Consider the following 42,745-nt stretch of genomic DNA (forward strand, 5'->3'; position numbering starts at 1 on the left):
CAGGGATACTAAGGTTTAAAGATGAAAAAACAAGAAAGTTTTCCCTTGGAATGAAGCAGAGGCTTGGAATTGCAGGGGCGATTCTATCCAGACCTGAAATTGTTATTTTAGACGAGCCTTTAAATGGACTAGATGTTGAGGGAATGATTGATATGAGAAATCTTATAAAAAATCTTGCAAAAGAAGAGAAGACAACATTTTTTATATCAAGCCATCTTATTCATGATGTTGAGCTTACCTGTAGTAAGATAGGAGTTCTTTATAATGGAAGAATGCTTAATGTGGATACAACTAAAAACATATTAAATAATTATGCTTCACTGGAAAACTACTTTATAAGCGAGGTGGAACGAAATGGTAGAATTTAAGGCTGCTGTGATTAATGAAGTTGAAAAGTTATATAAAAAGAAGAAGATTTTAGTGGCAGCAATAATATCATTGATTTTCATTGTAATAGGACAACTTACTATTACTGGATTAAGAAGTGGCTTTGGATTAAGGGGAACCTCTAGCATGGAGTTTCCAATATTAGTACTATCCATGCTAGTGAATAGTATATTACCACTTTTTGCTACATTTATTACCATAGATAGTTTTTCGGGGGAATTTTCTCAAAACACTATGAAGATTGCAATTACAAGACCCATTACAAGATTGAAGTTTTTTACTGCTAAAATAGTAGCTATAATGTTTTTTATATTGATTAATCTTTTGTTTGTAATGATTTTTTCAACTATTGTAGGGGTTATTTTTAATGCAAACTCTTTTACTCTGCAAGGAATGATGAGAATAATTATATCCTATATAGTTACTATACTTCCTATGATGGTCTTAGTATTGCTAGTCACAGTGTTTACTAACATTCTAAGAAGTGGAATAGGTGTGTTTTTTTTATCAGTTCTTGTTTTTAGTGTGTTTAAAGTAATGGAGGTTATTTTTTCACAATACTCAGGGATACTTTTCACATCCATGTTTAGGTGGTATAATTTGTGGATAATGAGCAGTTTTCCATTCCTAAAGATTTTCCGTCAGCTTATGATGATGGGCAGTTATGGAATATTACTCTTTACACTAGGGTATTATTTATTTGATAAAAAAGATTTTTAAGGTGAAAAAATGGATATAAAAAAACGACTAATAATATCTAATACAATAACGGCTATAGTGCCACTTATCATTACCATTATATTCATGTTTAGTTTTTTATTTGTTTCTTCAAAGGTTTTTCACAAGGAGCCTGACTATGATGGTTTTAAAGATGGGATGATTGTAAGGACTGAGCTTGTAGATATTAGAAATGATATATTAAAACAAAATATTAAAGACATTGAAGACACTAAATTTCAAGATGATTTATCATATAAGCTTTCAGATTTAGATGGTAAATTCATAATTGTTAAAGGGCATAAGATTATAGCTAGCCCTAAGGATATTAACAAAATAGATATAGAAAAAACTATGGAAGTATTAAAGGGAAATATCCTAGAAAAAAGGATAGTAATTAATGGTATTTGTTATATGATTGAAGCTATAGACTTAAACTTAGAAGGAAACAGGACTGGAAATATAATATTGTTAGCTCCTATAGGAGAAGAAACAAATGTATTTAATAAACTTGTGGTTATCGCTATTGTGGTTTATATAATATCTTTTATAGTAACTAACATAATTATGTCCTACCTTTTTTCAGAGAGAATAATAAAACCTATTAAGTTTTTAAAAGAAGCTACAACTGAAATCAGTAATGGAAACTTAGATTGTGAGATTATTGAAGATGGTGACCAGGAGATAAGGGAATTGTGTCATGGCTTTGAGGTTATGAGAGTACAACTTAAAGATTCTATAGTTATGAAAACGAAGTATGATGATAATCGTAAAGTACTTGTATCTAGTATTTCCCATGACCTAAAGACACCAATAACATCAATAAAAGGTTATGTAGAGGGAATTTTAGATGGAGTGGCAAATACACCTGAGAAAAGAGAGAATTATTTAAAAACCATTTATTCAAAGGCTGAACATATTGACCATATGATTGATGACTTGCTTTTATACTCAAAGCTGGATTTAAAACAGCTTCCTTTTAACTTTGAAAAAATAGATATTGTTGAGTATTTAAGTTTTTGTATATGTGAAAGTGAATCCGAACTTATAAAGGATAACATAAAAATAAGTTTAAATAATGATTTAAAGACCTCTAAATATGTTATGATGGATAGAGAGAGAATGAGAAGAGTTATTTTAAATACTATAGAAAATTCACGTAAATATATGGATAAAAAGCAGGGGCAAATAAATTTAAATCTACGAGAAACAAGCTCAAGTATTATAATAGAAATAAGGGATAATGGTTCTGGAATTGATAATAATGATATAAATAAAATATTTCATAGATTTTATAGAGCGGATTCTGCAAGAAGTGAAGCAAAGGGTAGTGGGTTAGGACTTGCTATTGCAAAACAAATTGTTGAGGGGCATAAAGGCAGGATATGGGCAGTTAGCCACGGGAATGAAGGCACAAGTATTATGATATCTCTCGGAAAAATAATATGAAATAAGGGGCAAAAAGATTAATATTTGGAGGTTTTCAAGCATATGAAAAAAATATTAATAGTGGAAGATGACCTAAGTATTGCTGAACTTCAAAGAGATTACTTAGAGTTATCAGGTTTTGAAGTGAATATTTGTACGGATGGGGTAAGTGGTTTAAATGAAATAAAGGGAAATAAATATGATTTAATAATTCTTGATGTTATGCTTCCTAAGATTGATGGTTTTGATATATTAAGAATTATTAATGAACATAAGGATATACCAGTTTTAATGGTTTCCGCTAAAAAAGAAGAAATTGATAAAATAAAGGGGTTAAGTCTTGGAGCGGATGATTACATAACAAAACCTTTTAGTCCAGGTGAATTGGTTGCCAGAGTTAAATCTCATCTTCAAAATTATGAGAGAATGAGAAATAAATTTTGTAGTAAGTCAAATAATAATAGCATTGTTATAAGAGGGCTTGAAATACTTAAAGACTCAAGACAGGTATTTATAAATGGCAAAGAAGTTAATCTAACACAAAAAGAATTTGAGTTATTATTGCATATGGCTGAAAATCCTAATAGAGTATTTGGAAAGGACGAGCTCTTTGAAAGGATTTGGGGTCTTGATTCCCTTGGAGATAATGCTACAATTACAGTACATATTAGAAAAATACGAGAAAAGATCGAATCAAATCCATCAGAGCCACAGTATGTTGAAACGCTGTGGGGAGTTGGATATAGAGTTAGGGTATAAAACTAAGGTATAAAACTAGGGTATAGAGTTAATGGATAGAATACACAGCATCCGAATTAAGGTTTGGATGCTTTTTGTATGCTTAAATATTGGATTTATGATTAGAGTTGATCGATATTCACGATTAATTCATATTTACAGTATTGTGTAAAGGATGTATAATAATATTATAAATACCATTATTTTCCCAAGGTATTACAAAATAATAAAAGTAAGGGAAGGGGAGGTTTTATGTTTAAAAAGTTTAAATTTAAGAAGTGGACATCTTGGTTAATAACATTAGTTATGGTATTAAGCTTCGCTACTCCATTTAATGTATTAGCAGCAGGAAAAACTGTAGACATACAGATACTTGCAACAAGTGATACACATGGAAAGTTTTTACCATACGAGTATGCTACTAACTCAGAAAGTAAATCAGGTAGTATGGCACAAATTGCTACGGCAATTAAAGAATTAAAAAAGGAAAATCCTAATACAATATTGGTGGATGTTGGAGATACTATTCAAGATAACTCAGCTAGTTTATTTTTAAAAAATGAAATGCATCCAATGATTTTTGCTATGAATGAAATGGGATATGACACTTGGACTTTAGGAAATCATGAATTTAATTATGGTGTTCCTACACTAGACAAAGTTGCTTCTCAATTCAAGGGATCAGTACTTTGTGGAAACGTTTATAGACCAGATGGAAAGAGATTAGCAGAACCTTATAAGATCGTTGAAAAGTCAGGAATAAAAGTTGGCCTAATAGGAATGACTAGTCCTAATATAACAAGATGGGACTCAGAAAATTTAAAAGGCTATAAAGTTACAGATCCTATAGAGGAAGCTAAAAAAGTAATATCTGAAATCAAGAATAAAGTAGATGTAATGGTGGCAGTAGTTCATATGTCAGAGGGAGAAGAGTATGGAAATAAAGGCTCTTCAGCAGTTGAACTTGCAAATGCGTGTCCAGAACTTGCTGCTATAGTTGCTGCACATGAGCATAAAGCTGTTGAGGGAGTCTTATATAATAATGTTTTATTGGTTGAAAATAAAAATGCAGCTCAAAGCATAGCTAAGATAGATATAAAACTTACTGAGAAAAATGGAAAATATGTAGTGAATGATAAAGCTAAAGATGTTACATCTAAAATTATATGGATGGAGGATGCAAAAACTAAAGCTATAAATTATGAGTCAGATAAAGATTTAGAAAAAAAATTAAGCTCATATCATAAAGTTGCTTTAGATGATGCCAACCAAATAATAGGGGAACTTAAAGGCGGAGACTTAGTTAAAAAGGATGAAGTAAAAGGTATACCTACTTCACAAATAGAAGAAACTCCAATGATTAATCTAATAAACGAAGTGCAAATGCACTATACAAAAGCTGATGTTTCAGCTGCAGCAGCCTTTAGATCAGACGCTAATATGAAGCAAGGTAAAATTAAAAAAAGTGATGCTTCATTAATATATAAATATGACAATACATTATACTTATTGGAAGTAACAGGAAAACAATTAAAAGATTATATGGAATGGTCAGCAAGTTATTATAATACTTACAAACCAGGAGATTTAACTCTATCTTTTAATGAAGACATAAGAGGATATAATTATGATATGTTTTCTGGAGTTAAGTATGAAGTAGATGCTTCAAAAGAACCTGGTAATAGAATTGTTAACTTAAGAAAAATGGATGATTCAGCAATAAAAGATACAGATACTCTTAAGTTAGCAGTAAATAATTATAGAGCTAGCTCACATCTTCTAAATGCTAATGGTGGAATATTCAAGGATGGAAATATACCAAAAGTTATAGAAAAGGATGCAGTAGGAGCTACTCCAATAAGAGATTTAATAGGAAAATATATTGAAGAAGTAAAGCAGGGAGTAATAACTCCACAAATGAATAACAATTGGAAAGTTGTAGGGAATAATTGGGATTCTACAAAAAGAGAGGAAACTGTAAAATTAATAAATGAAGGTAAAATAAAGATTCCTCTATCTAAAGATGGAAGAACTCCAAATGTGGCAGCAATTACAGAAGCGGATTTAGAATATGCAAAAAATACTAAGACAGTAAATGTTATATCCTTTAATGACTATCATGGTATAGTAAATGAATCAGGAAAAGATATAGGAATAGCTAAATTTGCAGGAGCTATAAATAATTTTAAAAAGGAAAATAAAAATACCATAGTTGTATCAGGTGGAGATTTATATCAAGGTACAGCTCTTTCTAATTTAAATTATGGAGCTCCAATAAGTGAAATGCTAAAATCAATTGGATTAACTGCCTCGGCAGTAGGAAACCATGAGTTTGACTGGGGCATGGATAGAATAGGAAAATGGTCAAAAGAAGCAGGCTTTGATTTCTTAGCATCAAATATATATGATAAAAAAACAGGACAGCCAGTTAATTGGGCAAAACCATATAAAATAGTAGAAATGGATGGATTAAAGATAGGATTTGTTGGACTGGCAACTCCTGAAACAGCTTATAAAACTAAGCCAACTAATGTAGAAAATATTGAATTTAGAGATCCAATAGTAGCTACAAAAGAATGGAGCAAAAAATTAAGAAGTGGAGAGTTAAAAGAAGGTAAGGCTGACGTGGTTATAGCTTTAACCCATCTAGGTTCTTTCCAAGATAAAAAGACTGGGGAAATTACAGGGGAAGCAGCAGATCTTGCCAAGGCTAATGCTGGAGTAGATGCTATAATTTCTGCACACACACATATGCCTGTATCAGGAAAAGTTAATGGAATTCCTGTAGTTCAAGGATACAAAAATGGTAGAGCTTATGTAAAACTAGAAGTAGCATTTAACACTAAGACTAATAAGGCAAGTATAGAACCAACTTTCATTGATTTGGCAGAAATAGTTAAAACATTACCAGAGGATGAAGCAGGAAAAGCTATAGCTAAAAAATATGATGATGCTTCAAAATCTAAATTAGATGAAGTTGTAGGAACTACAGATAAGGATTTAACCCATGATAGATTTGGTGGTCCTACATTACTTGGAGAGTGGGTTTGTGATGTAATGGCTAAGACTGCTAAAGCTCAAATTGCAATTACAAATGGTGGAGGACTTAGATGCCCAATAGAAAAGGGTAATATTACTGTAGGAAAATTATATGAACTTATGCCTTTTGATAATACATTATTTACAATGGAATTAAAAGGATCAGATTTAAAAAGAGTTATAGAAAACGGTATAGATAATAAAACAGTAGGATGGGCGGCAATTTCAGGAGTAAAAGTTAAATACGACTTAAAACAACCTTTTGGAGATAGAATATATGAAATGACTTTAAAAGATGGTTCAAAGGTTGATATGAACAAATATTATACAGTTGTTACTAATGACTTTATGGCTGAAGGTGGAGACGACTATGATTTCAAAGGAGCTAAAAATTTAAAGGATACTAATTTACCAATAAGAGATGCTTTAATAAATGAACTAAGACAGGTTAAAAAGCTTTCAGTAGTTAAAGCTAACTACTTAACACCAGGGGTTAAGCCTGCAACTAAACCAGGAACTAAGCCAACTCAGCCTGAATTAAAACCATCAGATAAAAAGGTTATATATACAGTAAAATCAGGAGACTGCCTATCTTCAATAGGAGAAAAATATAACATTTCTTATAAGAAAATAGCAGCAGAAAACAATATTAAAAATATTGATTTGATATTCATAGGACAACAATTAGTAATACCAATTAACTAAAAATATTATTAAAATGCCAGCTATGGTTAAAACCATAGCTGGCATAATTTATTTTATCGAATTTACTACCTCATTAAACTTTTTATTTTATGTCAAAAATCTCTAGTGAAAAATGGTATGGTGATAAACTATTTTGAATAAAGTAAAATATTGACATTATACTTGTTTGGAATTAATATAAAAGTAACCAGTATTACATGTAACCAGTGTTACGATTATAGCTTAGTATAGGCAAGGAGGCAAATAATATGGAATGGAGAACTCTTATATATCAAATTCCTCGTGAACCACAAAAAAATAGAATGGCAGTATGGAGAAAACTAAAATCCATTGGTGCACTAAATGTACTTCAATCAATTTGGGTTTTACCTGAATCAGGGGAGGCTAAAATTGAGTTTAAAAAGCTTGAGGAACAAATACATTCTATTAATGGACGAGCAATAAACTGCATTACTAACATAGACAACCAGAGTAAAAATCAAAATATAATTAATGATTTTAATGGTGAAAGAGAAGCTGATTACAAAGAGCTTATAGGCAGGTGTAGAAATTTTATTGAGGAAATAAGGAGTGAGAGAGAGAAAGAAAACTATAACTATGCTGAAATTGAGGAAAACGAATATGAGTTAAATAAATTAAATAAATGGCTAAGAAAAATAGAAAAAAAGGATTATTTTAATTGTGAAATGAAAAAAGAAGTTTTAGAAATGTTAGAAACTTGTACTGAACTTTTTAATGAATTTAGTGATGAAATATTCGAAAAAAATGAAAAATAATCAAGAGGTGTATATATGGATAAAAAGCAAATAAGGACGAAATTTACTCCTCCCAAAAATTCTGATAAGTTGCTATCATACATTATAAAATACAATAAACAATTCATATTTACAGCAATTTCAGGAACACTCTATAATACAATTATTGTGCTAGGACCCATTTTCCAAGGGAAACTATTAGATTCAGCTATTTCATCTAGCGATGTTTGGGGAATTCTTAGAGCGGGCATTAAATTTATTTTAGTAACTTTAGCTTTTCAAGTTGCAAGATTTTTCAAAAGATATTACGTTAGGGATATGGCAAACCGCATCAGTGGGGATATGAGAATTGGTATTACAGAATCCTTGCTTAATAAAGATTTAAATACCCTTGAAAAGCAAAGGGTGGGAGATATGATGTCCACAACCATTGGTGATGTAGATATTGTAGTAGAAGCTGTAAGAAAAACCATCACTGAACTATGGGATACCTGGGTGCTTATGCTTGCTTACTTTGTAACTCTTATGATTTACGATGTTAAAATAACTTTAATAGCATCAATTCCTATTCCATTATCTATTTTTCTAGCAGAATTTATGAAAAACTTTGTTCAATCTAAGAATAAATTAGCAAGAAAGGCTAATTCTAAAACAACCTCTCAAATTAGAAAGATGATTGCAGAAACTAGTCTGTTAAGGCTTTATGGAAGAGAAGAGGCTGAATTAGAAAGATTAGAACAGAAGTTAAAGGATCAAAGTAATAAGGCTACTGCAGCATCAGTGTTAAAGAGTGGTTTAGGACCTATATATTCATCAATAGCTACTATTGGTATTATCTTAGTTGTAGCCTTAGGAAGCAATGAAGTTATAATGGGAAACTGGACAATTGGTACCTTCACTGCTTTTATCACTATGTTTACATCACTAGCAGCTAGAACTACTACAGCTGCCAAAGTGTTTAATATTCAACAAGGGGCTAAGGCTTCTTGGGAAAGAGTTAAGAATTTAATAGGTGACAACAATATTGAAGATAATTTTAAAAATGAAATATTAAATCCAAAGGAAATAAGTATAGAAAAACTTTCTTTTAAATATCCTACCTCAGACCAATATGCAATTGAGGATTTATCATTAAAGGTAGAAGAAGGAATGATCGTTGGAGTTACTGGTTCTGTTGGTTCTGGTAAAAGTGCCTTAGGATTAGCGTTAACAGGACTATATGATTACGAGGGAAGTATTAAGTTTGACGGCGTGGAATTACGAAATATTTCTCGTGAGGATAAGTGTTCTAGTATTAGCTATATGGGACATAATTCATTCCTTTTTTCTGAAAGTTTTAGAAATAACATTACCTGGGGAGTGGAAGAAGAGGACATATTAGAAAAGGTATTGGATATAGCTTCGTTAAAAGAAGATATCAAAAGACTTGATCATGGATTAGATACACAGGTTGGAGAAAAGGGGATCAAGGTTTCAGGGGGACAAAAACAAAGGATAGCTCTAGCAAGAGCTCTTTATAAAAACTCTAAAATTCTAATACTTGATGACCCATTTTCAGCGGTAGATATAAATACAGAAGCCAAGATAATTGAAGGATTACGTAAAAATGCAAAGGATAAAATCATATTTATATTTTCCCATAGACTTGATGCCTTCAAATACACAGATAAAGTTTTGGTATTAGATAAGGGTAAGGTTGTACAAGAAGGAACCCATGAAGAATTAGTTAATGATAAAGGTATATATAACAAGATTGTAGAATCACAAAAATTTTTAGGAGGTGAAGAGAGTGAGGAAAAATAAAATAGTGCTTAATGCCTTTGTGGATACATGTAAGAATAAGCCCTTCTCAATAGTTTCATTGATAATTGCTATTATTGTGGGTATTGGAATGCAGCTACTCCCTCCTCAAATTTTAAGAAATATAATAGATAATCATATTTCAAAGGGAATAAGTGAAGGTATATGGGTGTTAGCAACTTGGTATTTGTTAGCTGTAATAGTAAGTGCAGTGGCTGATTTGGTACGTGAGATGAGCTTGGCTATAGTAGGCCAAAATATGCTAGCTAATATAAGATACAATATGGCAAAGAAATTATTAAAGCTTCCTATATCATATTTATCAAATAATTCTGTTGGCTCAACAATGAGTTATTTTACTTCGGATGTGGATGCGGTAGGAACAGTTTTAACCTCAGGGGTAATAAGTATTATAGCTGATGGATTAAAGGCTTTGGGAATTGTTATATCTGTATATATATTAAGCCCGACTTTAGCTCTATATGTGTTAATATTAATTCCAATAATATATGTGATAACAAATTATTTTAATAAAATAACATTGAAATCTCAATTAGAAGCGAGAAAAGCAGTAGGTAAAATCAATGGATACATTCAAGAATTGTTTAATGGAATAAGGACTATAAAGATATTTGGTAAGGAAAAACAATTTGTGGATAGGTTTCAGAAACCATTAAATGATAACTTATATGCAGTTCATAAAACAAGTACCTATGATTCTATATTTCCATGCATAATGCAATTGTTAAGAGCTACGATGATAGTTGTAATTGTAGTTATAGCTTCACCTAATGGAGTAGGTTCAATAGGATTAACCGTTGGGTCAATAGCAGCCAGTATTGATTTAGTATCAAGGATGCTAGCACCTATTGAATCCATAGCTATGGAATTTCAAACAATACAAGAAGCTATTTCTGGGTTAAAGAGAATTGAAGAGTTTGAAATGTTAGAAGAAGAAATAAGATATGAGGAAAATGATTCTTCTGTGGAATTTAATGAAGATAAAATCAGTGATTATAATTTTAATATAAGCTTAGACAATCTATCTTTTGACTATGGCAATGGAAAAAATGTGGTGAAAAACGTATCCTTCAATATAGAACCAGGAACAAAGGTGGCTTTGGTAGGTAGAACTGGTGCAGGAAAAAGCACAATATTAAATCTTGTGGCAGGGCTTTATGAGGTTAAGGAGGGAATTATAAAGATAGGAGATTTTAATCCATTTAAAATTCCCGCAAATTTACGTCGTAAGATCATAGGAATAGTACCTCAAAACATCATGATATATGATGGCACCATTAAAGAGGCAATAAGCTTGTATGATGAAACTATTACTGATGAGGAAATAATAAAGGCAGCAAAAGCTGTAGGGTTACACGACGATATTATAAATCTATCTAAGGGATATGATACAGTAATTGGCGAAGGAGAAACACAGCTTTCTAATGGCCAATATCAATTGCTATCTCTTGCTTGTGCAATAGTATGCAATCCTCCAATTTTATTGCTGGATGAAGTGACCTCAGGTTTAGATTTTATAACAGAAAAAAAGGTATTTAAAGTGTTAAAGGAAATATCTAAAGATAGAACTATATTAACTATAAGTCATAGAGTATCTGGAATAATAGATGCTGATAAGGTGATAATTCTTCAAAAGGGAAAAATAGCTGAAATGGGAACGCCAGAGGAATTAGCAGGAAAAGAAGGATGGTATGCTAAGTATAATCAAATTGAAGAATTAGGATGGAGAATAGGTTAAGGGTGTTAGGAAAGATTATGAAATTTATATATGTGTAGAAAAATGTAAAAAAATTTTAAAAGTATGCTCCTTTTTCTTCTTTTGTTTCGTAGTATAAATATAAGTCAATAAGAATAATAATCCAAAGGAGGAAAATTGATGATTAATAAGAAGGTAATTCTATTACTAACTTGTGTTGCTTTAACGTTACCTATAGGTGGAGTTTCGGCAGCTGACCAAAAACAAAATGATGCACCAGTGGCGATTAGCGCTAGTATAAAGAATGAAGATGTGAAAATCGCTGTTAAAAATGTGGAAGGAGAAATATTAAGTATAAGAGATATTAAAGATGGTATAATTCTTTCCATGGAAGATATCAATATTTCTATCAATGATAAAAGCGAAATAATAAATGAATTTGATGGAAAAAAATTAACTAAGGCTGATTTAAAAGAGGGTATGAAAATCAGAGCTTATTATGGCCCTGCTGTTACTTTGGGTATTCCACCTATGTCTTATGGTAGAAAGATTGTAGTTTCACAAGAAAATGAGAGTATAGGAACTGTAGAACAAAATATAGGTAGTATAATTCAATTAGATGATAAAAAGAATGAAAAGAACGCATATATAAAATCAAGGGATGAATCTGCATTTACTTTTATTACAGAAAAAACTGAAATAGTAAATGGAGAAGGAGAAAAGGTATCCATCAGCGATTTAAAAGAATGGAATAAAATAAGAATATATTTTGATAAAAAAGATGGAATTGTAGATTTTAAAGGATTTGTTACTACTGCATATATACCTGAAAAAATAGTTATTTTAGATAAAGTAGAGAAAGATTTATTAGCTACTCAAGGAAAAATAACTAGCTTAACTGATGGTAAAGAAGGGGGAGCTATCCTTTTAGAAGGCAAGAAAGCTACAGAATTTGGATATGATGTAATAAAGCTTAACATCAATGAAAATACAAAAATCATAGATGTAAAAAGTAAAAAACAATTATCCTATAAAGATTTAAAAGAAGGCGCTGAGATAGTAGCTTATTATGGTGGTGCAGTTACAAGAAGCATGCCTCCTATAGGAAACTGTATGGAAATAATAGTTTTACAATAACCTAAAAAATAATAGGGAAAAAGCAGTAGGGAAACCTACTGCTTTTTTTATGCTGGATTGCTCATGCTTTTCTATTAAGGTTTTATAATAAATAGCCGAAAATTTAATGTAACATATGGTAAAAATGAAAAATGTTGCTATACAACTTAGGAAGGAAATGCGGAAATAAATATGAATAAAGAAAGACATGCAGAAGTGAACAAGTTAAAAGTTATGTTTGAAAACTTTGATAGCGTATCTATTTTGGTTTTAGATAAACATTATAGATATACCTTAGTAAATGATAAGTACAAAATGATTATAAAAAAGTTGATAGGACTAGATATCCAAGTAGGAATGAGCGTATTGGACACAATTGATAAGTTAGAAAAAAATCATATAAAAAAATTTTTTATATCAAGAATTAAGGAAAAATTACTCATTGCTTTTAAAGGTATGAAAGTTAGTACTAATGAGGAAGTATTAATAAAAAAAGATCAAATAGAATATTATAAAATAGAAATGGTACCTATTAAAAATAAAAATGGATGCGTTACAGAAGTGGGTATATGTATTTTAAATATAACGGATAGAATTACAGTTATGAAACATTCTTTAAAAAAGAAATTAGATAATTCCTTAGAATATGAGGAAAAGTGCAATTTTCTTAGAAATGTAAGCCATGAAATAAGAACTCCTATAAATGGAATTATTGGACTAATAGATATTTTGTTAAAAGATGAATTGACTTTTAAACAAAGAGAATATATGATGGCCGTTAAAGATTCGGCCAATTCTTTATTAGACAACATGAATAATATATTAGAGAATTGTAAAACTGAATCAAATAAATTAGAAATCTACCATAAAAAAATTAATGATACCTTTGAAAATAACATTGATATTAGTATTCCCTTCACAATATATGATGAAAGGAAAAATAATATTAAGTTTGAGGAAAATGTACATAAAGTTGAAAAAGAATTTAAAAAATCAAGTAAAAAAAGAGAGGTAAAAATATTAGTCGCGGAAGATAACTTAGTTAATCAAATGGTAATCAGCCAATTGATAAAAATACTTGGATGGAAGAGTGAAGTTGTAAACAATGGAAAAGAAGTAATGAAAGAATTGGAAAGGGATAGCTATGATTTAATATTGATGGATATTTCTATGCCTGAAATGAATGGAATAGAAGCAATGAAAGCCATTAGAGAGATAAGAAAATTTGAAAAGATACCTATAATTGCATTGACAGCGTATGCCTTAGCAGAAGATAAAGAAAGGTTTATAAAGTTAGGCATGGATGATTATTTATCAAAACCAATAGATAAAGAAAAATTATATTCTATGATAAATAAACATTTAAATCTTGATGAAGAAGAGTGTAATAAAAATGAATTAGATTTAAATGATGAGTGTTTTGATGGATTAAACAGATTGGGTAAAGTTTTAGATGGAAATACTGAATTAATATTTGAATTGGGAAATAAAATGATAAAGTTATTTTCTAAAGAACAAATGGATGAGATAATTTATTGTATTGAAAAAGGAAAAACAACAAAATTATCAGAAATAATACACAAATTAAAGGGAGCCATTTCAAACTTTGGGCTAACAGAAATTAATATTCTTTTAAATGATATTAAAGAAAAAGCCGTTTTAGGGGAGATAGATTCGGTATATAAATTAATCAATGAAATAGATGGGAATATAAAGGAATTTGAAGAAAAACTTATAAAATACTGTAATAAATCCAAGTTTTACATATAATTGATTTTTAGATAAATTGACTTATAAACTTTTATGGTGTAACATTTTGGTTAGAGAGTAAATTTTATGTTGCCAATGAGACTTATAGAAAATAAGTGTTTATTTAGCTATGGGTATATTGGTATGTTTGTATGTTTACGTGATTTTAAAATATAAATTACTGGTATGATTAATAGAGAATATGTAATTATTCTGCTAAATATAAACCAGCGTAATTAGTTTTTATTTATATCAAAGACTAATTACGCTGTTTTTTTTGTTTATGTATGTTCATGGGTTTGCCTTATTTATTTAATAATATTAAATGGGGGGATATGTGGTGGAGCTGAATTATTTGATAAATACTAATTTAAAGGTGGACAAGTATGAAAGTATAACTTTAGATACATTTTTACACAGTAAGAGGGTGGGAGGATATGTAAAAAGAATGGCACAATCTATGGGTTATTCCTCTAAGCAAATTAATACTCTAATTTTACTTTCATTAAGTCATGATATTGGAAAATCAAGAATACCAAGGAACATCCTTAATAAAAAAGGAATGTTAACGAATTTTGAGTTTGAAACAATTAAAATGCATGCCGAATATGGAGCGGAGATATTGATAGAAAATAAATATTCTAAAGACTTTTGTGATGTTGTTAGATTTCATCATGAGAATTATGATGGAAGCGGATATTATGGGTTGTGCAAAGATGAAATTCCTATTGCTTCTCGTATAATTCGAATAGCGGATGTTTTTGATGCATTAACCACAAATAGGACTTACAGAGAAGCTTATACAATAGAAGAGGCGTTGGAAATTATGATATGCGAAAAAGATATGTATGATCCTAAACTATTTGAAATATTTATAAAGCTTGTTGAGGAAAATATAAATATAGATTCATTTGAGAATATATCATAAAAATTAATAAAAAGGTATTTTAATAGGGTGTATGGGATTCTAGAAATTAGCTTCTAGAGGCACATACGCCTATTTTGCTTATTAATAAATATTTGAATATTATTAATAAATTTGGTAAAATTAGCTTAAATAATTAGGAGTATAACTATGGGATAAAATACATTTAAGCTGAGGTGTTTATAAGAGAGTGGACAAGGTTGTTAAGATAATGAATAATATTAAACTTTTATATGTAGAAGATGAAGAAATAACAAGAATTATAAATAAAAAAATTCTAAAAGAATTCGTTGGAAAATTATTTATAGCCAAGGATGGCGAAGAGGGACTCCAATTATTTATGAAACATAGGCCACAAATAGTTATATCAGATTTAAGAATGCCCAACATGAATGGATTAGAAATGATAAAAAAGATAAGGGAAATAGATCAAGAGTGCGGTATTATCATAAATACTGAAATAGAAGATATAGAATATATATTGGAAAGTGTAGATATAGGCATTGATAAATATTTAGTAAAACCCATAGAAAAAGAAGAAATGTTAGAATCTTTACACAAAGTAGTATTAAAGATAATCAATAGAAAAAATAATAATGGCAAATTGTATGGAATTTCACAATTAAGCAAGGAAGAGACGAAGAATATTGAAGAAGAAATAAAGATAAAAACATCTTCTTTCTTAAAAAAATTTACGGGAAAAGGTCCAAAAGACACTCAAGTATCTTTAACAGGAGGCATTATAGAAATTAGGACTTATGATATATTAACACCTATGGAGAGAACTTTACTTAAAAATAAAGGCAACTTAATGTTAATCGAGTATTATAGAAACTTATTCTATAAAGAGGTAAGTGATGATTTGGTAGAATTGATTACAAAAATCATAGGTGCAAAAGTAAAGGTAAGCAAAATTTATGTAAACCCATTGGAGAATATGGAACATATTGTTTTTGAAGTATAATTTGATAGAGATTTTATAAGGACTAAACCACTTCATATCTAAAAATAATATAGATAACTATCAATTCTAATCTCTTTTCTAAGGGATTAGGTAACTAATACAATACCCCAAAAAATATAATGTATGAGAAGGCTTGAACTTACAGTGCTGTTCAAGCCTTTTCATTTATTTTAATTATTAGAGTTGAAATGGTTCATAATAAGACATATAAATTATTATTGACATGTGCATAGGTGTGCATGTATAATCTTAATTAGGTGATAGATATGAATGAAAATGATTTAATTTTAGAATGTACCAAAGAAATAGAAGAAAGCATTGATTTTGAATTTTTTAAGACTTTATTTGATCCAGTACGATGTGATATTATGAAATATCTAGCTATTAACGGCACTAAGAATATCAAAGATATTTCTGAAAATTTTACACAGGATCGTTCAGTTATTTCAAGACATTTGGATTTAATGCACAGATATGGGATAGTCAATAAAACAAAAGAAAATAGAAATGTTCTTTATGAATTGAACGATAAATATATTCTTGAAAAATTCGAATTAACAGCAACTAATTTAAAAAATTTAATACAGCGTTAAAATTTAAAAAGGCAGGGTTGCCTTTTTAAAAAATATCATAATGTGCATATATGTGCATTAAAGTATTCATTCATTCGCCGAATTAAGTAAAAGGAAGGAATAAATATGAATATACTATCTGTCTTAGCAAGCCCTCAAAAGCAAGGCAATACAGCTATTTTATTGAAAGAGTATTTAAAAGGTGTAGAGGATTTAACCTCCTCATCCCAAATAGAAACAATTTATCTCCAATCAAAAAATATACAATATTGTACAGGCTGTAACACCTGCCAAAAAAGCAGTCAAAGTCAATGTATATTAAAGGATGATATGCAGGATATTTATAAAAGTGTGGAAAAAGCAGATGTTTTGGTCTTTGCCACCCCTGTTTATGTTTTTAATATGACTGGGCAGTTAAAAACTTTTTTAGACCGTTTACATGCATTAGATTATAATACTCTATTAAACAAAAAAATTGTATTGTTAACCACTTATGGAGATAGCACTGAAGCCAATGCAGGGGTTCAAAATATTGTCCAATCTATCGCTATGCTTTCTAAATATGTTGGGATGGAGTTTATACAAAACCTTAATGTAAGCACATATGAATTGCAGGTTTGCGAAAATGAGCAATCTAAAAAAGCTGCCTATACATTGGGAACAGACATTTTAAAATATTAATTAAGAGGTGATTCAAAATGGTAACAATTATATTTTCACATCCATGGCACGGAAGTTTTAATAAGGCTATACTGGATACGATAACAACTACTTTAGAAAAAAAGAAAAAGGAATACCAGGTAATTGACTTAAATAAAGATAATTTTAACCCTGTTATGACTGAAGGGGAATTGGCTTTGTATTCAAAAGGACAACATAAGGACCCTTTGGTAACAAAATATCAAAATATGTTAAAAAAAACAGATGAAATTATTTTTCTATTTCCCCTTTGGTGGTACGATCTCCCTGCTATCCTCAAAGGTTTCATTGATAAGGTTATGTTGAAAAATTTCTCATATACAGAATCAAGTACAGGGTTAAAGGGTAAATTAACCCATATTAAATCTGCAAAAGTGATAACAACAGGTCAAGCTCAACGTTGGTATGTAAAATATTTTGCTGGCAATTTAATTCAAAAAACATTTATCAATACTACATTAAAAGGCATTGGCATTAAAAATGCTAAGTGGATTCACTGCGGGGATGTTTCCAAAGGCGCTCAGGTGAAGAGAGAGAAATTTTTGCAAAAGTTGGCCATTGATATTTAAGTGTTGTATATTCATGAATAAATAATAAGTAAAAACCTTGCAAATACATAGTTGTTTTACAAGGTTTTTATTTTTTTCTGTTTAAAATAGTAGCAAAATCAATATGAAAAAGAAATAAGAAAATAAAAATTACATAGCATGTTGTAAATTTTGTAACAAATGCACTATTTATCTATTTATTCAGTAATGAAATCATTCAATATTATCTTAACACTATAAGCAAAATCATCTGCTGCTCCCCAATCGAAACTGAAAAATCTTCCTTGAGAGCTTCCGGTAGCAACTGTTGTTACCTTTGTCTTTCCATTTAAATTATTTACTAATACTATTAAAGCAACTCTACTGCTTACTCTCATAAAATACTTCTCAAATATTAAAGTGCCATAATATCTATCATTGCCTATATCGTGAAATTCTTCATGTATAAGATCAGCAGATTCTTCCTTTTTAACCTTGCTCATAACCTCTGCTGGAGTAAGATTTACAATAAAATTATATTTATCCATACCAATATCCCTCCTACTTAATTATATTATAACATTTGTAAATGGATTCATAAATGTAGAAAGCAGTGGCAATGCTCTTATGATGATCGATATACTATTATTGGATGAAAATGATGAAGATAAATAGATTATTTAACTATGAGAAGGCTTGAACTGTAGTATAAGTTCAAGCCTTTTCATTCATTTTAATTATTAGAGTTGAGATGAATTACAATCAAATATTAGGAAAATAAAGAATTAATTATAAAAACATTGACTAAAAGTATGTTGAAAAGTATAATAATGTAGAATGATTGAAAATGGTTTAAAAAAGAATAAAATGTAAATATAGGTTCTTCTTCGATAATGTAGAAGATTAATAGGGAAACCGGTTAGAATCCGGTGCAAACCCATTGCTGTATTCAGTTACGAATCTCAAATATGCCACTGTGAAGATATTCATGGGAAGGCTTGAGAGGAGGATGATCTGTAAGCCAGAATACCTGCCTATATTTTATGAATCGGTTAATAGGGTGTCAATGTTAACTGTTTATTTTGTGCGTTGAAATGGGAAACCGCTTAGTGATTTACTAAGTGGTTTTTTATTATATATTATTAATATATTACTCAGGAGGAATTTAAATGAAACTTTCGAAAATGAAAAAAATTTTAACCACTCTTATTTTGGGGATGATTATGTTTGCATTTGTTGGTTGCTCTACAAAAACAAATACTGACCCAAATCCTGATTCAAAAGGAATCAAGGAAGAAAGTACATTGAAAAATAAAGATGATAAAATTAAATATGCAACTAAATTCAATGTAGAATATTTAGATAACAATGTTAAGTTAGTAACAGATGGTGCTGATAGGAAACTATTATTAGTACCAAAGGGAGAAAAAAAACCGGAAGGATATGATGATATTCAAGTTATAAACACTCCAATAGATAATGTTTTATTATGTTCAAGTATACATACTTCTCTAATAAGACCATTAGATGTGTTTGACACAGTGGGATGTGTTACAACATACGATATAGACAAGGGTCATATTGATGAAATAAACGATAGAATGAAAAGTGGATCAATCACATATGTAGGAAAAAATACAGCTTTAGATTTCGAATTAATTAAATCTAAAAAACCAGAAGTAGCATTTGTTATAGCGGGAGATGTGCCAAAAATCGGAACTAAGCTTGAAGAATTAGGAATACCATATATTGTTGAGGCTTCATCACTAGAAAACCATCCTTTAGGAAGAATGGAATGGATAAAATTCATGTCTTTATTTTATAATAAAGAAGCTGAAGCGGATAAACACTTAGAAAAGGCAGAAGAAACTGTTAAGAAAGTAAGTGAAAAAACTAAAGGGAAGGACAAGCCTATAGTTACAGCTGGAGTTATACACGATGGGAAATTCTCAGTAAGGCTTGGAGGTTCATATCAGGCAAAAATGTATGACATAGCTGGTGGAGATTATACTTTTAAAGATTTTGAAAGCAATAAGAGTGGAGCTAGCTCAATAACTTTTGAGGAGTTTTATGCAAAGAGTACTAATGCGGATATATATGTTTTTGAAGGCATGGGAAAAACAAGACCTGAAACTATAAAAGATTTTGTTAGCCAAGCACCTATAATAGAAAATATGAAATCCATTAAAAATGGAGAATTGTGGTCATCTCAACCATGGTGGTCTCAATCAGTGGATAAATTAGATGAAATTATTGAGGATTTAGCAGCAATTTTTTATCCAGAGGAATTTAAGGGACATGAAGTAAGACATTACTTTAAGGTAGCAAATAAATAGGTATAAAAAATAGGAGGGTAAAAACTTACCCTCCTTTAAAACGGAGGAAACAAAATGGAGACTACAGATAAGGCGAGATTTAAACATGTATTTATTTTAATCTCTCTTTTAATATTTACGTTTTTTATATTTGCATTTTGCATTGGATTTGGATCTGTAAAAATAGACTTAAAAGAAGTTATACATATTATTTTTAAAAAGGAAGCCTTTGATCCTACCAATAGAGACATTGTTATGGATATAAGACTTCCAAGGGCTTTAGCAACATTAATAGGTGGAGCTGCTTTGGCACTTTCAGGTTTATTGCTTCAAATATTTTTTAAAAATCCTATAGTGGAACCTTATGTATTAGGAATTTCATCAGGGGCTACTTTATCTGTGGCTTTGATAATGCTCGGGGGAATTACTTTAGGCTTTAAAAATCATTCTCCTTATATATTGGTTTTAGGAGCTTTTTTAGGTGCATTATTAGTAATGATGTTGGTAGTAGCCTTTGCTATAAAGGTAAGAGATATAGTAACTCTTTTAGTTATCGGTATAATGGTTGGATATATTTGTAGTGCAGTGACAAATATGCTAGTAGCTTTTGCAGATAGTGAGCGTTTATATGGCTTTGTTATGTGGACAAAGGGAAGTTTCTCAGGTTTTACATGGAGTAATATAAAGGTGCTTATGATTGTAGGAATTCCTATAATTATTGGCTCTTTTTTTGTAGTGAAGCCTCTTAATGCATTTCTAATGGGAGAAGAATACGCTAAAAGTATGGGAGTTGATATAAAGAAGTTTAGGCTAATCATTATATTGATTGCTAGCATATTAACTGCCGTTGTAACTGCTTTTACAGGTCCTATAGCTTTTGTTGGTCTTGCCGTTCCTCATATTTCAAGACTGATTTTTAGAACCTCCGACAATAGAATATTAATCCCAGGTACGGTTATTATGGGTGCTATAGTTACATCATTTTGTGATTTGATTTGTAGAACAATTTTTGCTCCTATAGAATTGCCCATTAGCTCCATAACATCTTTTATTGGAGCTCCTATTGTAATATATCTTATACTCAAAAGGAGGGCATCTCTATGATAACTTTAAATACTGAAGATCTTTATGTAGGCTATGAAAATAAGGTTGTTGTTAAGGATATAAATATAAAACTTATAAAGGGAGAAAATTTATGTCTTTTAGGGCCTAATGGTGCAGGTAAGACCACTATTTTAAGAACTATATCTAAACTTTTAAATCCTATAAAAGGAACGGTTTATATAGAAGGAGAAAATATTAAAGACATACCCAATAAAGAACTTTCAAAGAAAATGTCTGTAGTTTTAACCAATAAATTTAATGGAGGATTAATGACGGCTTTTGATGTGGTAGCTATGGGTAGATATCCCTATACAGGTTTTTTTGGATACTTAGGTAAAAAGGATATAGAAAAGATTTCTGAAGCTTTAAAAACTGTAAGTGCTAAGGATATAGCAAAATCTTATTTTGATGAACTAAGTGATGGGCAAAAACAAAAGATTTTAGTAGCAAGAGCTCTTGTACAGGAACCGGATGTGATTGTTTTAGATGAGCCTACAACACATTTAGATATAAAACATAGATTAGAGCTTATTGAAATACTAAGAAAGCTTACAAAGGAAAGAGGGATTACAGTAATATTATCTCTTCATGAGATAGATATAGCATTAAAAAGTTGTGATAAGGTAGCCCTCGTAAATCAGGGAAGAATAATTGCTTACGGAAGGCCAGAAGATGTGGTGGATGAAAAAACTATAGAAGAACTATATGAAATAAAAGAAGCAAATTTTAATAATTTACTTGGATCTATAGAACTATCAAATACTAATAAACCTAAGGCTTTTGTCATAGGCGGTGGTGGCTATGGAGCTCCTATATACAGGGTGCTTACAAAATATAATATAGGCTTTTATACAGGTGTTTTACATGAAAATGATATAGATTACGAAGTAGCTAGAACTATAGGATTACCTATATTGAAAGAAAATGCTTTTGAAGATATAAAAGATGGAAATATTGAAAAGGCAAAAGATATGATAGATAACGTGCCTTATGTAATAGATTCAGGTTGTCCCATAGGTGATATTAACAAAAATAATTTACAATTAATTTACTATGCTTTAAGTAAAGATAAAAAAGTTTTTAGTTTTAGAGAAAAAGAGGATTGTGTAAAACTATATGGTGAAATGGGTAAAAGTATTGAATGTGTAGACTGTATGTATGCCTTATCAGAAAAATTTCTTACTACATAAAATGACTTAAATAAGCAATATTTAAATCTTATATGATGTATAGGAGAAATTAATAGAAAAAGAGAGATAGCATATAAGTACAAGGGAATTAAAGAAATAGGAGAGAAATATTTTATTAGAAAAAGATTGACTAAAATTATATTAAAAAGTATAATAATGTAGAATAATGAAAAAATAGTTTATAAGGGAATAAAATAGAAATGTAGGCTCTTCTGCAATAACACAGAAGATTAATAGGGAAACCGGTTAGAATCCGGTGCAAACCCATTGCTGTATTCAGTTACGAATCTCAAATATGCCACTGTGAAGATATTCATGGGAAGGCTTGAGAGGAGGATGATCTGTAAGCCAGAATACCTGCCTATATTTTATGAATCGGTTAATAGGGTGTCAATGTTAACTGTTTATTTTGTGCGTTGAAAATGGGAACCACTTAGTATATTACTAAGTGGTTTTTTATTTGGGAAAATTACATCAAGTGATTTTCTTATAAAAAATTATTATTTTAATAAAGGGGAGAGTATAATGAACAAAAAAACCAAAAAAGTATTTTTAGTATGGTTTTGTACTATGTTATTATTTGTGTTTGTAGGCTGTAACGCAGATAAGACAAAAGAAGAACCTAAAAACCACAGTGAAACAAAAACGGTGACAATTACAGATAATGCAGGAAGAACTGTAGAAGTTCCCTTTCCACTTGAAAGGGTTGTTGTAGCATCAAGATATAACAATGAACTCATCCGTGCATGCGGAGCCATAGATAAAGTTGTGGGAGTAGATTTAAATACTGCTCAAGATAGGGAGTATTGGAGTAATTTTGACCCTAATAACACTATTGGTAAAGGCCAAAATGAATTAAACTATGAAAAAATCATTGAACTAAAACCTCAGGCATTGATACTTCCTAAGAATGGAAGCTATAAAGAGGCAGAAGAAAAACTAAGCCAATTTAATATTAAAGTAATTGTTATTTCAGGTTATGATACAGAGGACTTTGAAAATCAAATAAAAAATATTGGAAAGATTTTTGATAAAGAAGAAGAATCAGAAAAATTTATAGCTTATTTTAAAGAGCCATTAGAGTATATTAATAAGCAATTAGAAGACGTTGAAAAGAGAAAAGTTTATTGGGAAGATATAAAAGATTATCGTACTTCCTTTAAAGGAGACTATTATTACAAAATGATTGAACTTTCTGGAGGAGAAAATATTTTTGCAGGAGAACAAAAAGCTGCTAGTAGTGCAGAAATTGATCCGGAAAAAGTTATTACTAAGAACCCAGATGTAATTGTTAAAACTGTAACTCCTAAAGCAGCTCTTAGTGGTACAGGATTATATACAGCTCCAACATTAGAACAAATGAATCAAACAATTCAAGATATTAAAAAGCGTCCAGGTTGGGATGAAATAGATGCAGTTAAAAATGATGATGTATATTTAATGACTCAATTCGGCCATGGTGGGGCATCAAAGCTTATTGGCTCTATATATTTAGCAAAATGGATTTATCCAGATAAATTACAGGATCTTAACCCAGACGAAATGTTTAGAAAGTGGTTAGAAGATTTTCAAGGATTTAAGTACATAGATGGACATTTTTATCCAGCTGCAAAAACAAAATAAGTACAAGCTTTTATGAATATTTTAATTATGTGAGAAGGAAAATGGAGCTTAATTTCCTTCTCACCAATTTTTAGAATAGAATGACTGCTCTCAATGGAGGATGGAATGAATAATTCAAAAATGAATCAAGATTATAGTATGGAAAATATAAAAAATGAGTATGATAAAAAAAATTTTATAAAATGTTTCTTTATTTTTATAAGTTTATTAGTTTTAGTTTTTTGTATATTGTTTTCAGTTACCATAGGTTCAGCAGATATTAGTATAGGGGAAGTAAAAGATGTAATTTTATCTACTATATTTGGAAACCTAAAATCTAGTGATCAGAACAGTTTACAGAAAAAGATTGTTATTCTTTTACGTATGCCGAGAGTTATTCTAGCTGTGTTAGCAGGAGCTGGACTTTCAGTATCAGGTGTAATAATGCAAGCTATTACTCAAAATCCATTAGTAAGTCCATTTACCATTGGAATATCTTCTGCTGCTGTATTTGGAGCATCATTATCCATAGTTCTAGGAATCGGATTTTATGCAGGAACCATGGGAGGGATTGTCCTAAATGCATTTATATTTTCATTGCTTTGTGCTCTTTTAGTTTATGGGATTTCTAATAAGGTGGGTATGACTCCAGAATCCCTTATATTAACAGGAATTTCTATAAATTATTTATTCAGCGCCCTTTCTGCCACCATGCAATTTTTTTCAAAGGAGCATCAGTTAGCTGCCGTTGTACAATGGACCTTTGGAAGTGTAAATGGAGCTACTTGGACACAAGTTGCGCTGGTAAGTGTAGTATTAGCAGTTTCTTTTCCAATACTTTATTATTATTCCTGGATATTTAATGCCATGTCATCTAGTGGGGATGAGGTTGCTAAAGGCTTTGGGATAAAACCAAGTAAAGTTAGAGCTATTACAGGAATTATTACTGTGTTTGTAACCTCTGCTATTATTAGTTTTACAGGAGTAATTGGTTTTATAGGATTAGTAGGACCTCATATTGCAAGATTAGCAGTAGGTAGTGATCATAGATTTTTAATTCCTTATTCAGCTATATTCGGAGCTATATTACTTTTAATTTCTGATACAATAGGTAGAACAATTCTTTCTCCTGTAATTATTCCAGTGGGCATAGTTATTTCCTTCTTAGGAGTTCCACTATTTATTAATTTAATTTTAACTAAGAGAAAGGAGCATTTTTAATGAGTTTAAAGGTAAGTGGGTTAAGCTTTGGATATAAAGAAAAATTAATCTTAAACAATATAAACTTTGAAGTAAAAAAGGGAGAATTATTAAGTTTGCTTGGACCAAATGGTACGGGAAAAACTACTTTATTAAAGTGCATAAATAGAATAAATGTTCCACAAAAAGGTATTGTAACCATAGATGAGAAAAATATTGATGAATTATCCCCTAAAGAATTATCCCATCATTTAAGTTATGTGCCACAAAGTACACATAGCATGTTTCCTATAAGTGTTATCGACACGGTTTTGATGGGAAGATTGCCCTTTATAAAATTTAAAGTAAGTTCAAAGGATAAAGAAATTGTCTTTAATATTTTGGAAAGATTGAATTTAAATAAGTTGGCTTTTAAATCTATAAATCAGTTAAGCGGTGGAGAAAGACAAAGGGTTCTTATTGCAAGAGCTATAGCACAAGAACCTCAAATTTTATTGTTGGATGAACCCACCAGCAGTTTAGATATGAAAAATCAACTTGAAACATTAAGTTTAATAAAAGAAATTATTAAAGAAAAAAAGTTAATCGCTATTATGTCCATACATGATTTAAATCTTGCCACTATGTTTTCGGATGAATTTTTAATGCTTAAAGATTCCTCTGCTTTTGTATATGGATCTTCATCAAAAGTCATTACTAAAGAAAATATTAAAGCGGTTTATGGTGTAGATACTATTGTAAATAACTTTGAGGATAATAAGCATGTGTTTTTATTAAAACCAAATAAATAATGCTTATTATGGTGAATAAAAATTAAAGTAAAGTATAAACCTAAGAATATAATTATTGAAATTAGGTTTATATTTTTTTGTGCAATAGGTGTAGAGTTCTTTATTAATATGTGTATTTTTTATTGTAATCAGAGCGGAGGTGTACATTAATTTGAAGCTGCATAGACATTTTATAGTGATAGTAGTTTTTATGATGTTATTATTTTCAAGTAAAGGAGTCAAAGCTCATAACCCTACAGAGAAGCAAGTGGAAAAAAGCAAAGCTGGATACAATGTTTTAGTAGATATAAGTAACTTTAGAATGTATTTAATAGATAAAGAAAACAATGAACCTGTAAAAATGTATCCCATAGCGGGAGGAAAACCTGAAACACCATCTCCTTATGGAACTTGGAAGATAATATCAAAGGCTGCCAATTGGGGAGCTGGGTTTGGAACAAGGTGGATGGAATTAAATGTTCCTTGGGGAACCTATGGAATACATGGCACTAACAAGCCATTAACCATAAATAATCCAGATTCTCAGGGATGTATAAGGATGTTCAATAATGATGTAGAGGAAGTTTACAGACTTTTAGATAAAGAAAGTTTAGTTGTAATCTATGGTGGGCCTTATAATATGTATTGGAATACTTTTAGAAATTTAAAACCTGGAGACAAGGGAGCGGATGTACTAGAAGCTCAAAGAACATTGCAGGACAGAGGATACTATACAGGGACTCTAGACGGAATTTATGGTGAAAGCATGAAAGATGAAGTGCTAAAATTTAAAAAGGATAATAAATTGCAATTTACTCACTTTATTGATGAGGAGATGTATAAGGTTTTAGGAATGGAACCCTTTGAGTGAAAATAGGTTAAAATAACATTAATTAACATGCCCCCTATGTAAAACTATTTATATAGGGAGCATGTTTACTTACTGAGCTATTCCAAGGTCATAAACTTGGTTCATAATATTAAAATTAGTAGGTTTGTTTACAAGGTTTGGAGTTTGTACTCTTATTGCACTATACAGAGCTGCACCAACAATTTCACCAGCTTGTTCTAATCTTTCTACACTAATATTTTCAGCGATTGTATCTTGAGGTGTATGATACCAAGGCTCTAATTTTGCTTCATCATCTCCCCATATAAAACCAGCTGCTGGGATTCCTGCATCACCAAAAGGAGCGTGGTCTGAAGATTTACTATAGTTTACACGTACTATATTGTTATTTAATCTTGCAGCGGCTTCAATTGCGGAATCTGTTACTAGATTAGATTTTCCATCAACTGTACTAGCATATAGAGTAGTACAAGGTCCATAACTAGTTGCAATCATGTCCATATTGAAATTAGCCACACTTCTTGCAATTTCATCTTGTGACAATGTGCTAACATAATATTTTGAGCCTATTAAACCAATTTCTTCTGCACCGCAAACTACAAATCTAACTTCTTTGTCAATTGGGAATGATTTTAATGCTCTAGCAAATTCAAGCAACATACCTGTACCAGAAGCGTTATCATTAGCTCCAGGAGCATAAGGTACGCTATCAAGGTGAGAAGTTACATATACGATTCCATCAGTAGCTTTATTTTTGTTTTTAGGTTCTCTTTTAGCAATAACATTCCAAGATTTTGTTTTAAGTTCAGCGTTTATAGTAGCTATTACTTCTTTATCTTTCATTTCATTAAGAAGTAGTTCGCCATCTGCTTTTGAAATTGTCAAAACAGGAATAGGGCTAACATAGTCGCCTAGCGTAGCGTTTAATGGTTCATCTATATTGTTATAGATGATAACTCCAGACGCTCCAGCAGCAACAGCATTCACAGCCTTTTCCTCAAAAGATCCATTTCCTCTTTTAATTAAAGCTATATTTCCCATAACGCTTTCAGGAAAATCAGAGGAAGTTACTCCAAATGCACAGTCTACAATGGCAGTAGTAAGTCCATTTTCAGTAGTATACCCTGAGCCTGTTGCAGCATTGCCTCTTATATCTTTGTTACTTAAAGAATCTATTGTTAAATTTATTACTACATTACTTATGTCAAATTCTTGTATTTCAGCTTCGTATCCATGTTTTTCGAATTGGTTTTTAATATATTCTCTAGCTCTTATTTCTTCATTTGTACCAGCAACTCTTGGGCCAATTTCTTCACTTAAATACCTAATGTGCTCTAGAGCTCTGTCAGCGCTAATTTTAGATATAACTTTTTGGTCAAAAGCTTTTGCTGAATTTTCATTTGGGGCAGCAAAAGCGTAGGATGATGACATAAACACAAGTGCTAATGTGGTAGCAATCATCCTCAGTCGTTTGAATCCTTTTGTTTTGTTCATAAATAAACCTCCAATAAATATAATTTTGATACGTTATTAATTTTATTATGATGTTGATAGATTTATGACCATATTAAAAATGTATATATTATATAAGATTCAACAATTTAAGCGTTAAAAAGTTTATTTTATAGTTAACCGAACCGTCATTAATGCCTTTACTGGAAAGGCTAGCGTAGATTCAAGGTAGAGAAAAAATTATGATGAAAAATTAATAAAATACATTAAAAGGAAATTATGTATGTTTATAGAATTAATAAGATAGAGGTGATATGCATGAATAATCATATAGAAAGTAAAATAAAATCCTTTGATGATACAGAAATATTTTATACAAAAGATAGGGTGGAAAATCCAAGGGCGATAGTTTTAATAGTTAATGGATTATGCGAACACCTAGGAAGATATGACTACCTTACTAATAAATTAAACAGTTTTCAGTATAGTGTGTATAGATTTGACAATAGAGGACATGGAAGGTCAGGAGGGGAAAGAGGATACTTAGAAAAATTTTCGGATTTTTTGGAAGACACAAATGCAATTGTAGATTTAGCAAAAGAGGAAAATAAGAAATGCCCCATATTCATGCTTGGACATAGCATGGGAGGGCTTATAACTGCTGCCTATGGAATGAAATATAAAAATAAGTTAAAAGGTCAAATGTTATCAGGAGCAGCTCTTTTGGAGTTGCCTATATTTGAGGATTTAAAAAAGGATGACCATTTTGAAAAACATCCAAGAGAAAAGTCCCCTAATGGCTTAAGCCACCTTATATGTAGGGATGAAGAAGTGGTTAAAGCTTATGATGAAGACCCATTGGTATTAAAGGAAACTAATATAAAATTATTAGGAGAAGCCTTCATAAATGGAGCAGCATGGGTGAAAGAAAATGTGAAAAGCTACACTTATCCTTGTCTTATTATGCATGGTGAGGAGGATAAGATAGTACCATTAGACTGTTCAAGATGGTTTTTTAATTATTCAAGTTCTAAAGACAAGAGCTTAAAGATATACGAAGAATGTTACCATGAAATATTAAATGAAAAAGAAGAAAAAGAAGAGGTTATAGGAGATATACAGGAGTGGATAGAAGAAAGGATATAGATTTGTAGTATTATAGTAATAAATGCTTTCAGTGCGAATATCTGATATTATAAAGTAGAAAGATATTCAATGGAGGTGTTTACCATGAAAATACTATTTGTACAGTACCCAAAATGTACTACTTGTATTAAAGCTAGAAAATGGCTTGAAGAAAATAATGTGGATTTTGAACATAGGCACATAGTTGAAAATAATCCTACAAAAGAAGAATTAGAGGCATGGTTACATAAAAGTGGATTGCCTATAAATAAGTTTTTCAACACTAGCGGAAGGTTGTATAAAGAAATGAATCTTAAAGACAAAGTTAAAACTTCTAGTGAAGAGGAGCTTTTAGACATATTATCTTCTAATGGAATGATTGTGAAAAGACCAATAATTGTAGGAGAGGATTTTGTTTTAGTAGGATTCAAAGAAGAACAGTGGGAAGAAAAACTTAAATAAATAATATATCATAATTATTAAAGGTGGGTGAATTTAAAGAATGCTTTAAGTTCACCCACTAAAATTATTTACCCTTAAGTTCTTTCATAATGGTTTTATGATATTCTTCAAGAGATTTTTGCACTAAGGAATTTGTGTAAGCTATTAATAGTTTATATGTTTCTACATCATCTGCAATATCTTCTGGTAAAGAAAATATTATTGAAGATGCATCTACAGCGTCTTTAGTAGCTTCTAAAGATGCATCATTAACTATTTTTTCGAAATCAATATTTAAGTCCAAATATAGCACCACCTTTCTACAACATCTACTTTTATTTATCTAAACTATATTCTCATAAAAAAATTTTAACATAGGAAAAGCTTTAGATAAAGAGTTTATTTTATTATGGATTACAATATCACTTACAAGGGGTATAATATAAAAAATAATACACAATGAATAAAGGGGTTAGTTCTATGTTTAAAAGAGAATACATAATAAATAATTTGAAAAATCAAATACTAATTAATAAACATATAATTGGAGTTGCCGTTGGGTCTGGGCTATCTGCTAAATATGCGGAAAAAGGTGGAGCAGATATTATACTAGCTTTAAGTTCCGGAAAGTTTAGACAAATGGGAATAGGTTCTCTCGCTGGCTGGATGCCTTTTTCAAATTCAAATGAACTTGTTATGGAATTTGGTTCTCGTGAAATTATACCAATAATAAAAAATATACCAGTTATTTTTGGCATTAATGCAACTGACCCTACAATAAACTTGGAAGAATATATTGATTTAATAAAAAGCAATGGTTTTTCTGGAATTAATAACTTTCCAACCATAGGAATGCTGGAAGGAAAGTTTCGTGAAGCTCTAGAAAATGAAGGAATTAGTTTTGATAAAGAGGTTGAAGCTATTAGAATTGCCCATGAAAAAAAATTATTTACTATAGCTTTTGTTTTTGATGAAAAACAGGCTGTAGAAATGCTACAGGCAGGGGCTGATATTATATGTGTACACTTAGGACTAACAGGTGGAGGAGAAATAGGAGCTAAGAAAATGATATCTTTGGAATCGGCAAAGAATGTTACAGCGGAAATATTTAAAGCCTGTGATGATATTAGACCAGATGTATTTAAAATGATTTATGGAGGGCCTGTTAAAACACCAATAGATATTGATTATATGTACAAAAATACTCAAACAATAGGGTACATCGGAGGATCAGCTTTTGAAAGAACTCCCTCTGAGTCAACAATAACAAATACTACAAAATCTTTTAAGTTTGCCGGAATTCATGAAAAAGATGAGCTGTTAATAAAAATGATTGAAGGCATAAAAAAGCATTATAGCTATGTTGATTTTATTAAAGAATATATTTCAAATAACTATATGCATAAAATACTTTTAAGTGATTTGGCATCAGTGTTACATGTATCGAGACCATATCTAAGTACAGTTTTTAAAAATGAAGTAGGTTGTACTTTCCCAGAATACTTATCTCAGTTTAGGTTAAATAGAGCAAAGGAAATTTTAGAAAAAGAAAATATTCAAATAAGTGAAATTGCCCATATTGTAGGATATAGTGATTATGCTCATTTTAGTAAATCCTTTAAAAAACAAACAGGTTTATCTCCTAAAGAATATAGAGAAAAAAATAAAACGTTTACAGATATTACAAAATCACATGAACATATTACAAAGTAACATGTATATTTTAATTTGTTAGTTGTATTATTAAGTTAGAGTAAAGAATTTAATTTATTAAGGAGGTTAACTATGAAGACAATTGCAATCGCAGGAACTTTTGATTCTAAAGGTGAAGAATTTAGCTATGTTAAAGACATAATTGAAGGCTTAGGGTTAAAAACTTTTATGATTCATACAGGGGTTTTTGAACCTAAGTTTACACCAGATGTATCTAATGATGAAGTGGTAAAAGCTGTAGGTGGTGACATTAAAGAAATTGCAGCAAAAAAAGATAGAGCATTAGCTACGGATATTTTGTCAAAAGGAATGGAAAAGCTATTACCAAAGCTTTATTCAGAAGGAAAATTTGATGGAATTCTTTCCTTTGGGGGAAGCGGTGGTACTTCAATCGTTACTCCTGGAATGAGAGCACTTCCAATAGGGGTGCCAAAGGTTATGGTATCCACTGTTGCAGCTGGAGACATATCTATGTATGTAGGAACTAGTGATATATTTATGTATCCATCCATTGTTGACGTAGCAGGTTTAAATTCTATTTCGACAAAAATTTTTACTAATGCTGCTTTTGCTATAGCTGGTATGGTAAAATTCGAGAATAAAACTAATTTAAATAAAAAACCTTTGATTGCTGCAACTATGTTTGGAGTTACAACTCCATGTATAAATCAATCAAGGGAATACTTAGAGAAGCTTGGATATGAAGTTTTAATATTCCATGCCACAGGAACTGGTGGAAAAGCTATGGAAAGCTTAATAAGGGACGGTTATATAGAAGGAGTTTTAGATATTACAACAACAGAATGGTGTGATCAACTATTTGGGGGAAATATGGCAGCGGGAGAAGATAGGCTTGAAGCTGCTGTGCTTAATAAAATACCTCAAGTTGTTTCAGTTGGAGCCTTAGATATGGTTAACTTTGGCCCTATATCATCTGTGCCAAGTAAATACACAGGGCGTAATTTTTATAAACATAATCCAACGGTTACATTAATGAGAACTACAGTGGAAGAAAATAGAGAATTGGGCTTAATTATTGCTGAGAAGTTGAATATGGCTCAAAGAAAAACAGCTCTATTACTTCCTTTAAAAGGAGTTTCTCTTTTAGATTCAGAAGGACAACAGTTCTATGGAGTTGAAGAAGATGCCATGCTGTTTACAACATTGAAAGAAAACATAACTAATCCGTTAGTGGAAATTGTAGAGGTAGATGCAAATATTAATGATGAAGAATTTTCTATCAATGCAGCACAAAAATTAGTTCAATTATTAAATGAAAAATAGTTAGGAGGAATTTAAAATGTCAAAATCACGTAGTGAAGTTTTAAATAAATTAAGAGAAGAAATTAAATCAGGAAAAGTAATTTTAGGAGCAGGTGCTGGAGCAGGTATTTCTGCTAAAAGCGCTGAAGCTGGCGGAGTTGATTTAATTATAATATACAATTCTGGAAAATATAGAATGGCAGGAAGAGGATCTCTTGCTGGTTTATTATCCTATGGCGATGCTAATGAAATCGTAGTTGAAATGGGAAATGAAGTGCTGCCTGTTGTTAAAGATACGCCTGTATTAGCAGGGGTTTGTGGCACAGATCCATTTAGAGTAATGGAAGCATTTTTGAAAGGTCTTAAAGAACAAGGCTTTGCAGGAGTACAGAACTTCCCAACTGTTGGACTTATTGATGGAGTTTTTAGACAAAATCTTGAAGAAACAGGAATGGGATATGGCTTAGAAGTAGAAATGATTAAAAAAGCTCATGAATTAGATCTAGTAACTTCACCATATGTATTTGATAAAGAACAAGCTATTGAAATGGCAAAGGCTGGAGCAGATATATTAGTAGCTCATATGGGATTAACTACAAAAGGAACAATTGGTGCTAAAACAGCTCTTACATTAGATGATTGCGTTGTAAAAGTACAGGAGATATGCGATGCTGGTAAGTCAGTAAATCCAGATATTATAGTTTTATGTCATGGTGGACCGATAGCAGAACCAGAGGATGCCCAATATATAATATCAAAAACTCATGGTGTTGAAGGTTTCTTTGGAGCATCAAGTATAGAAAGATTTGCCACTGAGGTTGGTATAAAAAATCAAACTGAGTCATTTAAAAATATTAAGAAATAAATACAAAGAAAGCGAAGGGTTTCATGTGCCTTTCGCTTTTTCTGTATTAATATTAATTCACTATAATATCATTTTCTTTCATATAAGCCTCCACACCCATATTAAAATACCTCAGTTTAAATAATTGATAAATACTTATCTATTTTCAAGAAAATCTTGGTTAAAAAATCATTAAAATGTAATTTAAGTTAAATTTAAGGATAATGAGTATCTAAAAATATTGTATTACATAATAAAAATTAACAAAAAATTAAATAAAAACTACTTGAAAATAAAAAAATATTACTAATATTTATTTGACAATAGCATAAACTTGCATTATATGTTATCATTATTTATAATTATACAAAAAATTTAGTTAAAATCTAAATAATATATTTCTAAAATTACAATAGAACTGATTGATAAATTAATAATTAATTTTGAAAAATAAACCAAGTCTATAGTAATTACTTAATTTATGTTTTAATAAATTATTATGAAAGAGGAGGGAGAGAATTTGAGAAAAATAAAGAAGTATTTAATAATAATTAATATAATTCTTTTAATACCGCTAAAAATGTTAAATTTAAGCTTATTTGAAATTGAACGCAAATTTTCTTCCTTGAATCTTGAGAATGTAATTAATTTATATAGAGAAAATAATGGACAATTTCCCCACCTAATATCTAGAAGTAAAATTATTTTGTATAAATATGACAATCTAAAAGTCGATTTATCAAAGTCTAAAAATAAAATTTTCCCAAATAGACATAAAAACATGGAATTTACTATTAGTGAAAAAAATCTTTATAAAGAAAATTCTGAATTGTTATATAGTCCTTTAGTGTTTTATGAAAATGGTTTAAAGAAATACCACATTAACCAACTATTTATTCCATTTATTCTATTTTTAGATTATAGGAATAAAATTAGAGCTCTATTAAAAAGTAAATTTAACGGGGGCAACTATAAAGAAATTTATTTAGTTAAACTATAAAAGTAAGTAGGAGGTATTAATTCAATGAGTGTTACAGGACAAAATTATCAACTGTGGATAGTAAAAAGAACATTATCAATTGCGTTAATACTATCCATATTAATTCTAATTACCTTTTCAAATCCAAAAGAATATATATATGGCTTGCTTTTTAGTACATGTATTACGGTTTTAAATTTTAGACTTATGTGCATTAGCATAGAAAGATCTTTATATATGACACAGAAGAAAATAAAATTTTTTATATTGACAAATTACACTATAAGAACTTTTATTTATGGCGTTGTCATATTCATTTCATATATAGCAGATTATTTGAATTTTTATACTGCTATACTCGGTTTATTTTCAGTGAAGATAATCATAATTTTTAGCACCTTTTATAAGAAGAGTTCGCTTAAAATTATAAAAAAATAATAAGTTTTATATAATTCAATGTTTTGAGGAGTATTATGAAAATAATACAAATTCACCATAATACGGGAGGTGAATAGCATGAAGATGGACATAAATTTCCTATTGTTCGGCAAGGAAATATGTTTAAATGCTAGTGTTATAAATTCTTGGATGATAGTTATAGTGTTATCTATATTTTCAATTATTGTCGGTAGAAAAATAAAGAATACAAAAATTGATGAGAAGCCAAGTTCCATAGTTACTATTGTAGAGTTTTTTGTAGAGACAGTTGAATCCTTAGTAAAAAGTACTATGGGTGAAAATAGAGTGGGCTTTGCCCCTTATATAGGAACAATAAGCTTATTTTTAGTATTTGCTAATTTGCTTGGACTTTTAGGCTTACAGGTTCCCACATCTGATTACAGTATAGTTTTAGCTTTGGCAATGATTACTTTTGTGTTGATACATTTTAATAGTATAAGCAGTAATGGGATAAAAGATTATTTAAAAAGCTTTACTCAGCCTACGCTAATAATGTTGCCTATCAATTTAATGAGTGAAATAACAATACCAATCGCGTTGTCTTTTAGATTATTTGGAAACATGATAAGCGGGACTATAATAATAGCTTTAATTTTTAATGCATTAAATAGTATATCCATAATTACTGTACCTTTTATAGCACCACTTTTAAATGCATACTTTGATGTTTTTGTAGGTCTTGTTCAAACTTTTATATTTGCAATGCTTACCATGGTGTTTATAAGCAATAAAATGAAAAGAACTAACTAAATTAAAATGAAAAATTGATTATTTGAGGAGGAATATAAATATGCAAGGAATTTCAAGTGAAGCGTTTGTATTAGGTTGTTCAGCCATAGGAGCAGGTATAGCTGTATTGGCAGCTTTTGGACCAGGATTAGGACAGGGATATGCGGCAGGTAAGGCAGCGGAAGCGGTTGCAAGACAACCTGAAGCAAAGTCAGATATTATCCAGACCATGATATTAGGACAAGCAGTTTCGGAAACAAGTGGAATTTATGGGTTAATTATAGCTCTTATTTTGCTAATTGTACGTCCTTTAATGCAAGCATTATAAAATATAGAATAGGTATTTAATGTATTTTAACGATGCTCATGACTTACTGCATAGAAAGGAGTATTTAATTTATGAATTTTGAAATAAAAGTTATACCAGAGTGGCCCATTTTTATGTCTCAGCTAATTTCGACTTTGATTCTATTTCTTGTAGTTAAGCATTTTTTATTTAAGCCAGTTTCGGATATGGTTAATGCTAGAAAAAGCAAAATTGAAAATGATATGCTAGAAGCCAAAACTCAAGCAGAGGAAGCTCATGTTTTAAAAAATCAATATGAACAAAAAATAGAGGAATCAAAAGACGAAGCAAGAACAATTATAGCTTTAGCTAAACAAAGGGAAGATGAAATAAAACAGGAAGTTCTTGCTGAGGCAAAGATGGAAGTAGATGGTATGTTTATAAAAGCTAAAGAAAATATTAAAAGAGAAAAAGAAAAAACTATGGCAAGTTTAAAACATGACATAGTGGAAATGACAATATTAACAGCCTCAGCAGCCATCGAAAAAAATTTAGACGAAGATACTCACCAAGAAATGATAAATAAGTTTATTCATGAGGTAGGTGAAGTGGAATGGATAGAGTAGCGGATAAAAAATATAATGAAGTTTTAAATGAATTAATGTTTGATGAAGATAAACTTGATCAATTTATAGATGAACTTAAATTTATATCGGATGAGGTAAAAAAAGAACCACAATTTCAAATTATACTTGCACATCCAGAAATTTCAAAAGAGGATAAAAAAGATATGATAACCTCTGTTTTTGAGGAGAGTGTGTCAAAATCAGTGATGACTCTTTGCTATAATTTAATAGACAAGGGAATGGAAAATTATTTTAATAGAGTTGGTAAAGATTTTGATGATAAGGTAAATGATAAGTATGGGATTATTGAAGCGGTGGCTTATACTGTACTTCCTATAAGTGTTGATAGTATGGAAAAACTTAAAGAAATTTTAACTAAAAAACTTAAGAAAAGGGTTATTCTATCTAACAAAGTTGATAAGTCTATAGTTGGTGGAGTTGTTCTCAAGGTGGGAGATAAACTCATTGACGGAAGTATTAAAGGAAGAATTGGTGATATTCATACGTCTTTAAATAATTCAATTATTAAATTATGATAGGAGAGTAAACTTAATGAATTCTAGAAAAGATGAAATTAGCTCCATCATAAAGGAGCAAATTGAAAAGTATGAAAAGAAACTAAATTTAACTGAAGCAGACTATGATTTTCAATCTGATGGAATAAATGCATTAAAAATAAACTCAATAATAAAAGAACAACTTAAAAAATATGAAAGACAGCTTAATGTATTAGATGCAGGTACTGTTGTTCAAATTGGAGACGGTATTGCAAGAATTCACGGATTAGAAAAGTGTATGGCTTCAGAATTATTAGAATTTCCAGGGCAAGTATATGGTATGGTTCTCAATCTTGAAGAAGATAATGTAGGGTGTGTACTATTAGGTCCCAGTGAAAATATAAGAGAAGGGGATATAGTAAAGAGAACGGGAAGAGTTGTAGAAATCCCAGTAGGAGACGCATTGGTAGGAAGAGTAGTTAATGCTCTTGGAGAACCAATAGATGACAAAGGACCTATTAATACAGACAAGTTTAGGCCTATTGAGGCGGAAGCACCTGGAGTTATTGAAAGAAAGTCTGTAACGGTGCCTATGCAAACAGGAATAAAGGCTATTGACTCTATAATTCCTATTGGTAGAGGGCAAAGAGAACTTATCATAGGTGACAGACAAACTGGGAAAACCGCATTAGCAATAGATACAATTATAAATCAAAAAGGCCAAGACGTTATATGTATTTATGTAGCTATTGGACAAAAAAGATCTACGGTAGCTCAATTAATAGACACTTTAGAAAAGAATGGAGCTATGGAATATACAATTATAGTATCGGCTACAGCAAGCGAGGTAGATGCGTTACAGTATATAGCCCCTTATTCAGGAGTTTCTATAGCAGAAGAGTTTATGTACAATGGGAAGGATGTATTGATTGTATATGATGATTTATCAAAACATGCAGTTGCCTATCGTACTATGTCTCTTCTTTTGAGAAGACCACCGGGACGTGAAGCATATCCAGGGGACGTATTTTATTTGCATTCTCGATTGCTTGAAAGAGCGGCAAGACTTAATGAAGAAAATGGTGGAGGCTCTATAACGGCATTGCCAATAGTAGAAACTCTTGCAGGAGATATTTCTGCCTATATTCCAACAAATATAATATCTATAACGGACGGTCAAATATTTTTAGAGCAGGAATTATTTTTCTCAGGACAAAGACCTGCAGTGAATTCTGGCTTGTCAGTATCAAGAGTAGGTGGTGCTGCTCAAACTAAGGCAATGAAAGGGGTATCTAGTGGACTTAAGCTTGAACTTGCGCAATACAGAGAACTTCTAGCCTTTGCACAGTTTGGATCAGAGCTTGATAAGGAAACCAAAAAAACATTGTCATATGGGGAGAGGATAATGGAAATATTAAAGCAACCTCAGTATCAGCCTATGTCAATGGAAAGACAAGTAATGCTTCTATATGTAGTGTGTAACAAATACATTAATGATATTCCTATAGAAAAAATTAAGGTTTTTGAAGAGGAATTTTTGGAATTTATGAAAACTAATTATTCACATGTAGAGAAAGAGATAGCTATTAGCAAAAAGCTTACTGAAGAAATAGAGTCTGAGCTTAAAAAGGCTATAGAGGAATTCTTGGGGCTCTTCAAATGAAAATGATGTAAGAAGAGGGGTGAAAGCATGGCTCAAGGGATGAAAGAAATTAAAAGAATGATAAAAAGTGTAAATAGCACAAAAGAAATAACCAAAGCAATGGAGCTTGTTTCATCTTCTAAACTTAGACAGGCTAGAAAACGCCTAGAGAGATTAGAGTCATATCAAAAGACCGTGCTTAAAAGTATTAATGGAATGCTTCCGTCTGTAGCTAAGTTAGCTTATCCTGATGAGGATAATAGAGAAGCAAAACACAAGCTTTTTATTGTAATAACTTCTGATAAAGGTCTGGCAGGGGGATATAACAATAATATATTTAAACTTACTGAAAATATTATTGAGGATAAGGAAAATGCCTTAGTTATACCTATAGGCCAAAAGGGTATAGACTATTTTACTAGAAATAACTATGAAATAGTAGAAAGTTTTGACTTTATATCAGAGAATCCAGAATTTACGGATGCAGTTGCTATAGGCAATCTTGCTATTGATTTATATAAAAAGCACCAAGTATATGAGATAAATCTAGTATATACTACTTTTAAAAATGCATTATCTCAAATACCCATTTTAGTAAGACTTCTTCCAGTAGAGACTGTGGAAGCTGAAAATACTAATAAAAATATTCAGATAGAATGCGAACCATCCCCAGAAGCAGTGCTAGATTATTTGATTTCTAAGTTTATTCACATTTCTATATATGGTGCTTTGGTAGAATCTTCTGTTAGCGAGCAGGGAGCAAGAAGGGTATCTATGGAATCAGCAACTAATAATGCTGAAGAAATGATAGCTGATCTTGAATTAGGATATAATCGAGCTCGACAAGCCTCAATAACTAGGGAAATAACAGAAATTGTAGGTGGTGCAGAAGCTCTCAAATAAATAAGCAGAGGAGGAAAGCTGATGTTAGAAAAGAACACGGGCAAAGTAGTTCAAATTATTGGACCTGTGTTAGATATAAGATTTAATAAGGATAATATGCCGAAGCTTTTAAATATTATTGAAATAAAAGGTGATAATAATAATAAGATAGTAGCAGAGGTAGCTCAGCATATAGGCGAAGATACAGTAAGATGCATTGCAATGTCTTCAACGGATGGACTTATAAGAGGTATGGAAGCAATAGACACGGAGGGACCAATAAAAGTTCCCGTGGGTAATATAACTTTAGGAAGGCTTTTCAATGTACTTGGAGAAACCACCGATAATGGTAGTGAATTAATTGCTGATGAATATATGCCTATTCATAGAGAGGCGCCGTTGCTTGAAGAGCAACAAACAGCTACTGAAATATTTGAAACTGGAATAAAAGTTATCGATTTAATGACACCTTATGCAAAGGGTGGTAAAATTGGTCTTTTCGGTGGAGCGGGAGTTGGAAAAACAGTTCTTATTCAAGAACTTATTAACAACATTGCAAAAGAGCATGGGGGATTATCTGTATTTACTGGTGTTGGAGAAAGAACTAGAGAAGGTAATGATCTTTACCATGAGATGAAAGATTCAGGAGTTATAGATAAAACTGCCTTGGTATTTGGTCAGATGAATGAACCTCCGGGAGCAAGAATGAGAGTTGCACTAACAGGGCTTACTATGGCAGAATATTTTAGAGATAGCCAAGGGCAAGATGTTCTATTATTTATAGATAATATCTTTAGATTTACTCAGGCTGGATCTGAAGTATCAGCACTTCTTGGACGTATTCCAAGTGCCGTTGGTTATCAGCCTACTTTGGCTACAGAAATGGGACAACTACAAGAAAGAATTGCATCTACAAAAACAGGTTCCATTACTTCTGTTCAAGCAGTTTATGTACCAGCGGATGACTTAACAGACCCAGCTCCAGCAACGACATTTTCTCATTTAGATGCAACTACTGTTCTCTCACGTACGATTTCTGGACTAGGAATATATCCTGCAGTAGACCCTTTAGACTCTACATCTAGAATTTTAGACCCTCTAATTGTTGGAGAAGAACATTATAATGTAGCTCGTGAAGTACAAAGAGTTCTTCAAAGGTATAAGGAGTTGCAGTATGTTATAGCGGTACTCGGGATGGATGAATTATCAGAAACGGATAAGCTAACCATAGCTCGTGCTAGAAGAATTCAACGTTTCTTATCTCAACCATTTAGCGTAGCAGAGCAATTTACAGGAATGCCTGGACAATATGTACCTTTAAAGGAAACAATAAGAGGATTTAAGGAGATACTTGAAGGAAAGCATGATGATCTTCCTGAAGCAGCATTTTTGTTTGTAGGTAGCATAGAACAAGCTGTAGAAAAAGCTAAAAAAATAAAAAGTTAGGAGGAAGCAGATGGCCTTATTTTCACTAAAGGTAGTAACTTCTAATGGGATTTTTTTCGATGAAGAGGTAGATATGGCTATATTAAGATGCGTAAATGGAGATATTGGTATATTAAAAGGTCATGCTCCATTAATATCTCTTATAGGTATCGGAAAGTTAAGGATTAAGCAAAATGGAAAAATTAAAGAAGCAGCTATTGCTGGTGGATATGTAGAAGTAAATAAAGAAGATACATTAATAGTTTGTGATGCCATTGAATGGCCAAATGAGATAGATATAGAGAGAGTCAAAGAAGCAAAGAGGAGAGCTGAAGAGCGACTTCAAAACCCTGATGGCATTGATGTTGCAAGGGCAGAGGTAGCCTTGAAAAAGGCTATAAACCGAATTAATACAGCAGAAATCCAATAAAAATATATAAATAAAGCACACTATCAATTTATAAAAATATTTAAATTGATAGTGTTTTATTATTAAGCTTTCATTTTTATTTTAATAAACTTTGACTTACCTACCTGAACAACAAAGTTACTGTTTGTATTTGACATTGTAGATGAATTAAACTTTTCTCCATCTATTTTTATAGCATTTTGTGTAATAAGTCTTCTTGCTTCTCCGTTGCTCTTAGCAATGCCACTATTAAAGATAATCTTTACAAGATCGATTTCGCCATCTTGTGTAAAGCAATCAGGCGATGGGGTAAATTCATCTATATCATCTGGAATAAGGTTTTTTTGAAACACAGTCTTAAAGTGTTCCTCTGCCATCTCTGCTTCCATGGCACCACAATATAAAGTTGATATCTCTTTTGCAAGACGCATTTTAATATCACGAGGATTAGTCTCTGGTTTTTCAAGTTCCAGTTTAATTAATTCAACCTCATCTGGATGAATATCTGTTGCCAGCTCGAAGTATTTAATAATGAGATTATCCGGAATAGTCATAGTCTTTTCATAAATTGTAACTGGGTTTTCATATATACCAATATAATTTCCAAGACTTTTGCTCATTTTTTCAATACCATCGGTACCTTCAAGTAAAGGCATAAACAGCGCTACTTGACTTTCTTGATTAAAATCCTTTTGCAGTGTACGGCCCATAAGAATATTAAAAGTTTGGTCTGTACCACCCATTTCAATATCAGCTTTTAATTCCACAGAATCATAAGCCTGCATTAGTGGATAGAAAAATTCGTGAAGTCCTATAGGTTCATTATTTTTATATCTTTTTTCAAAATCATCTCTTTCAAGTATTCTTGCAACAGTAACCTTCCCTGCAAGTTTTATCACCTCTTCAAAATTAAGTTTTGATAGCCACTGGCTATTAAATTTAAGTTCAGTCTTATTTCTGTCAAGTATTTTAAAAATTTGATCTTCGTAAGTTTTTGCATTTTGAAGCACCTGTTCAGTAGTTAATGGTTTACGTGTTTTACTTTTGCCTGATGGGTCTCCAATTTTACCTGTGAAATCTCCAATTATGATTACTGCACGATGC

Annotated in this window: 41 protein-coding genes and 2 riboswitches; of the genes, 37 read left to right on the forward strand and 4 right to left on the reverse strand. The window is 30.9% G+C overall.

Features of this window, described 5'->3' with window-relative positions; translation table 11 throughout:
* From RYO54_RS17660 to RYO54_RS17730, 15 genes are all read left to right on the forward strand, one after another.
* A partial coding sequence (locus tag RYO54_RS17660; protein WP_315121749.1) for an ATP-binding cassette domain-containing protein occupies positions 1-368 on the forward strand: 368 nt, incomplete at its 5' end.
* On the forward strand, positions 355-1,107 hold the full coding sequence (locus RYO54_RS17665; RefSeq protein ID WP_315121751.1) for an ABC transporter permease: 753 nt from the start codon (positions 355-357) through the stop codon (positions 1,105-1,107). The genes RYO54_RS17660 and RYO54_RS17665, both read left to right, overlap by 14 nt.
* A 9-nt stretch (positions 1,108-1,116) precedes the next feature.
* The gene (locus RYO54_RS17670; protein ID WP_315121753.1) at positions 1,117-2,553 is read left to right on the forward strand and encodes a HAMP domain-containing sensor histidine kinase; all 1,437 of its coding nucleotides are present in this window, start codon (positions 1,117-1,119) and stop codon (positions 2,551-2,553) included.
* A 42-nt stretch (positions 2,554-2,595) separates the two neighbouring features.
* Positions 2,596-3,291: a response regulator transcription factor gene (locus tag RYO54_RS17675; RefSeq protein ID WP_315121755.1), complete on the forward strand. Its 696-nt coding sequence runs from the start codon at positions 2,596-2,598 to the stop codon at positions 3,289-3,291.
* A 231-nt stretch (positions 3,292-3,522) separates the two neighbouring features.
* Complete coding sequence (locus RYO54_RS17680) at positions 3,523-7,014, forward strand: 5'-nucleotidase C-terminal domain-containing protein (protein ID WP_315121757.1); 3,492 nt, start codon at positions 3,523-3,525, stop codon at positions 7,012-7,014.
* Between the two features lie 248 nt (positions 7,015-7,262).
* A complete protein-coding gene (locus RYO54_RS17685) occupies positions 7,263-7,790 on the forward strand; it encodes a Chromate resistance protein ChrB (RefSeq protein ID WP_315121760.1) in 528 nt (175 codons plus the stop codon).
* A gap of 15 nt (positions 7,791-7,805) precedes the next feature.
* Entirely contained in the window at positions 7,806-9,572 is a 1,767-nt protein-coding gene (locus RYO54_RS17690; protein ID WP_315121762.1) for an ABC transporter ATP-binding protein, read from the forward strand.
* Positions 9,559-11,328, forward strand: a complete 1,770-nt coding sequence (locus RYO54_RS17695; protein ID WP_315121764.1) for an ABC transporter ATP-binding protein — start codon at positions 9,559-9,561, stop codon at positions 11,326-11,328. The genes RYO54_RS17690 and RYO54_RS17695 overlap by 14 nt, the downstream gene beginning before the upstream one ends.
* 138 nt (positions 11,329-11,466) lie before the next feature.
* Positions 11,467-12,423: a hypothetical protein gene (locus RYO54_RS17700; protein WP_315121766.1), complete on the forward strand. Its 957-nt coding sequence runs from the start codon at positions 11,467-11,469 to the stop codon at positions 12,421-12,423.
* A 171-nt stretch (positions 12,424-12,594) separates the two neighbouring features.
* Positions 12,595-14,172, forward strand: coding sequence for a response regulator (locus tag RYO54_RS17705; RefSeq protein WP_315121768.1), 1,578 nt, complete (start codon positions 12,595-12,597; stop codon positions 14,170-14,172).
* Between the two features lie 319 nt (positions 14,173-14,491).
* A complete protein-coding gene (locus RYO54_RS17710; protein WP_315121770.1) occupies positions 14,492-15,079 on the forward strand; it encodes an HD domain-containing phosphohydrolase in 588 nt (195 codons plus the stop codon).
* Positions 15,080-15,287: 208 nt separating this feature from the next.
* The gene (locus RYO54_RS17715) at positions 15,288-16,040 is read left to right on the forward strand and encodes a Na-translocating system protein MpsC family protein (RefSeq protein WP_315121771.1); all 753 of its coding nucleotides are present in this window, start codon (positions 15,288-15,290) and stop codon (positions 16,038-16,040) included.
* Between the two features lie 266 nt (positions 16,041-16,306).
* Positions 16,307-16,633, forward strand: coding sequence for a winged helix-turn-helix domain-containing protein (locus RYO54_RS17720; protein ID WP_315121774.1), 327 nt, complete (start codon positions 16,307-16,309; stop codon positions 16,631-16,633).
* Positions 16,634-16,738: 105 nt separating this feature from the next.
* Positions 16,739-17,293, forward strand: a complete 555-nt coding sequence (locus RYO54_RS17725) for a flavodoxin family protein (protein WP_315121775.1) — start codon at positions 16,739-16,741, stop codon at positions 17,291-17,293.
* 17 nt (positions 17,294-17,310) lie between these two features.
* Positions 17,311-17,880, forward strand: a complete 570-nt coding sequence (locus RYO54_RS17730; RefSeq protein WP_315121777.1) for an NAD(P)H-dependent oxidoreductase — start codon at positions 17,311-17,313, stop codon at positions 17,878-17,880.
* Between the two features lie 176 nt (positions 17,881-18,056).
* On the opposite strand, the gene RYO54_RS17735 is transcribed toward RYO54_RS17730, so the two are convergent.
* A complete protein-coding gene (locus RYO54_RS17735) occupies positions 18,057-18,386 on the reverse strand; it encodes a DUF6054 family protein (protein ID WP_315121779.1) in 330 nt (109 codons plus the stop codon).
* Between the two features lie 312 nt (positions 18,387-18,698).
* Positions 18,699-18,891, forward strand: a riboswitch (cobalamin riboswitch).
* 116 nt (positions 18,892-19,007) lie between these two features.
* On the opposite strand from RYO54_RS17735, the gene RYO54_RS17740 reads away from it, so the two are divergent.
* The 7 genes from RYO54_RS17740 to RYO54_RS17770 all read left to right on the forward strand — a co-directional run bounded on the left by RYO54_RS17740 (position 19,008) and on the right by RYO54_RS17770 (position 26,890).
* Positions 19,008-20,174 carry an ABC transporter substrate-binding protein gene (locus RYO54_RS17740; protein WP_315121781.1) on the forward strand — a complete coding sequence of 389 codons (1,167 nt, stop codon included), beginning with the start codon at positions 19,008-19,010 and terminating at the stop codon, positions 20,172-20,174.
* Positions 20,175-20,228: 54 nt separating this feature from the next.
* A complete protein-coding gene (locus RYO54_RS17745; RefSeq protein ID WP_315121782.1) occupies positions 20,229-21,257 on the forward strand; it encodes an iron ABC transporter permease in 1,029 nt (342 codons plus the stop codon).
* Positions 21,254-22,447 carry an ABC transporter ATP-binding protein gene (locus RYO54_RS17750; RefSeq protein WP_315121784.1) on the forward strand — a complete coding sequence of 398 codons (1,194 nt, stop codon included), beginning with the start codon at positions 21,254-21,256 and terminating at the stop codon, positions 22,445-22,447. Before RYO54_RS17745 ends, RYO54_RS17750 begins: the two co-directional genes overlap by 4 nt.
* Positions 22,448-22,634: 187 nt before the next feature.
* Positions 22,635-22,827: riboswitch (cobalamin riboswitch) on the forward strand.
* Between the two features lie 145 nt (positions 22,828-22,972).
* Positions 22,973-24,070, forward strand: coding sequence for an ABC transporter substrate-binding protein (locus RYO54_RS17755; RefSeq protein ID WP_315121786.1), 1,098 nt, complete (start codon positions 22,973-22,975; stop codon positions 24,068-24,070).
* A gap of 105 nt (positions 24,071-24,175) precedes the next feature.
* The gene (locus RYO54_RS17760; RefSeq protein ID WP_315121788.1) at positions 24,176-25,270 is read left to right on the forward strand and encodes an iron ABC transporter permease; all 1,095 of its coding nucleotides are present in this window, start codon (positions 24,176-24,178) and stop codon (positions 25,268-25,270) included.
* Positions 25,270-26,040, forward strand: coding sequence for an ABC transporter ATP-binding protein (locus RYO54_RS17765; protein WP_315121790.1), 771 nt, complete (start codon positions 25,270-25,272; stop codon positions 26,038-26,040). Before RYO54_RS17760 ends, RYO54_RS17765 begins: the two co-directional genes overlap by 1 nt.
* A 151-nt stretch (positions 26,041-26,191) precedes the next feature.
* Positions 26,192-26,890 (forward strand): L,D-transpeptidase family protein, encoded by a 699-nt coding sequence (locus RYO54_RS17770; RefSeq protein ID WP_315121792.1) that lies wholly within the window; start codon positions 26,192-26,194, stop codon positions 26,888-26,890.
* Between the two features lie 69 nt (positions 26,891-26,959).
* Here RYO54_RS17770 and RYO54_RS17775 read toward each other — a convergent pair whose 3' ends face one another.
* Positions 26,960-28,363 (reverse strand): M28 family peptidase, encoded by a 1,404-nt coding sequence (locus RYO54_RS17775; RefSeq protein ID WP_315121794.1) that lies wholly within the window; start codon positions 28,361-28,363, stop codon positions 26,960-26,962.
* Between the two features lie 276 nt (positions 28,364-28,639).
* Here RYO54_RS17775 and RYO54_RS17780 point away from each other — a divergent pair, with 276 nt between their 5' ends.
* Entirely contained in the window at positions 28,640-29,467 is an 828-nt protein-coding gene (locus RYO54_RS17780; protein ID WP_315121796.1) for a lysophospholipase, read from the forward strand.
* An 84-nt stretch (positions 29,468-29,551) separates the two neighbouring features.
* Positions 29,552-29,908, forward strand: a complete 357-nt coding sequence (locus RYO54_RS17785; protein WP_315121798.1) for an arsenate reductase family protein — start codon at positions 29,552-29,554, stop codon at positions 29,906-29,908.
* A gap of 64 nt (positions 29,909-29,972) precedes the next feature.
* Here RYO54_RS17785 and RYO54_RS17790 read toward each other — a convergent pair whose 3' ends face one another.
* Positions 29,973-30,191: a hypothetical protein gene (locus tag RYO54_RS17790; RefSeq protein ID WP_315121800.1), complete on the reverse strand. Its 219-nt coding sequence runs from the start codon at positions 30,189-30,191 to the stop codon at positions 29,973-29,975.
* Positions 30,192-30,367: 176 nt separating this feature from the next.
* On the opposite strand from RYO54_RS17790, the gene RYO54_RS17795 reads away from it, so the two are divergent.
* From RYO54_RS17795 to atpC, 13 genes are all read left to right on the forward strand, one after another.
* On the forward strand, positions 30,368-31,600 hold the full coding sequence (locus RYO54_RS17795) for a phosphoenolpyruvate hydrolase family protein (RefSeq protein WP_315121801.1): 1,233 nt from the start codon (positions 30,368-30,370) through the stop codon (positions 31,598-31,600).
* 72 nt (positions 31,601-31,672) lie between these two features.
* Positions 31,673-32,884, forward strand: coding sequence for a Tm-1-like ATP-binding domain-containing protein (locus RYO54_RS17800; RefSeq protein WP_315121803.1), 1,212 nt, complete (start codon positions 31,673-31,675; stop codon positions 32,882-32,884).
* Positions 32,885-32,900: 16 nt separating this feature from the next.
* The gene (locus tag RYO54_RS17805; protein ID WP_315121805.1) at positions 32,901-33,728 is read left to right on the forward strand and encodes a phosphoenolpyruvate hydrolase family protein; all 828 of its coding nucleotides are present in this window, start codon (positions 32,901-32,903) and stop codon (positions 33,726-33,728) included.
* Positions 33,729-34,227: 499 nt separating this feature from the next.
* The gene (locus RYO54_RS17810) at positions 34,228-34,707 is read left to right on the forward strand and encodes a hypothetical protein (protein WP_315121806.1); all 480 of its coding nucleotides are present in this window, start codon (positions 34,228-34,230) and stop codon (positions 34,705-34,707) included.
* A gap of 24 nt (positions 34,708-34,731) precedes the next feature.
* Positions 34,732-35,124 (forward strand): ATP synthase subunit I, encoded by a 393-nt coding sequence (locus tag RYO54_RS20230; protein WP_399549717.1) that lies wholly within the window; start codon positions 34,732-34,734, stop codon positions 35,122-35,124.
* Positions 35,125-35,202: 78 nt separating this feature from the next.
* The gene (atpB, locus tag RYO54_RS17815; RefSeq protein WP_315121808.1) at positions 35,203-35,895 is read left to right on the forward strand and encodes a F0F1 ATP synthase subunit A; all 693 of its coding nucleotides are present in this window, start codon (positions 35,203-35,205) and stop codon (positions 35,893-35,895) included.
* Between the two features lie 40 nt (positions 35,896-35,935).
* Positions 35,936-36,202, forward strand: coding sequence for an ATP synthase F0 subunit C (atpE, locus tag RYO54_RS17820; RefSeq protein WP_315121810.1), 267 nt, complete (start codon positions 35,936-35,938; stop codon positions 36,200-36,202).
* Positions 36,203-36,273: 71 nt separating this feature from the next.
* On the forward strand, positions 36,274-36,786 hold the full coding sequence (atpF, locus tag RYO54_RS17825) for a F0F1 ATP synthase subunit B (RefSeq protein WP_315121812.1): 513 nt from the start codon (positions 36,274-36,276) through the stop codon (positions 36,784-36,786).
* Positions 36,774-37,322, forward strand: a complete 549-nt coding sequence (atpH, locus tag RYO54_RS17830) for an ATP synthase F1 subunit delta (RefSeq protein ID WP_315121814.1) — start codon at positions 36,774-36,776, stop codon at positions 37,320-37,322. Before atpF ends, atpH begins: the two co-directional genes overlap by 13 nt.
* 16 nt (positions 37,323-37,338) lie before the next feature.
* Complete coding sequence (atpA, locus tag RYO54_RS17835) at positions 37,339-38,946, forward strand: F0F1 ATP synthase subunit alpha (protein WP_315121816.1); 1,608 nt, start codon at positions 37,339-37,341, stop codon at positions 38,944-38,946.
* A gap of 39 nt (positions 38,947-38,985) precedes the next feature.
* Entirely contained in the window at positions 38,986-39,828 is an 843-nt protein-coding gene (gene atpG / locus RYO54_RS17840) for an ATP synthase F1 subunit gamma (protein ID WP_315121818.1), read from the forward strand.
* 21 nt (positions 39,829-39,849) lie between these two features.
* On the forward strand, positions 39,850-41,253 hold the full coding sequence (atpD, locus tag RYO54_RS17845; RefSeq protein WP_315121819.1) for a F0F1 ATP synthase subunit beta: 1,404 nt from the start codon (positions 39,850-39,852) through the stop codon (positions 41,251-41,253).
* A 10-nt stretch (positions 41,254-41,263) separates the two neighbouring features.
* Positions 41,264-41,662, forward strand: a complete 399-nt coding sequence (atpC, locus tag RYO54_RS17850) for an ATP synthase F1 subunit epsilon (RefSeq protein ID WP_315121821.1) — start codon at positions 41,264-41,266, stop codon at positions 41,660-41,662.
* Between the two features lie 62 nt (positions 41,663-41,724).
* Here the strand turns inward: atpC and tyrS are convergent.
* Positions 41,725-42,745, reverse strand: a 1,021-nt coding sequence (gene tyrS / locus RYO54_RS17855; protein ID WP_315121823.1) for a tyrosine--tRNA ligase, incomplete at its 5' end; no start/stop codon positions are given.

The sequence above is a fragment of the uncultured Clostridium sp. genome, from assembly GCF_963515715.1.
GTDB lineage: Bacteria > Bacillota > Clostridia > Clostridiales > Clostridiaceae > Clostridium_AW.

Excerpts from the sequence above, each read along its gene's own strand:
- atpD (WP_315121819.1), top strand. The coding sequence starts at position 39,850 with ATGTTAGAAAAGAACACGGGCAAAGTAGTTCAAATTATTGGACCTGTG.
- RYO54_RS17795 (WP_315121801.1), top strand. The coding sequence starts at position 30,368 with ATGTTTAAAAGAGAATACATAATAAATAATTTGAAAAATCAAATACTA.
- RYO54_RS17665 (WP_315121751.1), top strand. The coding sequence starts at position 355 with ATGGTAGAATTTAAGGCTGCTGTGATTAATGAAGTTGAAAAGTTATAT.
- atpC (WP_315121821.1), top strand. The coding sequence starts at position 41,264 with ATGGCCTTATTTTCACTAAAGGTAGTAACTTCTAATGGGATTTTTTTC.
- atpF (WP_315121812.1), top strand. The coding sequence starts at position 36,274 with ATGAATTTTGAAATAAAAGTTATACCAGAGTGGCCCATTTTTATGTCT.
- RYO54_RS17760 (WP_315121788.1), top strand. The coding sequence starts at position 24,176 with ATGAATAATTCAAAAATGAATCAAGATTATAGTATGGAAAATATAAAA.
- RYO54_RS17675 (WP_315121755.1), top strand. The coding sequence starts at position 2,596 with ATGAAAAAAATATTAATAGTGGAAGATGACCTAAGTATTGCTGAACTT.
- RYO54_RS17745 (WP_315121782.1), top strand. The coding sequence starts at position 20,229 with ATGGAGACTACAGATAAGGCGAGATTTAAACATGTATTTATTTTAATC.
- RYO54_RS17700 (WP_315121766.1), top strand. The coding sequence starts at position 11,467 with ATGATTAATAAGAAGGTAATTCTATTACTAACTTGTGTTGCTTTAACG.
- RYO54_RS17725 (WP_315121775.1), top strand. The coding sequence starts at position 16,739 with ATGAATATACTATCTGTCTTAGCAAGCCCTCAAAAGCAAGGCAATACA.
- RYO54_RS17780 (WP_315121796.1), top strand. The coding sequence starts at position 28,640 with ATGAATAATCATATAGAAAGTAAAATAAAATCCTTTGATGATACAGAA.
- RYO54_RS17680 (WP_315121757.1), top strand. The coding sequence starts at position 3,523 with ATGTTTAAAAAGTTTAAATTTAAGAAGTGGACATCTTGGTTAATAACA.
- RYO54_RS17685 (WP_315121760.1), top strand. The coding sequence starts at position 7,263 with ATGGAATGGAGAACTCTTATATATCAAATTCCTCGTGAACCACAAAAA.
- RYO54_RS17765 (WP_315121790.1), top strand. The coding sequence starts at position 25,270 with ATGAGTTTAAAGGTAAGTGGGTTAAGCTTTGGATATAAAGAAAAATTA.
- RYO54_RS17805 (WP_315121805.1), top strand. The coding sequence starts at position 32,901 with ATGTCAAAATCACGTAGTGAAGTTTTAAATAAATTAAGAGAAGAAATT.
- RYO54_RS17690 (WP_315121762.1), top strand. The coding sequence starts at position 7,806 with ATGGATAAAAAGCAAATAAGGACGAAATTTACTCCTCCCAAAAATTCT.
- RYO54_RS17740 (WP_315121781.1), top strand. The coding sequence starts at position 19,008 with ATGAAACTTTCGAAAATGAAAAAAATTTTAACCACTCTTATTTTGGGG.
- RYO54_RS17730 (WP_315121777.1), top strand. The coding sequence starts at position 17,311 with ATGGTAACAATTATATTTTCACATCCATGGCACGGAAGTTTTAATAAG.
- atpB (WP_315121808.1), top strand. The coding sequence starts at position 35,203 with ATGAAGATGGACATAAATTTCCTATTGTTCGGCAAGGAAATATGTTTA.
- RYO54_RS17715 (WP_315121771.1), top strand. The coding sequence starts at position 15,288 with ATGAATAATATTAAACTTTTATATGTAGAAGATGAAGAAATAACAAGA.
- atpA (WP_315121816.1), top strand. The coding sequence starts at position 37,339 with ATGAATTCTAGAAAAGATGAAATTAGCTCCATCATAAAGGAGCAAATT.
- RYO54_RS17670 (WP_315121753.1), top strand. The coding sequence starts at position 1,117 with ATGGATATAAAAAAACGACTAATAATATCTAATACAATAACGGCTATA.
- RYO54_RS17720 (WP_315121774.1), top strand. The coding sequence starts at position 16,307 with ATGAATGAAAATGATTTAATTTTAGAATGTACCAAAGAAATAGAAGAA.
- RYO54_RS17785 (WP_315121798.1), top strand. The coding sequence starts at position 29,552 with ATGAAAATACTATTTGTACAGTACCCAAAATGTACTACTTGTATTAAA.
- RYO54_RS17755 (WP_315121786.1), top strand. The coding sequence starts at position 22,973 with ATGAACAAAAAAACCAAAAAAGTATTTTTAGTATGGTTTTGTACTATG.
- RYO54_RS17735 (WP_315121779.1), bottom strand. The coding sequence starts at position 18,386 with ATGGATAAATATAATTTTATTGTAAATCTTACTCCAGCAGAGGTTATG.
- RYO54_RS17750 (WP_315121784.1), top strand. The coding sequence starts at position 21,254 with ATGATAACTTTAAATACTGAAGATCTTTATGTAGGCTATGAAAATAAG.
- RYO54_RS17705 (WP_315121768.1), top strand. The coding sequence starts at position 12,595 with ATGAATAAAGAAAGACATGCAGAAGTGAACAAGTTAAAAGTTATGTTT.
- atpE (WP_315121810.1), top strand. The coding sequence starts at position 35,936 with ATGCAAGGAATTTCAAGTGAAGCGTTTGTATTAGGTTGTTCAGCCATA.
- atpH (WP_315121814.1), top strand. The coding sequence starts at position 36,774 with ATGGATAGAGTAGCGGATAAAAAATATAATGAAGTTTTAAATGAATTA.
- RYO54_RS17800 (WP_315121803.1), top strand. The coding sequence starts at position 31,673 with ATGAAGACAATTGCAATCGCAGGAACTTTTGATTCTAAAGGTGAAGAA.
- RYO54_RS20230 (WP_399549717.1), top strand. The coding sequence starts at position 34,732 with ATGAGTGTTACAGGACAAAATTATCAACTGTGGATAGTAAAAAGAACA.
- atpG (WP_315121818.1), top strand. The coding sequence starts at position 38,986 with ATGAAAGAAATTAAAAGAATGATAAAAAGTGTAAATAGCACAAAAGAA.
- RYO54_RS17775 (WP_315121794.1), bottom strand. The coding sequence starts at position 28,363 with ATGAACAAAACAAAAGGATTCAAACGACTGAGGATGATTGCTACCACA.